The sequence below is a fragment of the Shewanella intestini genome, from assembly GCF_018221465.1.
In the GTDB taxonomy this organism is placed as follows: domain Bacteria; phylum Pseudomonadota; class Gammaproteobacteria; order Enterobacterales; family Shewanellaceae; genus Shewanella; species Shewanella intestini.
In genome coordinates this window covers 1-57,671 of the sequence record NZ_JAAIKR010000014.1, presented here as the reverse complement: position 1 = coordinate 57,671, position 57,671 = coordinate 1, and the positions used below count along the sequence as shown (strand labels likewise).

The following is a 57,671-nucleotide window of genomic DNA, read 5'->3' as shown; positions in this document are numbered from 1 at the left end:
ATCCCAATCCATGCCGTTATTAACATCGATTGAACCTGCAAGCGCTGTCGAGAGACGTAACGTATCGGTGTCTTGTGAATAACCGCGCGGACCAACATCACTCATACGACGACGATAATTAACACGGCCGGTATCATCAGCTTGAATACCACCAGCGACCATTGCTGGTGTTAAATCCATGCAACCTGCTGATGGGGTATTTTTAGGGTCACAGACATTTAGCATGAGATCGACTGGTTCAGGCGCAAGTTGTTGACCGGATTTACGCTTGGTGTAGATCATATCACCCGTTAAGGTCATGTCTTCACCTATATCTTGTGTCATATTGGCAAACGCACTGTAGCGTTTACTCGGCGTTTGATAATAACTGGTTGTCGTGTAATCGTAGCTTGTGTTGCGATCGACCCAATGGCCAGAGGCATCTTGCACTTTACCACCAAAGCTACCTGAAGGAATAAATGAGCTTTGTCCAGGCTCCGTCCAATCACGGTCAGATTGAATCACTTCATCACGACGTGAATATGCTAGACCAAATGTGTAGTTACCTGAATCAGTGTCTACACCATATAAACCACTAATCTCACCATTTTCGCCATCACCTTTATCACTGGCACCGCCTTTCACATCAAGTTGCAGACCATCGAAATCTTTTTTGGTGATGATGTTAACTACACCAGCAATTGCATCAGAACCATAAACAGCAGAAGCCCCATCTTTTAGAATTTCTACGCGCGCAATCATTGCCACAGGGATTGAATTTAAGTCAACTGCGCTATCGGCACCTGCCCCTGAGTTAACCATTCGCCGACCATTAAGTAACACTAATGTACGTTGTGCGCCCATACCACGTAGATCAACTTGAGCGACACCTTGTGCGCCATTATTTGATGCAGAACCAATAGCATTACCTGCCATAGAGGTTTGTGCTTGCAAAAGCTGATCAACAGAAGTAAAGCCTTCTTCGCTAATGGCTGCAGCATCTAAAACGGTAACAGGTGATGCTGTTTCCATATCTTGACGTTGGATACGTGAGCCAGTAACGGCAATCCGTTCTACATTATTTGCAGATTCATCAGCATTGGCATTAATAGATAAAGTGGTGGTTGCCGCAATAGAAGCGATCAATGCGCTTTTAATGCTTGTGGCCAATAATGTCTTACGGTTCATTTCGATTAAGCTCCCTAGCTTCAAAATATTTTCATCGCGTCTTTTAAGTAAATATACATTTGGACGTCTGCATTGATACTGTATAACCGAGGCTAATTCGTCAAACCCAAAATATTTAACATTAAACGTCTTTTTTGTTAATGAGATTTTCGTATAAGTTAAAATAATTGATTTATATTTATTACTCAGCGCAAAATAATCAACTTACAATAAGTTAATTCGCTAATGGAGAATATTTAAATTCAATTACAGCACAATCAATTGTAACATTTGATACATTTTAAATTTCGAAAATTGAGATATAGATCACAATTGATAGCGGGGATTTTATTTATTAAGCCATGCTCAATAAACAAACTATTAAAGCAGGGTTTAATATAATAAAAAAAACACATAAATCTTTAATAAACAGTATGATACAAAAAACTATGACTAAAAATATATTTTTATAAATAGGAATCATTTTTATTCCACAGGGAAATACATTGTACTCTAACAAGAATAATCAGAATAAAACCAACATATCTCGACGAAAATAAAACAAATAAACCAAATAAAATCAAACTGTAACCATTTGTGACCGTTTAACCATTCAATAAGACATGCATGTAAAAACTCAAAATGTCAGGCATGACGAGTTTTTAAAGTGAGTAGATTGAATAAATATTCATTTAATTTGCTGAGTTAAATTCTCTATAGGGGCATTTATTCGCGAATAATGCTTTATTTCAGATTTTAATTATCGCCACTTCCTACACCATGCCGCGATCAATTAACAACCAAAAATGTTACTGATTAGCGGTTAATTTAAACGCTAGCCAGTAATTAAGTTAAAAGTGATTCATTGAAACCTAAAACAATAATTAATCACGCTATATATTTTAAATAGAAAGTGGAAACATGGGGTTGAATGTAATTTAATGGAAAGAGTTTCGACTTATTACTTAAATAATGTGATTGCTTGATTATTAACTCTTTATTTTTAGAAGACCTTTATTGCCAGCAAGCGGCCATATAGCTGGCAACATTGCATTTAAGTTCATTTCGTCAATGAAGAGCCACGATGGACGATTTCAAAATCTAAAACATGCCTGGCCTGACTGTGAGTGCCATCATAGGGCTCATCAGCAGTTAACACCGATATCGCCACATGTGCCATGTCATCAATGGGCTGCTTCACTGTGGTGATATGTGGCCATACAATTGTGGCCAGTTGCGTATCATCAAAGCCCACAACGGCGACATCGTTTGGCACATTTAGCCCCCGGCTTTGCGCTACAGAAATAGCTGCTGCGGCCATCTCGTCATTAGCGGCAAAAATAGCCGTTGGCCGCAGAGGTAAGTCAAGTAATGCAGCGCTTGCTTGCATGCCTGATTGATAAGTAAAACTGCCATTTATAATATATTCAGGCGCAACGGTGATTTGATTAGAACGCAGCGCATCGAGAAACCCTTGGTATCGAAGCCGACTCACACCTTGCTTTAAATCACCAATAATATGGGCAATTCTGCTATGCCCTGCTTGAATAAGCTGCTCAGTAACATCAAAGGCGGCTTGGTAATCATCCATACAAATATAAGGCGATAAGGTTAAATCACTGTCTGGGGCAATTCTGACAAAAGGCATGTTCACTTGCTTTAAGTACGATAAAATCGCTTTATCATCGCAAACTGGTGGTAATAAAATCATCCCATCCATTTGGGTTTCATCAATTAGCTGCTTGATGGATATCAAGGTATTTTCAATGTCATCATCTGCCTTCTCAACAATCAAGTGATACCCTTTGCTGCGACAACTATGTAATGCGCTCAATAAGAACTGGCTGATATAAGCTTGCGAGGGGTTGTCATACAGTAAACCAATAAAAAACGACTTATTACTGGCTAATCTGCGTGCTGACACATTGGGGCGATATCCCATACTGTTGGCAATAGACAACACCTTTTCCCGGGTTTTAGCACTCACCTTGTCGTCTTGATTCAGTACTCTTGAGACGGTCATCATCGATACGCCAGCGCGTTGAGCGACATCTTTTAAACGTGCCCTTTTTGGATCTACCATTATTTTCCTATCATGATCACAAAATTATTCGTCTGCGCGTTCGCAAAATCAAACACATTTTTGTTAACGCTAACCTATGATGAATATTGTAACTAATATGCAACGGGGATCAATATGCTTGTAGTACATTGTTACACTTGAAAATAATGTCAACACTTACATAGTACAGCTTTATTGACCTCTTTTTAGTCGTATTGCCATTGTTATTAAAAACGTAATTTGATCGACTTCTATCCTTGTAACAAAACAATCTAAATGCTAATCTCCACCCAAAATGTTAGCGCTAACAAAATAACAATTCCTACCTTAATCGGTAGTTCAATTTCAATGAATGGTTATATGGCAGGTGGACTTACTTTATGTTTCTTGGAATCGATTTAGGCACATCAGGTGTCAAAGTGATCATTTTAGACAATCAAGATACCTTGCTGGCCCAAGCAAGCTCAGCGTTGAGCGTATCTCGCCCCTTCCCTTTATGGTCTGAGCAAAATCCACAAGATTGGTGGCAAGCCACTTGTGACGCCATTGACGATATAAAATCCCAACATCCTGAGTTATTAGCTCAAGTCCAAGGGATTGGTTTATCTGGTCAAATGCACGGTGCAACCTTGTTAGATAGCCAAAACAAGGTTATTCGTCCGGCCATATTATGGAATGACGGTCGCAGTGCGCCGCAATGCAAAACGCTTGAACAAAACGAACCAAATAGCCGTAATATTACCGGCAACATTGCGATGCCTGGATTTACCGCACCTAAATTACTATGGGTAAAAGAACACGAACCCGATAATTTCAACCGAGTAGCCAAAGTCTTATTACCGAAAGATTATTTACGCTTATTGATGACTGGTGACTGTGCTTCTGACATGTCGGATTCTGCCGGCACATTATGGTTAGATGTAAAAAATCGCTGTTGGTCAAGTGCAATGTTAGCAGCAACGTCATTAACCGAATCACACATGCCTGCATTATATGAGGGCACAGATATTACAGGGCAACTTTTGCCTAATATTGCCCAGCGCTGGGGAATGCAAAGTGTTCCCGTTGTAGCCGGTGGCGGAGATAACGCCGCAGGCGCTGCTGGTATTGGCGTCATTAATCCTCGACAAGCCTTTTTGTCTTTAGGGACATCCGGGGTGTATTTTGTTGCCAATGAAAGTTACTTACCTAACCCTGATAACGCAGTGCACACTTTTTGCCATTGCATTAATGACACTTGGCACCAAATGTCGGTGGTATTAAGTGCGGCAAGCTGTTTGTCTTGGGTGACCAAATTGGTCGGCTTTGACACCGAAGCGAACTTGATTGCCGCTGTTGAGAAGCTCGATTTTAGTCAACCTTGTGAAGTGCTATTTTTGCCGTATCTGACAGGCGAACGCACCCCCCATAATAACCCAGACGCCAAAGGGGTCTTTTTTGGCCTAGACCATAATACCGATGCCGCTACGCTTGGCCGCGCAGTATTAGAAGGTGTGGCTTTTGCCTTTGCTGACGGTCAACAAGCCTTGCTCGATGCCGGCACAGTGATTGACCAAGTGTCGGTGATAGGCGGTGGTGCTAAAAGCCCTCTTTGGGGCAAAATTTTAGCTAGCGTGTTAAATCGCCCACTAGATTACTGTGAAGGCGGTGAAGTTGGCCCAGCTTATGGCGCGGCAAGGCTGGCACGTATTGGCGTGAACAAACTCCACCCTAACGCGGTTTGCATTGCGGGTACTCACAAATTCAGCATTGAAGTTGACACTCAAATGCATCGCTATTACCAACAGCAATATAAAAAATTTACAGCCTTATATCAGGCGCTTAAATCGCAGTTTTAATCACTGCACCATGTTAAATGTTATCAGTTAGCTTCAAATGGAGTCTCCCATGAGCGAACAGTTTTTCCCAAATGTACAAAAAATCAAATTCGAAGGCGCTGAGTCTACCAATCCTTTTGCTTTTCGTTACTATGATGAAAACCGCATTGTTTTAGGTAAAACAATGAAAGAGCATTTACGTTTTGCGGCCTGTTACTGGCACAACTTCTGCTCGACTGGCTTTGATATTTTTGGCGAAGGCACTTTTGATAGACCGTGGATTCAACCTGTTGGTGATCAGCTGGCATTGGCTGAGCAAAAAGCCAAAGCCGCATTTGAGTTTTTTGAAAAATTGGGCGTGCCATATTTTTGTTTTCACGACACCGATATTGCGCCAGAAGGCGCAACATTAAAAGAGAGTCACGCCAATGTTAACCACATGGCTGATATCTTAGAAGCTGAAATGGCGCGTACCGGTGTGCAGCTACTTTGGGGCACTGCGAACCTATTTTCAAATAAACGTTTCTCAGCAGGCGGCGCAACTAACCCTAACCCGGAAGTCTTTGCTTATGGCGCTGCACAAGTTAAACACGCAATGGAAGTGACTCACCGTTTAGGCGGTCAAAACTATGTACTTTGGGGTGGCCGTGAAGGTTATGACTCATTACTTAATACTGACCTTCGTCAAGAAAGTGAGCAATATGCCCGTTTCTTAAAAATGGTTGTTGAGCATAAACATAAAATTGGCTTTAAAGGCACATTATTAATTGAGCCAAAACCACAAGAGCCAACTAAACATCAATACGACTATGATACTGCAACCGTTGCCGGTTTTTTACATAAGCACGGCTTACAAGACGAAGTAAAAGTCAATATTGAAGGCAACCATGCAACATTAGCAGGCCATAGCTTCCATCATGAAATTGCTGTCGCGTGTGCAGAAGGCATTATGGGCAGTATTGATGCTAACCGTGGTGATATGCAAAACGGTTGGGATACCGATCAGTATCCAAACGATGTGGCAGAATGCACTTTAGTGATGTACGAAATTCTAAAATCAGGTGGATTTAAAACTGGTGGTTTGAATTTTGACACCAAAATGCGTCGCCAATCTTGTGAACGTGATGATATTTTCCATGGCCATATTGGCGGTATGGACACCATGGCAAAATCCTTATTGAATGCGGCAAAACTGATTGAAGATGCCCCATTAGCTGATTTTGTTGACGCACGTTATGCTGGTTGGAAACAAGGCTTAGGTAAAGATATCTTTGATGGCAAACACAGTTTAGAAAGCTTGTCACAAATGGTACTTGCTGAAGATACTAACCCTGTTTCTGTATCTGGTCGTCAAGAAATGCTAGAAAATATCGTTAACCGTTACGTTTAAGCTTATCGTTACTCACTTTTTGTATCGATGATAACTACGAAGCCGTTTAGTCTAAAAAGCCAAATCAATTAGATTTGGCTTTTTTATTACCGCAATACCATTCACTGTTTCGAGCTGTCAGCATCTTAACCATCAAAGTATCCAATACTGCTCAATTCTCTTAATTCAGCACTCTAAATACACAACGTCAACTATCAACTTCGACGTGTAGCTCGTTTAGTTTACGTGATGAAAGCATGTAAAATTTTCCTAACTGGAAATTTAACTGCATACTCAAATGCCCTTAATTAGCCGCTTACACCAGTTGCGGTGAAATCCTATATAACTCACTTGCTATAAATATTAAAGCTGTTAACAATAAGTGACAATATAAAAGATCATTGCATTAGCTAAACTAAACACGCAATAAAGCGTGTTTAGTTGTCGGCAGTTGATATTCGATATCACTAGCTTTGATTGGCACTTAATACTTAGGAGCAGCATGAATATCACCATTGAGTATTGGTATCATGGTTATCGCATTAACAACGTTTCTCTTGTAACGGCTTTGGTGCTTAACCTTATGCTTGCCCCTGTCAGTTTTGCTAACAATAAAATCATTGCCGTACCAGTTTGCGATACCAGCCACTCCCCCACGTTTAATAAGCAAAGTTTACACCTTATTAGCGATGAATTTATGTTTCTTGAAGGCCCGACATGGTCATCAACCGAGCAGAGTTTCTTTTTCTCAGAAATGAATATAAACGGACCTCAAGCGCACGGGCCAGAAGCCAATATTTACCGTTATACACCGCACGAAAGTCCGAAATTGTTTGTCGCCAACAGTGGCAGTAATGGTTTATTAGCCCATAAGGGTAACTTGTTTACCATGAACCACTATTCACGTGGGTTAACGAAAATCAGTTTGAATGATGCACAACATTCACCGCAACAGCTAGTGTCACATTATAAAAATGCGAAATTTAATTCTCCCAATGACTTAATTATGCATAGCAACGGCAGTATCTATTTTACCGATCCAGATTGGCAGTTAGGTAACCGCAAGGCACAACTTCCATTTACTGGCGTGTACAGATTAACTGCCGATGGTGATTTGTCCCTTGTCAGCCACACGTTAATTAAACCTAATGGCATTGCATTATCAGTTGATGAAAGCGTGCTGTATGTGGGCGATGCCAGTAATACCATCCACTTATTTTCAGTTAACAAACAAGGTCAAGTTGGTCAGGCCATTTCAACGATGACAATAAACTCCCCTGATGGCATGGCAATAGATTGTGCGGGTAACTTATATGCGACCAGTCACTCAAGCGGTAAAATCCACATTTTTAATCCCCAATCTGAGCGTCTCGATACACTAGATCTGAAAGTGAATGTCACCAATGTTGCTTTTGGTGGCCAAGATGGCAAAACCTTACTGATCACAACCGCGAAAGGGCTATACCAAATACAAACTCAACTGCCAGGTAAAGGGCAATTTAAATAACAGTTACAATCAGTTTTACCTTGCCAGTGAGCAGATATGAATCAAGCACTGCACAAATAACACCGTAGTGAGATTTAATTAAGGGTGTCTGTGGCAATTTATTGTTATTATTGCGTCATAGCATCTGCAAGCTTTTCTGACTCTCTATTGGCTAGTCATAGAAAATGGTTGCGGCCTTTATTTGAATACTTAGTTGGTACTTAGCATGATAGAACAGCAACAAAATAACCCTTTACACGGTTTAGGGCTCGAAAAAATGGTCACTGAACTGGTCGAATTTTATGACTGGAAAGTATTATATGCTGCGCTGCGTCTAGAATGCTTTAACCTCAACCCAAGCATGCCTGCATGTTTGAAGTTTTTGAAAAAAACGGAATGGGCACGTGAACGTGTTGAAAGCTTTTACTTGTATCGCTTTAAACGTATGCCAAAGGGCAGCGCAACGCAATTTGAATTAAAACCGCGTGAACGCGGTTTTGCTGAAGGGATCCTCCCAAGAAAACCTGAGCCATTAACGGTTGAGTTAGTGGCCCAAATGCGTGAAAAAGCCGCTGCAGATTATCAAGATATGAAAAAGAACAATCGATCTAAACCGCAATACGGTAAAGATAAGCCACGCGCGCAAGACAGTTATGCTCAAAACAGAATTGCGAATAAAAACCGCAAAAAAGCATCACAGGATCCAACGAACCCTTGGGGTAAATAACCTTAGCAAATATTACACCGTTACACTGCTGAACATGAGGCCATTGAGTGACTTGACTCGTGGCTGCAATTGTTACCTTAAGCAGGATATTTTTGCCTTGTCAGCATAACTGTTTGCGCTGTTCTTAGCCCTGTACCAGCATGTAGGTGTATGTGACATCACTTTACCTATTTAGCGTATTATATGAACTAACTCACGATGAAGTAAGCCGTTAAGAGTTGAACTATGATGTTCACATATATCATTAGTTAAATTTGAACCATGGGTATGTTGCTAAGCGAATTATCAACATACCGACTCGATATGCCGCCATTGCACGCATCAATATACGTCTTGTTTTTGGTCATATTTGCGCAATAAGCGTTTCCATTTATAGCCAACCTAGACAAATCTTTGAAAAATGCTCGCCGTTTGAATAACAGATGATTTGTAATACTCAGGCAAAGAGCTAATCACACGCATCACGCCAATGGCTGATGTAATCCCTGCGATGATTAACGCATTTAATTGAGCCTGCAGTGCAAGGTGGTGCAATGAAACGTGCATTTGGGATGGGCAATGCCAACCTTAAACGGCCCGTTTTCGGAAAAATTTTATGCCTTTATTACATACTAAAGGATGCGCACAATGATTAAAAAATCACATGGCGACAGATTTTTTCAGTCATTGTTTAGAAGAAATGCATCATTTAGCCCGTTTTTTTACCCGACTTATATAAAGAGCATAATGGCTAACAACCATAGTGGTATCAACGCCTAGTATTATTTAGCACTAAACGCCCATATTTCACTCACCATGCTGTGTTCTGAGATAAGCTGCAATTACAATGCGAGCCAAGAATCTCTATTGGCTCGGATATCCACTTGAAACTCAGTAAACGCCTTCAAAAAATTCTCTCCATGACCCCACGTGGTTACCAACACATCTGGGATTGTTGTTGTGACCACGGACTGTTAGGTTCAGCCTTGATCGATCATCAAGTTGCGCCGCACATCCATTTCGTCGACATTGTGCCAACCCTCATGGCAAGCGTTAATGCTAAACTGCAACAATTTCATCCATCAGCAAATTGGTCTACGCATTGTATTGATACTGCCGCCCTTCCCCTTGCGCGCTTTGAACGAAATACGAGCCAATGTGATACCAAAACTCAGGCACAACAACTTGTCATAATTGCTGGTGTCGGCGCAGATTTAATGCTCAGCTTTATTAAAGCAATAGCACAGTTACATCCTAAAATCTGTATCGATTTTTTACTTTGCCCTGTTAATAACAGCTTTAGTTTACGCCAAACAATAATCGAGCTTGATTGCCGCTTATATCAAGAAGCATTAATTGAAGAAAATGGCCGCTTTTATGAGCTGTTACTCATCAGTCTTCACCGTGGAAACTTACACAATCCATCATCGGTCAATTTAATAGACGTTTCTGCAGTAGGTGAGAATATGTGGCAGCAAACATCAACAGAAGTGGCCACACGTTATTTAGCTAAAACATTATTGCATTATCAACGATTACAACAAGGAAAGCGTAATAATGTGAGTAAAATAATTGATGCTTATCGTGCGATAAAATTGAGTTAGTGTTCGGCTGCCAACTAAGTAGGTAGGTAAACTTAATAAAGAAAAAAGCGAAAACCCAAAACTCGGGTTTTCGCTGGAAGGGAATGGTCGTGCTATGTACAAATAATTGTCGGTAATGATTTAACCGCCATAAAGCAACAAACATACTTTATTGGGTCATTTAATTTGCTTAAGAGCAAAAATAACTAACTCTTGTTTGGCTAAAACATTATTGGTGACAACGGGTAAGATATTAACTTAGACATCTGAACCGAAACTGAAAACAGCAAGAAGACTTATGATGCAAGTCACAGTTTACTGTCACGCCAACTTCTATCGCCATGAATAACATTATTCACTCAAGGTTATCGCCTTATTCTCATTTAGCATCAAGACACATTGCTTAGCGTTAACAATACAATCAATGTATAAATTAACTAAAATGTTAATCGCAGTAAATTAAGCGTAATTTGTTCAATAGGCACTTCACTTTTAAATGACAAATTCACTTTAATCGATACCAATCAAACATCATTACGGGGTTTCGATTGCAGGGATAACCATAAGGCTTATAATTACGAGATTAAAGATAAATTTAGTAAAATAAAGGGATTAACAATGAATGTTCTTGTCACCGGCGGCGCAGGCTATATTGGGTCACACACCGTTTTAAGTTTACTGACAGAAGGTTATCAGGTCATCGTGTATGACAACTTATGCAATGCTAGTGAGCAATCATTAAAACGGGTTGAAGCATTAACCGGCAAGACAGTCACATTCATTCAAGGTGATGTGAACGACAAAACGTTACTTTCAAGTACGTTCAAACAACACAAGATTGATAGCGTTATCCACTTTGCTGCCTTAAAAGCGGTGGGCGAGTCAAGTCAAATTCCTCTTCAATATTTTCAAAATAATGTCTCAGGATCGTTATCATTACTGGAGATAATGGCTGAAAATCAGATCGAAAAGTTTATTTTCAGCTCTTCGGCCACCGTTTACGGTGAAGAGAATCAGGCCCCTTACGTTGAAAGCTATAAGCTTGGTTCGCCATCAAGTCCATATGGCGCAACTAAAGTAATGGTAGAGCGCATAATGAATGATTTTGCGATAGCAATGCCAAGTTTTAAAGGTGTGTCGCTGCGTTACTTTAACCCTATTGGCGCACATGAAAGTGGCCAAATAGGCGAAGATCCCAAAGGCATTCCAAATAATTTACTGCCCTTTGTTGCCCAAGTTGCTGTTGGTAAAAGAGAAAAACTCACTATTTTTGGCGATGACTACCCAACTCATGATGGCAGTTGTTTACGTGATTACTTGCATGTCATGGATTTAGCTGAAGGTCATGTGGCGGCGTTACAGTGGCTTAATAATAATCCAGACTTTTATGGTGTAGAGGCATTTAATCTTGGCACCGGTACTGGCACATCAGTATTTGAAATTGTCAGTGCATTTGAAAAGGCAACTGACATAACGATTCCATTTGAAGTGTCGCCAAGACGAGCTGGGGATTTACCCGCTTTTTGGGCTGATGCTAGCAAAGCTAACAAAGCGTTACACTGGCAAGCAAAACGCGACTTAACCACCATGATGAAAGATACTTGGCGATGGCAATCTGCTAACCCTAATGGTTATGAATAAACCCTAAAACACATAACTAATTTGTCATATTAACTACTGACAATACTATAAAATAACACCTAATCGTTAACGCGATTAGGTGTTTCATGCTGTCAATTAAAGTATAACCCTGAGATTATTTTTAACGAAGTTCAATGTTCCACATGCTTACTTTTCAAGTGCCGCTTTCACCCTTTGCTTTAATACCGGTAATACTTGCGCGTCAAACCATGGGTTTTTCGCTAACCAAATATTATTCCTTGGGCTGGGATGCGGTAACACCAAAATCGATTCATTAAATTGTTGCCAGTTTTTCACCGCATCCGTTAAGCCTAAACGAATTTCGGGTAAATGGTATTTAAGTGCATACTGCCCGATAACAATCGTTAACTGTATTTGCGTTAAATAAGCCAACAATGGCTGATGCCATAATGGTGCACATTCTTTTCTTGGTGGCAAATCGCCTGAAACGCCCTTGCCCGGATAACAAAACCCCATAGGAACAATGGCCACTTTTTTAGGATTATAAAAACTGGCTTTGTCAATCGCTAACCACTGTCTTAAGCGTTCGCCACTGGCATCATTAAAGGGGATGCCAGTTTGATGAACCGCGAGTCCTGGTGCTTGCCCAACAATCAATATCCTTGCTTGAGGATGAGCTTGCACAATCGGCCTTGCACCATGTGACAAAGCACTTCCACATTGTTGACACTGCGAGATTTGCCCGAGTAAATACGAAAACTCTACATCAGCACTATTCATATCAAGCCTTTTGAGTGCATTACAAACTGTCGTTTGCTTGTCATCAGCGATTATCGATTAGGCATAAAAAAACCAGTCACCTTCAATGACTGGCTTTTAGTGTAAAGATTTTAACCGTTAAGCGATATCGATTTAGATAATATTAACGTTAATTGATACAACTTGAGTTACGGTGCCATTTGGCGTTTCAACTTCAACTAAAAATACTCCAGAGTTAGCTTCATCTTCACCTTTTAATGTCACCACAAAGTCACGGCCACCATTGTAGTTACTGCTTGGCCAAGTATATTCTGCATTGCTGACAATTGACCCTGCACTGGTGCTAAATTTCACAACCGTACCAGCTGGCATTTGTTGATTATGTAAATCAGAGATGGTAAACGCAACAGATGCTGAGCCTTTACCAATGATATTAATGCTGCCACCTTCATGGCTACCGTCTTTATCGTCAATGATTATTTTGTCTGCAGAGGTAGCAAATGCTGTACTGCCCGACATCACCATCACTAAACTGCGGCGCACGAAAATTGACTTCGCTTGGTCAACCCCATTAGCACAGCCAGCATGAGCTGGAGATGAACATAAAACCCCGTTGTATAATCCATCTTTTGTATCAAATACAGCGTTGGCATTAAAATCAATTAATCGCTCTAACTCACCACCATCTTGACCAGCAGGTTGATCATCTGGTTGTGGGTTAAATACGGTATCTTCGTTATAGTCGACAAAAGCATCATCTAAATCAAATGGTTGCCCTGTCACGTCCAAACCTGTTGAAAAGGCCGTCATTTCATCAGCATCAAATCGACCATTACCATTTAAATCTGGGAATGATTCTTCACCAATTGCTGTTGCGGTAATTGTTGCTCGACCACCGTACTTTTGACCATAAAAGTTACCATAAACATCTAAGCTAGCATCATAAATTAACCCAGACTGTGGATTACGATTTTGTGAGCCATCACCCGCAAGGATTGTCTCACCCGTTGGTCGTGGTAATTGCGATGTCCATGTGACAGAACATTTGCCAGCAACGGTTTGACATGCATCTTCAATTAGCCCGCCTTCAGTTGTAAATGAAATAGTTGTGCCATCTGGAACGGGGTTATTAAATGCATCACCCATACGAGCAGTAATCACAACAGGTGTTCCATCTATATTCCAACCTTCGGCATTAAGTAACTCTGCCGATAATGAAAAGCTGTCTTGATCTGGAATACCAGTAGACACAATCAATTGCTTAGATTGACTAGTAATAGCGGGAACAGCGCCGTTTTCAACAACCGCAGTGACACGTAAAGACGTTGATACTGTTCCTGATGTCACGACAGTTTGCACAATACCTTCATTGTTTGTTGTGGCTATAAGTGGGGTTAACCCCACGCCGCCAACATCAGTATTGAGTGTAAACGAGACATCTTGATTACTAACTGGATTGCCATTTTCATCTAACACTTTAAATTTAATCGTCGATGACTCATCGCCGCCTGTACCTAAAATACTAATATTTTCAGGCTCAGCTGATACAAATACAATACTACCTACATCAGCAGCTAAAATATTGATAATGCCTACCGCTGACAAACTAATGCCACCAGCATTAGCTGTAACATTAATTTGATCTTCACCGACACAGCCTTGGGCAAGATAGGTCGATGTTGCCACACCATTACTTGATGAAACAGGGCTACTAATAACCGCTTGCGCAGGCGTTTTTGTTGCACAAGTAGAAGAAAAGTTCACATCAACCGGTTGAGTAAATGGGTTGCCTTCAACATCTTGAATCGTCACAGAAACCGTTGCAGTGCCACCAGCAGATAAGTCTGTAGCACTCACCTGTGCATCCCCTTTTACAAAAGAATCTCCGCTACCGCTGCCCATCTCAACATTGGTTGCACCAACGACAACAATCGTTTTACCAACTTCATTAGTTGGCAATGATGCGGTCACTTCTCCTGCACCTAAAGCACTGCCTGCATAGATATCAACGGTTGCTTTGCCTTCGTCATTGGTGACGGCTGTTTTAATCGGCAAATCGCCAATGTCAGCACTAAAGGTCACTATCGTTGGTTTAGTAATACCTGCAACTGTTGCTGTGAGCTTACCTGGAGTTAATGTCGTGATTGAATCAATCGGCATATCATTCGTGTCGGTTAACACTAACGATACTTGTGCCCCGCCCCCTGCTTCACCGCCATCACCAGCCATGGTGACATTAATTGAATTTGATTCACCACTTGTTATGGTTGCAGTAATGGTCGCGCCGGTATTCACTGATGCCGTATTAACCGTAACAGTGGCAATTCCATCACCGTTTGTTGTCACTTCACCGGTGCCAGGCGTGAAGGTACCGTAAAGGTCGTTATTAAGACTAAAAGAAACTAATGTGCTGACAGGACTGCCATTTTCATCTGTTACCTTGGCGGTAATTATTGCGGGTGTTGCGGCTTCGATTTGATCTGTTGTTGTTTCAAGTTCGACACTAATCCCAGCAGGAGTGGGGTTATTTCCATCATCTCCCCCCCCTATATCACCACCACCGCTACAAGCGATGAGAAAAAGTGAACAAAAAAGCGCAAAAAAAACATTATATGCTGACCTCATTGTCAGGCTCCCTGTTACAAAATAAAACCTACGGTCTAAAATGACGACCATGTTGGTTACTTATTGTTAATTAATACATGATTTGCAACCATAATATAACCTTAGTGTTTTTTTGTATACATGTCCCTTCAAACTTTAAAATATTGATCATTTCATAACATAAACATTCCTGCTAGGATTTATCCGCTAAAAACATGTATATAAAAATGTAGATAAAAAGAAGTAAGGAAGATCCTGTGACAGAATCTAAAAAACTCGGCCTCACCAGCAAAATCGTTATTGGTATGTTGTTAGGTATCATCATCGGTTTATTGCTACGCAATGTTTTCCCCGAAAGTGCGTTTGTCAAAGATTACATAACTGAAGGTTTATTTGCTGTAATAGGCACTATTTTCATCTCAAGTTTAAAGATGCTAGTTGTACCATTGGTATTTATTTCACTTGTTTGCGGTACATGCTCATTAAGCGATCCGTCGAAGTTAGGACGTTTAGGTGGCAAAACGATTGCTTTTTATTTATTTACCACTGCCATTGCATTGACGTTGGCTATTTCAGCAGCCGTCGTGATCCACCCAGGCTCTGCCACATTGGCTTCAAGCGCAATGGAGTTTAATGCCAAAGAAGCACCGTCATTAGCCCAAGTGATTATTAACATTGTCCCAACCAATCCAATTCAAGCAATGACTGAAGGTAATATGCTGCAAATTATTTTGTTTGCGGTTATTTTCGGCTTTGCAATCTCGCACATTGGCGAGCGTGGTAAACGCATTGCAGCTTTATTCAATGATTTGAATGAAGTCATCATGCGTGTGGTCACGCTAATCATGCAACTGGCGCCATATGGTGTTTTCGCATTGATGGCAAAACTCAGTTTAACACTTGGCCTAGAAACCTTTGGTTCAGTACTGAAGTACTTTTTCTTGGTTATCTTTATCTTAATTGTGCATGCTCTTGTGGTTTACCCAAGTTTACTCAAAGTATTCTCAGGTTTAAGCCCTATTATGTTTTTAAGAAAGATTCGTGACGTGCAGCTGTTTGCTTTTAGTACTGCAAGCTCAAATGCAACATTGCCTGTCACCATCGAAACGGCTGAACACCGTATGGGAGTAGACAACAAAATCGCTTCTTTCACCTTACCATTAGGCGCAACCATTAATATGGATGGCACCGCAATTATGCAAGGGGTGGCGACGGTATTTATTGCCCAAGTGTTTGGTATTGAATTAAGCTTTACTGATTACCTTACCGTTGTTGTGACAGCAACATTAGCGTCAATTGGTACTGCTGGTGTTCCTGGTGTTGGGTTAATCATGCTTGCAATGGTATTAAACCAAGTCGGATTACCTGTTGAAGGTATTGCATTGATTATTGGTGTGGACCGTCTACTTGACATGGTGAGAACCGCAGTTAACGTTACCGGAGATACTGTTGCAACAGTGGTTATAGCAAAATCAGAAGGTGAGTTTAATCAACAAATATTTGAAGACTCGCAAGCGGGTAAAGTTGCCCCTAGCTTTGAAGATCAAGTATTACACCCTGATGGTGAAAAAAGTTAATTATTAAAAATTAATAGCCAAATAAAGGTGCTTTTAAAGCGCCTTTATTATTTTAAATCGAATAATAAATTTGCTATTGCTTTCATCCATGACATGATTAACTTTTTTAAATTAACCTTTTTAATAAATATTATGGATTTAGCGTTACTTTTCAGCCTTGCGATTGTTCACACCATTGCGTTAATGAGCCCAGGTCCTGACTTTGCAATCATCGTAAAAATTGCCACCCAACAACATCGTAGCGTAGCACTTTATACCGCGTTAGGAATTGCTATCGCCATCTTATGCCATACATTATTAGCCTTACTTGGTGTCAGCATGATGATCCGTCAGTCGGCCATTACTTACATGTTGGTGCAGTTTGTCGGTATTAGTTATTTAGCGTGGATGGGCATACAAGCATTTAAGTCAGGTGTCACACAATTGGCTCAATCTAAAGCAGCCAATATCGATATCACCGTGCAACAAACTTCTATTCAGTTAATGACTAAGTTAAGTGGGTTAAAGTTAGGTTTTTTAACCAATGTATTGAATCCAAAGGCACTAATATTCTTCATCACCTTATTCACGGTCTTTGTCCCTGTTGAGGTCAATGGCGCCACTAAAACCGCGGCAGCCATTTTATTATTTAGCCTGTCTTTTATTTGGTTTACATTTTTAGCGTTTGCATTATCGCAACCCAAAGTGCAACGCTATTTTGCCTCAATTAGTAACTACATCGATATACTCGTTGGCGTGATTTTTGTTAGCGCATCACTCATTATCGCACTCAATAACATGAGACAGTTTTAATTCTGCCTTGTTTGATATCGGTAAATGCATCGTGCCTTTATATCATTAAGTTAGCTTGAATCTTATTTGGCAGCTTGGCATTTGCCTTTGAGGCACTACTATCAATTGATAAGCTGACTCTCAGGCTGATATGATTTAAGTTTAGATTAAAAACACACCTAAAGAGTTAACACAACTTTCAGCATTCAGGTAATATTCAGCTAATTATTGATACTATTTTTATCATATAAAACAGATAAATTGAGGTGAAGTATGCGCATATTAGTCATTGAAGATGATCCGATCCTTTCCCACCACCTCGCCACTCAACTCAGCGAATTAGGAAATCAACTTCAAGTGGCTGACACCGCAAAAGAAGGTTTTTACCAAGCCTGCAATTACCCGATTGATGTTGCTGTCGTTGACTTAGGCTTACCAGATCAAGATGGCATTAGCCTAATAAAATCGATTCGTTCTCAAGGCGTAAAATTCCCTATTTTAATTTTAACCGCAAGATTAAATTGGCAAGATAAAGTTGAAGGACTTAATGCCGGAGCGGATGACTACTTAGTAAAACCTTTTCAAAAAGAAGAATTAATTGCTCGCCTTGATGCCTTAGTTAGAAGAAGTGCAGGCTTTGTAAAGCCCCAAATTAGTAGCGGTCCGTTAACCTTAGATTTGGCTGCTAAGCAAATCACCTTACACAATGAACTGATGCCCGTGACGGCATTTGAATACCAAATTTTAGAGTACCTGATGCGTCATAATCAAGAAGTGGTGACTAAACAAAGAATTTTAGATGTGGTTTATGCCGACAAAGAAGGTGACCCAAATACCATTGAAGTTATGATCAGCCGATTACGTAAAAAACTCACCCAATCAGGACTCGACACCCCCATTTTAACCATCCGTGGGCAAGGATATAAATTTAACCTGCCATGCGATTAATCCCCAAGCTACAAAAGAGGCTACTGACACGTGTCCTTGTGACCTCATTTACTATTATTACATTAGTGGGCTGCGCCTTAGCGTGGATGCTTACATTAGTTTTTGCTCAAAATATGTATAACGACACGACTAATTCGCTAATAGCGGAATTACCGGTGATTGCCGCTGAATTTCGTGACAACAACCTCGTCCCCATTACCCAAGCGATTGATAATGACAACCTCGATACCAAATATAAAATGGCCACTTGCGATGCGCAATTTCAGACGCTGTGGTTATCAAGTGCCGCTAATGCCGCTTCATTAACTGATATTTGTGAAAAATATGCCGATATTCAAGATTACTTTGGCAGTAAATACATTAAATATAGCCAAGCACAGAGTTACTTTGCTTATGCGTTAAGTGTTGAAATTGAAAGTAAAACATTCCATTTAGTGATACTCAAAGATGCCAGTCATTTAAAATTGGAACTCGATAGATTTAATCGTCTCACCCTCTTTCGCTTAGCGATCGTGTTAGGCGTTGCTTATATCTTTTTAACTAGCGCCGCTTATTGGAGTTTATTGCCGCTAAGAAGGTTACGCCTTGATTTACAAAAAATAAAAGATGGCCATAAAACGTCACTTGATGATAACTACCCAATAGAACTTGGCGCTATTACTGATTCGTTAAATCAATTGGTGAGCCAAAGTGCTGACAGACAAATTCGTTATCAAAATGCCATGAACGACTTAGCACACAGCCTTAAAACTCGCCTTGCGGCCACAATAGCCATTATTGATGACAAACAATTAACCCAACAACAGCAACATCTTCATACCATGGCACAGATAAATGACATGGATCAAATGGTCAAATATCAACTTAAACGCGCCATGTTAGGTCGCCAAGGTTTAGCTAGCGAGAAAACCCAACTTGCACCATTAATCGATCAAATCGAAACCATGTTAGGCAAAATTTATCAGCATAAATCCGTTCGCTTTTCTGCATTAATACCTGATGAGCTTTTAATACCGCTGGGTAAAGATGATGTGATGGAACTGATGGGAAACATACTAGAAAATGCTTACCGACTTTGTATTAGCCAAATTATTGTAAGCGTTCAAGAACATAGCCAATATTATGAAATTATTATCGAAGATGATGGCCCAGGAATAGATGATGCAATTAAACAAAAAATAGTCCAACGAGGTGTTCGCGCTGATACTCAGTCACCAGGCCAAGGAATAGGACTTGCTGTTTGCCAAGAAATTATTGATACCTATAATTGTACAATGCAAATTGAAACAAGTGAGCTTTTGGGAGCAAAATTCATTATTAATATCCCAATCAAAAATAACGATTAACCATGAAGCAATGTTATTTGAAACTGACATGTCACGAAATTTACGCTAATGGCGCATATAACTTTTCTGCTCGATTGAACATCAACCAAGACGTGACAATATATTTGTCACCACTAATTGGTGTATTACCACGATGACTATGAGTAAATCCTGCAGGCGCGATCACCATGGTGCCTTTTTTAGGAGCAACCTTTTTATTTTGATAATAAAACTCCGTTTCGCCCCCCTCAGCAACATCATTTAAATAAAACATAAACAATGCAACTCGATGAAGTGCTTCATTGTGTTGTAACTGGGGAAATTGCTCCGAATGCCAATGGGGATAACCGCCGACGCCTTGTTGATAGTGCTGAATGTTAATTGCGCCGCTGCGAAATAAATACTTAACAATGGCATCAATTCTGGGTAAACCGAGTCGTGAAAAGTTATTCGGGGTTAACGTACAGCCATTACCTTGCTCATCATTAACATTCACCGACACGGCGCCCATGAGTGCTAAGGGATACTTTTTGAAATATTTAACAGCAAAAGAAAAAGTTTGTTGTAAAATATGATTTTTAAGGTCAGTTAAATCGACATGATTATCGAGAGTAATATCACGACTATTCTTTTTATTGATATCGACACCATGTCCGGTTTTTCCTTGTGAAACATAAGGGTGTGATTCGACTGTATCGATTAATCGATCACAAAATGAATCACTTAATGCATTGGGGTAAACTTCTATGAAATCCATGTCACTATTTCTCACCATCAACATGTAATTATGCTGCCATAATTGTTAACCTGCTGTAAAGCAAGCATAGAGATATAAGGCGACAAGTTCGTTAGTACAAATGAGTAAAAAAGAAAAAACAGCGGTCGGGTTACTCCAAGTGGGTATGTTTATTCGTCTTCCGGTTTCCTGGAAAGATCACCCATTCCTATTTAACAGTTTTAAAATAAAAGACTTAGCCCAAATTGAACTCATTAAAACCTTAGGGATAAAAGAGGTTTTACACATCAGTGAAAAAAGTGACAACCAACCTGAATTTACCGTCAACTTAGATGAGAAAATTGCCGCAAAAGATTTAGATAAACTTAAAAACCAAATGGAAAAAGAAAAAACGGAACGTATTAATAAACAACAACAACTAAAACGCCGTTTAAAACAATCTGAAAAACAATTTGACCGCTCATTATCTATGATGCGTTCTATGGTATCAAAAATTGCAAATCGCCCTTTAAATGCAGTCAATGAAGCACAAGAGTTGATTAACAATTTAACGGACCTATTAATGAACGCTGATGACCTTGCGTTACATTTAATGGCTGATGCTAAACCAGGTGACGCCATTTATCATCATTCTATTAACGTTTCTATGTTATGTATGCTAATGGGTAAGGAATTAGGTTGGAGTCGTGAAAAAATCCAAAATATTGGTTTGGGTGCGTTATTTCATGATATCGGAAAATTCAAAATTCCATCCCATATTTTAAAAAAATCAACACCATTAACTGCCCCTGAAAAAAATATCATCAAACAACACCCACTCATGAGTATTAACGATCTTAAGCTTGCAGATACATTCCCTACGCAAGCGAAAGCCTTAATCGCTAATCATCATGAATTCCTCGATGGCAGTGGTTACCCGAAAGGATTAAAAGAAGATCAGCTCGATGAATTATCACAGTTAATTGCCATCGTTAATGAGTTCGACGGCTTATGTAATGGCAACGCACAGCAACGCCCAAAACCACCAAGCACCGCCTTAGGACTGCTCTATAAAAATTACCAAACCAAACTAAACAAAGAATATGTCGGTAAGTTCATTAAAAAACTTGGGATTTACCCGCCAGGTTGCGTGGTCGAACTCTCTAACGGCCAATTTGCGTTAGTCATTACCGTCAATTTAGACAAAATCTTATTACCCAATGTGATTGCTTATGATCCGTGCGTACCTAAAGAGCAAGCGCCAATTATTGATTTAGAAACTGAAGGTCTGAATGTTGTTCGCAGCTTACCACCATCAGCGTTACCTGAAAATATCACAAAATACTTAAATCCGCGCGAACAAGTAAGCTACGCCTTTAGTACCTAACGCCGACGACTTATCACCCTACTCTCATTTAGATATGCACAAAAAAGCCAATGCTATTGCATTGGCTTTTTTATGTCACCTTGAGAGAAACTTACTGACCTTGTTTACAACCAGCCTTTTCGTTTAAAGAAAAAGTAAGTCCCTGCAGCACTGGCTATCATCATGCCTATCGCCATTGGATAGCCAAATTGCCAATCAAGCTCTGGCATATTGGCAAAGTTCATCCCGTAGCTACTGGCTATTACCGTTGGTGGTAGAAATACCACTGCCGCAACTGAGAATATTTTAATAATTCGATTTTGCTGCAAACCACTAAAACCAATGGCTGAATCTAACAAGAAATTCAATTTGTCGAAAATAAACTGGCTATGAGGCACTAAGGATTCAATGTCAGACAACATTTCTCGTAAATCTTTCACGTTTTCTTCTGATAATTGTTCACGATAATAGCGCTGCATATAGCGAAGTGAACGTTGGGTATCGAGTAAACTTAACCTAATTTTACCGTTAGCGTCTTCTTGTAATGTGATTAGTTTAAAGACATCATCTAGCTCATCATTTTTAAACACTTCTTCGCCGACACTATCAAGGACAGAATACACATCTTCAATTAAATCCGATAAGTAATCGACTTTTAAATTAAACAGCTCCAATAACAATCCCTGTGGCGTCGTAATATCTAATCGACCTAAACGCAAATAGTTACGTAATAAACGTATTAAACCGACATCGTCCTCGCGAATGGTTAATAAAAAGTCCGTACGCAAGTTAAACGAAACGTTAATACCTCTTACATCAGAACCAAATCGCTGCGGAAATAAAGAATTAATGTGCAAACCATCTTTGCTTTGGAAAAAACGCGCAGATGCTTCAATTTCGTTAATATCCTCTTCATCTGGAACGTCTTCAGCAGAGAAGCGACTCAACCACAAACGCTCATCATCGTCGGACTTCAACATATCGAGCCAGATAGTATTATCGGGTAAACTGTCATTGGTGGTTAATTCATGAACAGCGAGATTTTTATTTTGATAAACATATGCAGTGATCATGTCTCCCCCAAACAGCGTGATGTAGCCAACATTAAATCTTGCTAAATTTTGCCGATAGTGTACTAAAAAAAATTAGAAATAAAATAGATAAATGTAATAACAATCAAACAAACTAATTTTTATTGATGAAATGCTCATAAACAGTAGTTAACTTAGAAAAAAAGCGCCGAATTAGGCGCTTTTATTTAAAATAGATGAATTATTCACCTTTCATTCTTCTGTCTAGCTGATCTTTAAGGTTGGCTGGCACACCTTTAATTAAAATAGTATCTGAAACAGGGTCGTATATAACCCGCTCACCTAAATGTCCACCATCAAAACTTAACGTGACACCACCACCAGTACCCGAGAACTTTTTCAACTGGCGTAAACTGGCTTTATCAGCAGGAAATTCATCATCAAGTTCATAACGGCCATTGGCTGCGAAATCATAAAAAGATTCAGCACCTTGATCGGCAAGTTCATCGGCCAAATCTTTAACTTCAATATCAGTGCCTTCATTCGCACGCTCAGTGCAATAATCAAACACACGATTGCGACATTCTTGGCGTTCATCTTTGGTTAATTCACTGCTACTAACAAAGTCTTCCACCGCATGCATTAAAGACTTATTTTGTGCCTTAGTATTTATCCCTTCAACGCAGCCCATAAAATCAAGAAAGAAATCGGCAACTTTACGTCCAGCACGCCCACGAATAAATGAAATGTATTTTCGAGACTCTTTATCTGCTTGCCACTCAGTTAAATCAATCCGTGCAGCCAGTTGGATATTATTTAAATCAAGGTGATTATTTTGACTTAGCTCCATATCATCCAATACGGTCATTGAAGACTTGGCACTTAATAACGCCACAAATAAATAGTCACTTGCCATATGGGTATAACAAGACAGCAATAAAAAGCCACCTTGACTAAAATCGTATTTTGACAATTCTTCTTGCAATAATTGACTGGCATTACTGCTGAATTCAACAAACCCTAGGTCACCATTGCGATATTGAGTTAATGCTTGAGAAAATGCCTCATTTGCTTCACCGTCTTCAGTATGGGTACCAAAGAATCCAAAACCTTTACCCGCTTTACTGCTATAACTTTGATGCAGCTCATCAAGCATGGTATCTACCGCTTGACGGTTCAGTAACGGTTGCGGTCGTAATCGGCAACGCATTTGTCCCTGACCATCTTGGGCGATTTCATGGATAATGGCGTGTTCAGTAGTAATAGTCATAACGAAGTGGATTCCTAGCATTAAACTGTCATGTTGAATGGCACATAATATCAGACACTGGCTTTAATTGAATACCGGTTTGTTTATACAATAAAAGTAAGGCGATAAATGCTGAAATCCGTTATTATATGCGACTAATTCATTCTTTTTTGAACTTTTCTGATTATGGCAATCCAATCTAAATACACCAATACTCAAGTAGAAGCTTTAATTGCTGAGTTATTAGCCGTATTGGCTAAACATAAAGCTCCAACCGATCTAAGCTTAATGGCATTGGGTAACTGTGTAACTCACTTACTTGAAAATAAAGTCCCTGCAGAATCTCGTGACGTAGTAGCAAGCCAATTTGCTAAAGCACTAGAACAATCTGTACGTAAATAAACATTTTAAATTTAGATTAAACAGGAACTGGTTTAAGCATGGCCGAACGCAAGAAACAAATGAGTCGAGATAAAATTTCTCGCTTAGTTAATTGGGGGCATTGGTTTGCCTTCTTTAATGGTTTTTTGGCCATGTTGATTGGTGTTCGATATATTCGCAGTGTTGGCGGGCCTGATTCTATTATTGAATGGGTTTATATCAGCATCAGTACCATTGGGCACTTTACCTTTTTAGCATTTATCGTATATTTGGTATTTATTTTCCCAATAACCTTGCTACTGCCTTATTCTAAAATATTGCGTGGATACACTGCGGTTGTCGCATCAATTGGTTTATATGCATTATTGTTCGACACCTTAATTTATGATGATTACGGCATTCATTTAAGCCCTTTTGCATTTGATTTAGCCTGGCAAGATTTAGGCACGCTATTGCATAGTACCTCCTATATTTCAGTCCCTATTGCTATTTTAGTGTTAGAACTCACCGCGGCTAACTTTTTATGGAAACGAATAGAAAAACTGCAGAAAAAACAATGGGGTAATAAAGTTGTTGTTTTTGTCGGTATTTGCTTCTTTAGCAGCCACTTATTACACATTTGGGCCGATGCAGCCAATGTAAATGACATTATTCGTTTTGACGATGTCTATCCAGTGTCATATCCCGCTACGGCTAAATCATTTATGGCCAATCATGGCATAAACAGTAATGAAGAAGACACTGTAGGTGTCACACGTTCACATACAAACAGCCAACTAGCCTATCCAATAAAACCGTTGCAGTGTGACGTTGATACTCAACCAAATAATGTATTAATGGTCGTTATCGACAGCCTACGAGCTGATATGGTCACGCCAAAAACTATGCCCTTCTTAAGTCAGTACCAAAATAATAATACCCACTTTACTGACCACTATACCGGCGGAACTCAATATCAAACAAGCTTGTTTTCATTATTATATGGCTTGCAATCAAGCTATATCGACCGAGCGGACTTTAACCATACAGAACCAGTTTTGACCTCATTATTACGAGAAAAAAACTACCAAAACCATATGTTCACTTCCAGTGAAAATCAACAGCTGCTCTTAGGATCTGGCATGTTGAATGGTTTTTCAGTTTCAGCCCTTTCTACCCAAAACGGCAGTGCTGAAACCGATATTCTGATTAATAAAAGCTTTAGCCAATGGCATAAGCAACAAACTCAGCCCTGGTTTGCATTGGTTAATTTTTCAGCGCCACGAGACTTTGATACCCCTGTAGGCTTTTTAGGTATTGAAACAGTTCAACCGCCAGTTCGTCTAAAGCCTGCTCAAAAAGTGCTATTTAATCAATATCGTCAATCTTTGTATTTTATTGATCAACAGCTCAAACAGTTATTGAGCCAAGTATCGACACAAACAACGGTGGTGATCACCGGTACTCATGGCCAAGTATTTTCAAGTGATACCTATGTTGTCCGCCGAGATTTCTCTCCTGCGAATGTAAAAGTGCCGTTGATTATTCATGAAGATGGACTTGCGAAGAAGAAAATAACTTATCGCACCAGCCACTATGGTGTCGTTCCTACGCTATTAAGCCACACGTTTAACTGCAGCAACCCGTTAACGGACTACAGTAGTGGTAGAACCCTATTTCAACCAAATGACGAACAATGGGTCTATATTGGCAATAGCCGGGTATTTGCTATCTATCAAGCATCTGAGGCTACGGTTCTAGACCGCCATGGCAATTATCAAATTTATAATTTAGCCTTTGATACCAAATTGAAAAAGAAAATTAGTGCACCAGAACTGATTCAAGTGATGCGTGAAGGACGCCGCTTATATAACAATTAGCGGTTTCATTCACTAATTAGATTCACTAAATGATTAGTCATAAGAAGCTATTCATCAAGTAAATATAAAAGGGTTAATGACATTGTCTCATTAACCCTTTTTTTCACCTCAAGCTAATTTTAGTTTTTAAACAGTTACTTAATGCCAGCATCCGGAAAATTTCAAATTCACGTTCAAGCTTAATGACACATTGCAATTAAAAAATTGCATATGCTACACGTACAATATTGATAGTATCACTTAGAGATAAATGAGCATGTTATACAAATGCACGACACAAAAGCATGGCTAGAAAGAAAGGCGAATACAGCTAGCATAAACAGTTAAATCGCCACACAGCTTTACAGCTGTCGCAAAATTTTGGGGGAATATAAACTGTTTATAATATTGTATGCAGGCGTTATCCATAAAGGTGGACGACTGCCCCAATAATCGAACTCATCTTTATTGAAGTTTATTAACTATAGGCTGTTCTTTGCGGTGAGTTAACATATCTTATTCATATCAACTCACCGTTTCATAAGATGTTTATCTATTAACGATAACCCCTTATCAATTACCATATTGGTCAAAAAATTCTTCTGCTGGTAGTGGTTTTGAATAGAAGAAACCTTGAATATAGTTAACCTTTTTTGCTGCTAAATAATCTACTTGGGCTTGAGTTTCAACGCCCTCAGCAATCATACGTAAACCACTTTCTTGTGAAAATGCAATAATGGCTTCAATGGTTTTAGCTTTAAAGTTGTTATTAACTCCAATAGTATCGACAAACATTTTATCAATCTTAATGGTACTAACACCTAGTTTCTCAATATAACTAAAGCTGCCATAACCGGTTCCCGCATCATCGAGTTTTAAATCTATACCTAACTCAAAAAAGCGTAATAACATGGCTCTGGCGACGTCTAAATCTGCAATTGGGAATCGCTCAGTGATTTCTAAGGAAAGTCGATGGTGGCCTAAACGATGATTGGTGATTAAGTCTTGGCAAAATAACAACAATTGATCATCTAGCAGATGAGCTGGAACGATATTAATGCTAAAGAAAATAGGCACTTTGAGTTGTTTTTCATGATTAATATCTGCCACCATTTTATCGACCATGTCAAAGGTCATCTCAATAATTTGTCCGGTAGACTCAACTAATGGTATATATTCAGCCGGCGGTACCAATTCACCATGATGACGCTTCCAGCGCATTAATACCTCACAACCAACGAGCTTGTCTGTCGTAGAGTCAATAATCGGCTGATAATAAGGTATGAACTCTTTATGGTTAATTGCTCGCTGAATTTGTTGGCCATATGACATGGAAAAACGATGCCATAATATCGATAAGTAGGTAATTACGGTCGCTAAAATTAAGCCGATAGCTAACGCTAACCCAATAGAAATAGTGCGATACTGATTGAAAAATTCTTGATTGCCTGACAAACTAAAATTGGCACTAAAATACTGATTTTTATATTTAATATTTTTAGTTATTACCGGATCATTTTCAAAGTTATCAAAGCCAAACTTTAACACGGGGTTTGAATTAAAAGTAATAGAATACTCGAGGCAGTCTTTACATCCTTCTGGAAGAAAATACACTGGCAGCATCGGCATAATACTAACGGCATAATCAATATTGTCGAAGTGACGGATCAATAACAATTCATGACTGTCGTCATTGGGGTTGATAAGTGACAAACTAAGTTGATCATTTATCTTATGATTGAGCAGCTTGTGTATCTCTCTTGGAAAGTGATTTGATTCACAATACACTTTCATGTTTTTAGCAACGCCAATCCAACGAATAAAAGTACCGTTAAACACTGACATTTTTAATTGTTCCGTTAAGGCTTCATTGCAATCCTCAACATCATTTAACTCAGGCAAAGTCGTAATATCTTCGCTCGTTTGAGTGATTAAATGAGAAAATTTTTCAGTCAGTAAATTAGCATCTTTTGTGATCATATAACTGGCAAGTTGGCGATCAATAAAGTCGACTAGCCCAGTACACAACAAACATACTGTTATGAAAATGAGACTGTACTTAACCTTATTCATTTACTACCTACCACTTAAACTATTGATTCCATATAACCACCTTTCCAGCAATAAATATAGGTTATTGTAATAAAAGTAATGAACTATTGATAATTATCAGCAAATCACTTAGAAGTACATTCAATTAAAAGAACATTGATGTAAACATTCACCATTTACAACAACAAATAACAATCGACAACATGGTATAAAAAAGTCATTCCCCCGCTTCTACCAAAGCTAAAAAACGTAATTTTTGCGGTCATTATTAAGCATAAAATATCAAGTAATGTATATAATTCGAACACTTACTTGTTAATTTACACGTTAACCCTTTACCTTAAAATAAGCCTTTGTTAAGGTAGCTTGCGCGTAAAAATTGAGTTCACTGACTCATGTTATCAACGGTATGTAGCGCAGCCCGGTAGCGCACTGTCATGGGGTGTCAGGGGTCGGAGGTTCAAATCCTCTCATACCGACCAAATTCTAAAGGCTAGCTCATACGAGCTAGCCTTTATTCTATAAAAAAGAATATTACATATCATATTAACAAAAAAGCCTAAGCAAAAGCTTAGGCTTAAATGTTGTGTTCGTAACAGAAAACAGCATTAATGACTGTTTTAATCCGCTGAACAATTTAGCCTAAAATGGCATTTTCATTCCTGGCGGTAATTGCATACCACCGGTAACTTCAGCCATTTTCGCTTTTTGATTTTCTTCAATTCTGCGTGCCGCATCATTACATGCTGCTGCAATTAAATCTTCTAGCATTTCTTTGTCGTCTTCCATCAAGCTAGGATCAATCTCAACTTTACGAACAGAGTGCGCACCTGTCATTGTAACTTTTACAAGACCTGCACCCGCTTCACCAGTCATTTCGGTACGCGCGATTTCTTCTTGCATCTTAGCCATTTTGTCTTGCATCATTTGGGCTTGCTTCATCAAGTTGCCCATGCCGCCTTTTCCACCAAACATAATATAATCTCTTTAATCTTAAGTTGTCAGCAAGCTGTTTATGGCAGTCATCTTACTGAAAAAAAATCGAATGGCAACGTTAGTATTAGCATTTTGAGATAAAGGTTCAACCCGATGCTTACTCACGTTCACCATTCCCCTTTTGATACTTATTCGTTAGTTATCTAATACCGGTATTAAATTAGCCACTTGAGCCAACTTTTCAGCGGGGTAAACCACACTGTCTTGGTTTAATTCTGCACTCAATCTGTTTGTCAGCCATTGCACATTGGCATCACTCATTAAAGAATGAGTCGCCTGTGACGTTAACTCTTGATGAAAACGCTTTCTCATTTCAAGTGGTGTTTCGTGTTGTCTATTTAGACCGATTTCAATTTCTACCTGCATTTCGGTTTCAAAATAATCAAATAATGCGGCCTGTAACTGCTCAATAGCAACTGGCGCAGCAAGATGTTTCTGATTCGGCTTTAGAGTGAGTTTAAGTGGTGATGTCACACTATCACACACCGAATTGACCCCAAGCTGTCTTACTCGCCCACCCACTTTTACTTGGCTCATCACCCGATACCATTGTAAGTCAGTGCTATCTCCAGTGATTTCATGCCCTAACGCTTGAAGTTGATCGACACTAGATTCAGTCGTGGCCTGAACATCTGACACGGGGTTAGCCTCATCAGTCTGCTTCAATACGGATATATCTGACTCATGCTCAATTGCTTGTTGAGCATCCGCTAACGGCGCGATAGGTTTTACCCAAGGCGGTCTGTCATTTTCATCAACATACTGCTCAGCTTGCGCCTCGTTTGCGCTCATTGTCGCCATGCGGCCATCGTCATCCGCTTGTCCCGTTTGGGTTTGCGGGCTCTCTAGCTCATTACTCATTTCACTTTGGGCTTTTTTAGCACCAAGTTGAGCGTTTATTACCTTATTGGTAGTTAAACTGCTCTGATGTTGATGAGGTTCATCAACAATTGAAGCATCAACATCAGGGTTTATATTCGGTTTGATATCATTGCTGGCATCAGCAGGTTTAATCGCAGGCTTTTTTAACTCAACTGTTTTAGTGTCTGCCTCTTTTGCGGCATTGTCTTCTAGATTTAACGCATCAATGTCAGCCATTAACGAATCTCGACATGCCAAAACGGCGTCTAGGTCATCATCAAAATCTTCAGATAGCTGATTATTTTGCAAGTGTTCGTTTGCTTGTGATAAATCAGACCCATTGTCTTCGATGATCTGCTCCTTGCTACTTTGAGCAAGAGAGCTTTGAGCCAGCGTACTTTCAACAACAGGGCTTTCATTCTCAGCCGCAGGTTGCTCAGCAAAGTTTTCCCCTGGCGCTGACGGGTTATCAAACGGTGCAGTAATCGCTTCATCCCTTTGATAAGGCACATAATTTTCTGCATCAAAAGATGATTGTGATGCCATATCCGCCATTGCCATATAATAGGCATCTTCATTTACAGTTTGGGTGTTTACATCATCAGACTTAGTCGATGTTTCCAGCGTAAAGTCAGATGTTTGTGATTGCGCTTCTATATTATCAGTTACGCCAAATGTTAACGCTTGCACATTAGCGTCAGCCGCAATGTGAGGTTGTTTATTTACCGAAACACTTGATGTGACAGCAAGTTTTGACGCATTTTCAGTATCAGCGATTAGATCATCGACTTGAGGTAACGTTTCTTCTTTCGGCACATCTTTAGAAAATGCTTGATTGACTACTTGCTCTTCAAACCCAAGCGACTGAGCTTGACTGAGCAACATCGCTTGTTCAGCAGCTAAGCTTTCATCTTGTGTTTCTTGCGCTGCATGCTGTTCTGGCTTTTTAGCTTGTTTGTTCGCATCAACAGCTGAAGCTCTAACACTGAGTAAATGCTGAGAAGTTTCATTTAGTGTAGGCTGAGAACGTGTTTCAGCAACCGATTTACTGGGCTTTGGGCCAGTATCAATGACCTCTTGCGGTGGTGGTGCTTGCTCTGGCTGTTGTTGAGAGTACTTTGCATTAATATCAACATTAGCTGCAGTATCAACCACCCAGCGTTGAGTGACTTTTTCAGGGACAAAAGCAACCGCACGTAAAAGCGCCATTTCTAAGCCAGATTTTGGGTCTGGAGCATGAGGTAAGTCTTTGCGTCCATTAAGTAATAGCTGATAATAAAGCTGAATTTGCTCGGCTGAAACTTGCTTAGCAAATGCCAATATTTGCTCTGCAAATAACGATTGCTGCGCCGCTGCTGGGGCAAATTGGGTTAAGGTAATTTGGTGAAGCAGCTCCAGTAAACTGCGAAGCACTTCATCGGCTTCTGCGCCAAAAGCTAAAATTCGATTAACGCATTGCAATAATGGGCCGACCTCGGCGTCACACAACGCATTTAGCAGTGCAATAACATGTTGCTCATCAATGCTACCAAGCATTGATTGCACTTGTTCAAGGCTAACTTGGCCGCTGCTAAAAGCAATGGCTTGATCTGTTAAGCTTAACGCATCACGCATACTGCCATTTGCTGCTTTTGCAAGTAAATTCAATGCCGGTGTCTCAAATGAAATTTGCTCTTGATTGAGCACAAAATCCAATTGTTGGCTAATTTCAGTTTGGGTTAGGCTTTTTAAATTAAACTGCAAACAGCGGGAAAGTACCGTGACGGGGAGTTTTTGCGGATCGGTAGTGGCAAGTAAGAATTTAACATGCTCAGGCGGTTCTTCTAAAGTTTTGAGCAATGCATTAAAACTGCTGCGAGACAGCATATGCACTTCATCGATAAGGTAAACTTTATAACGGCCACGAGTTGGACGATATTGTACGTTATCAAGCAGTTCGCGAGTATCATCTACTTTGGTGCGCGACGCAGCATCAACTTCAATTAAGTCAACAAAACGACCTTGGGCAATCTCGACGCAGCTGGCACATTTGCCGCATGGACTCGCACTAACCCCTTGCTCACAGTTAAGCCCTTTTGCAAATAAACGAGCAAGACTGGTTTTGCCGACCCCACGAGTCCCCGTAAAAAGATAAGCATGATGTAATCGTTGCTGCGTTAAGGCATTAGTCAGCGCCAGCAGTACATGTGACTGACCCACCATTTGTTCAAAGGTGGCCGGACGCCATTTACGCGCTAACACTTGATAAGACATTCAATTCCCCAACTAAAAATCAACTGAGACTAAGCTCAATAATTACGCCAAACAATAACACGCAAACACTCGTCATGCTACGGTTTGGCGCTCAGTAGCTGGCTTTATCAACAATCAAAACATCAATATATATTGACCATGTTTGATGATTATTCGCCTTCATACTCACATAAACTTAAAACATTAATGCCCATCTCTTTTAAGCGTTTCTCACCACCGATTTCAGGCAATGAAATAATAAACGCAGCATCCTCGACATGACCACCTAAACGGCGGATTAGTTTCACAGTTGCTTCAATTGTGCCGCCAGTAGCAAGCAAGTCATCAATCACTAACACTTTGTCGTCAGCATTAATTGCATCAGTGTGTATTTCTAAAGTGTCTTTACCATATTCAAGCTCGTAGTTCTCGCTCAATGTCTCACGAGGTAATTTACCCGGCTTACGAACCGGTACAAAACCAATCCCTAATTCTAACGCAAGCGGCGCACCAAACAAAAAACCACGCGCTTCAGTACCAACGACTTTTGTAAAGCCTTTCGATTGATATTGAGCAACTAATATGGCAATAGTGGCTTTATATGCTTGTGCATCTTCTAATAAACTGGTGACATCACGGAACATAATGCCAGCTTTTGGGTAATCAGGAATGGTTTTAATACTGGCTTTAATTTGCGCTAAGCTTTCTTGATTCATCATAGTTGTCTTACTCTAGAGTGTTAAATTCAATTTTAATGCAATAAAAAGTCCACAAGATGGTGGACTTAATTGAAAGTATGTTGCGATATTATGCGCCTTAGCCATGGGTTGCAACACTCAGACATGACTCATGCCTCATTCTGTTAAATCGGGAATGCGCCTTAAATAGAATAGCAGCCCACAAAGCATACAAAAAAGCATGATTTTCACCCACATTAGCGGAACAATAAGAATACTAATGGTGAAACTCACAGTGGTCATCACGGTGGCTTTACGCTTGACCCCTTTAGGCAACGCTCGTTGCTGCTGCCAACTTGTTAAAGACTTTGCAAACCAAGGATGAGTCATCAACCAGTGGTGTAAGCGCGTACTAGAACGAGCAAAGCAATACGCCGCTAATAAAATAAACGGCACTGTAGGTAATAACGGCAATGCAATGCCTATCACACCTAAGCTTAGGCTAACTAAACCAATAACAAGAAAGAAACCACGCTTGATAACCATACTTCCTCATAAAAAAACCACTCTGGATGCAGAGTGGTTTCAATTATTTAGACACATTAATGACTTAACGCATCATACCGCAATTATACGACCCCGACCAATCGTAACCAAGACAAGCTAGCTGGTAATGTTGGGATTAATAAAACAAGCAAAAATCCAATAAAATACATGAAGTTAAATGGGTCTTTAAACGGCTTGTTCATAAAAGTTCCTATTTGATTAATGAATGTTAGGCAAAAGAACACCGTGTGCAATTGTGTCAATCTGCTGTTTTGTGATAGTTATCACAAAATCATCGCATTCTAACGATTCATTAACATAATAAAAACCATAAAATTTATATGTGAATTAATCACTCGACTCAAAGTTTGTCTTGCCATGTGACCAAAATACCTTGGCTTGCCAGGGTAATTAATAAGCTCTCACACCCTTGCTGTAACAGTTCAGGTGACATTTGGGGATAAGTTGTTGTTAGCCAATCTAATAATTGTTCAACTGTGATGAAATCACCTTGATGTTGTTTTGATTCAATAAACGCTAATACTTGGGCAGTGAGTGGATTTAATTGTAAAAAAGCCACTTCTTCTGATTTATCGAGATAAACACAAAAAAATTGTGGTTGTGAAGTCGGCGCAATTGGTTGGTAATCCACACTGATGTGCTGTACATCAAATGAATATTGCGCAATTTTTGCCGTCGCCGCTAAGGTCAGGCTTTCAGTTAACACTGAATCGGCCGTTAATAACTGTTCACTTTTTAGTGGTTGCGCCGTCGAGACAACTAACTCTAACCATTCATAATGAGCAAGCTCTAATAAAAACACGGGATCAGCTGCTGACACTTGATGTTCATTTTGCAGAAATTGTAAAAATTCAGCGGCTATTTCAATAAATATCGGCGTTTTACATTGATGAGTAACAAAAAACTGTTGGATTAATTGCTGCCAATTTTCTGCTGAATAAAGGCTTTTTAGCACCGGAAAAGCACTTGAAACAAAGCCGTCAATATTATTAAAAAACAACTCTCGATAAATATGCATTCGTCTTGGCTCAATGCCTGAAGGTAATGCAGATTGTGGGTTTTTAATGTATGCCATAAATTGCTGTTGATGCTTAATAAAATCCATTATGCCCTCTTCAGTGTTACTCATTTTTTTGGCCGTTAACTCGACACCGACTGCAAGGTTAGTTGTTCATGTTTCGCGCTACGCTGATACTGATGAATACGGTTGATCTCAGTGAGTAACACCTCGGTTTTTGGAATATTAAAATCACGTTCTAGTAATGTCGGATGCACACCATGTAATTGGTAACAGGCTTGTAAAAGCTGCCAAACAGGCTCAATGACGTCTGCGCCGTGTGTATCTATACGTAAATCCACAGCTTCTTCGTAATGCCCAGCTATATGTAAATACTGAATCCTTGCTGTCGGCATCGCAGCTAAAAACGCGTAAGGATCATATTGATGGTTGATTGAATTGACATAAATATTGTTAATATCAAGCAATAACTGGCAATCAGCTTCACACAAAACCGCATTCACAAATTCTTGTTCGCTCATTTGCGCACCCGGTGCGGCATAAAAGGAAACATTTTCTAATATAAATGGTCGTTCAAGAATATCTTCTACTTGCTTAATTCGCTTAGCAACATACATAACGGCTTCTTGTGTAAACGGGATGGGCATTAAGTCGTACATGTGACCTTGACCAGAGCAGTAGCTTAGGTGTTCTGAATAAATATCAATTTGATGTAAATCTAAAAATGATTTAACTGATTTGACAAAATTAACATCTAGGACTGCTGGACTACCTATTGATAACGATAAACCATGACAAAAAAATGGATGCTGCTCTGTTAATTTAGCAAATTGACGCCCATATTTCCCCCCCAATGTCATCCAGTTTTCTGGTGCCACCTCAAAAAACTCAATCTCATTAGGCGTATTGAGGCAAAACTCCGCTAACATTTCTCGTCTTAAACCTAACCCCACTTGAGGTAGAGTTGGTGTTGAAGTAATCCCTGACTGCATAAGAAACCTTTTTGTTGTTTTAAAGCGTGGCGACAATGGGTTATAGGTTATAGGTTATAGGTTATAGGTTATAGGTTATAGGTTATAGGTTATAGGTTATAGGTTATAGGTTATAAAGAGTTGAGCATAACGTGCTGCTATGAAAAAGGCCTGAATAACAGGCCTTGTTTATGGTTAATATACAACGTGCGATATTAACGTCAGTAACTTAAAATTATTTGTTACCACCGCATTTACCTTCACCACACTTACCTTCTTTGGCTTTTTCGGCTTTTTTCATGTCGCCACCACACTTGCCTTCGCCGCATTTACCTTCTTTGGCCTTTTTCATGTCGCCGCCACACTTACCTTCGCCGCATTTACCTTCTTTGGCCTTTTTCATGTCGCCGCCGCACTTGCCTTCGCCGCATTTACCTTCTTTGGCTTTGTTAGCTTTATTGTCACCACCACACTTGCCTTCGCCACATTTACCTTCACCACCATCAAGTTGGTAGCCAGATGATAATTGTTCAAAACCAAAGGGATTTGCCTGTGCTTGTGTTGATAAACCTGCACTCATTACAACTGCACCTAATGCTACTGCTACTGTCGTTTGTTTAATCGAGCTCATAATTTGTCTTCCTTTCATATTAATTGTAATGGATGCCAACTGACACCGTGCCGACGTATTGTAAAAGACCTGAACAGGTTACATTTTATTGCACATAAATTTTAAAATATAACCTTGATCACTAAATCAATTTGATTATCCTGCTAGCTAGGTTGTGAATATGATAAATAGTAGTCGAATTTATTGAGCTATCAATCTGATTTATTTCCCTAAAAGGCCATTCACCTCCATAGCTGTATCTGCAAATGAATGAAATAACTGGTCAAAGCAATAAAACACGCTAAAATAGCGCCCCTTAAATTCGATACTGATTAAGAAATTGGATAACTTGTGCGAGTAATTTTAGCGCCGATGGAAGGTGTGGTTGATGACCACATGCGGGATCTACTTTCAAGCATCAACCCATATGACCTTGTGGTCACCGAATTCGTGCGTGTGGTTAATCAATTATTGCCAGATAAAGTGTATTACAAACTGTGCCCAGAACTTCACCATGGCGGCAAAACCCCATCAGGAACGCCAGTGAGAGTACAGTTACTTGGACAACACCCGCAGTGGATGGCTGAAAATGCTTATAAAGCCGTTGCACTGGGCTCACACGGTGTTGATGCCAATTTTGGTTGCCCAGCCAAGATGGTCAACAAAAGTAATGGCGGTGCCATACTGTTACGCTCACCTGATACTATTCACGACATTGTTAAAGCGATGCGCCAAGCCGTGCCAGCTGAACAACCTGTTACCGCTAAAATTCGTCTTGGTTTTGAAGATAAAAGCTTATTTTTAGAAAATGCCCGAGCAATATATGAAGCAGGCGCGACAGAAATTGCAGTGCATGCACGCACAAAAGTCGAAGGCTACAAGCCCCCTGCTTATTGGGAATACATTAGCGAAATAAAGCAAGCATTACCTATCCCTGTTATTGCTAATGGTGAAATATGGAATAAAACAGATGCGCAGCGTTGTATTGAAATCACTGGCACTAACGACATTATGGTGGGCCGCGGCGCTATTTCTTTACCTAATCTCGCCGACACCATAAAAAATGACCGCGCAGCGTACACTTGGGCACAAACATTAGTGTTACTCAAGCAATATACTCAACGGGAACTTAATGGCCGTAAAGCGGATTACTTTCCGTCGCGCATTAAACAGTGGTTTACCTATTTAAACCGCCAATATCCCGAAGCGGATAGCTTATTTAGGCAGCTTCGCGTTTTTAAAACAACTGCAGACATTGTTGAGGTGCTTAACAAAGCGCAAGCAGAAGACTAAACGAGAATGAGTCAAAAATTGGCTCATTTTTACTCATAAATTGTCCAAGAAACACTTTTAAGCGCCAAGGTTGATTAACTGCTATGGGTTTGATCTTTATCAAAGCGTAACTAGCATTGGTCTTTAAAATGATCTTTCATATCATTTATAAAGGCCTGTACGGTGTCTGACATAACGATTAAACAAACCCTAGAAAATCTGGAAGCAGATTTAAGGACAACCCTTAACAAGGCGCTTATTAGTCCATTAATGCAACACCAAGCGCAAGATATCGATGCCACATCGCCACTGAGTTCACTCATTGAACAATTAAGTCACTCACACCTTTTAGACAGTGAACTGTTTCTTAATTTCGTGCAACTTGATGCGGCCTATTGTCAGTTAGAACTTGGTCTTTACGGTATTTGTTCAGACTGCGAATCAACTATTTCATCACAACGCCTTATTGCCAATCCAATCGAGCAGCGCTGTGAAAGCTGTAGTAGAAAACATTTAACAGAGCATCGACAAGAACTTCGGCTGAATCATTAAGTACAACCACAACTTTTATATGTTGTTAATCATTGTTTATTCCCGCGCATGTTATCACCAGCTTTGCTGGAAAAATGTTTAAACCTTCTGCAGTACCTCGATATAAAAATACTTCATGCTTTAGCTATATCTTTAACCTAAATATAATTCTTAGGATGTTCATGTCCGCACATTGTTAAGCATTAATTGCTATAAATGAATGTTCGCAAGACGATGCAATCAGATTAACTAACAACTTATTTAGGTATCAACAAACAATGATGCCAGTTTTAGCCGCGACACCACTCACTTATATCGTAATCAAACTGTGCTGTGCTGTGCTGTGCTGTGCTGTGCTGTGCTGTGCTGTGCTGTGCTGTGCTGTGCTGTGCTGTGCAAGTATAAAAACACAACAGCACGAAGAAATAGTTATCTTTTGTTTTTAAACAAGATATTTAACAGTTATTTTCATATCTAAAAAGAAAAAACCTCCGCAAGCGGAGGTTTTGGGTTATTCACCTAGGGAGTGGTGAAAGGTTTAGAACTTTTGTGTGTAAGTTGCAGTAAATGTACGGCCATATAGGTTATACAACGCATCGTCATACGCTAAGTTTGAATCCAATACTGGATCTTGGTCAGTAATGTTACGTACACCTAAACCAAACTTACCATTCCAAGATGCAGTGTAACTGTAGCTAAAGTCGAATGTAGTTTGTGAAGATAGGCTACCAATTTGTGCATACGTATCTGGGTCAACTGTTTCAGCTTGTCCGTCAATATACTGAGTCAGTAATGATGCAGCGTGATCACCGTAAGACCAATCAATTACCCAAGTAAAGCGGTATTCAGGTAAACCGTTACGACCGATTTTGTCATTAACTGGACCATCAAAGTATTCTTCAGAGTTATAAGCAAGCACCCAAGTCAAGTCAAATGTAGTGCCAAAATCACCGAAAGATGTTTCATAGCCACCGTAAGTGACGTTGAAATCAATACCTGAAGTGTCAAAACCATTACCATTCACTAGTGGCGTAGTGGCTTCTAAGATACGTCCATCAGGGCTATCGCCTGCACGGATAATCTCACCACGAGCTAAGTTGCCATAACCTACTTCAGCTTCTTCTCTTAGTAATGAATCTAAAGAAATGAATGAAATAACATTATCTACTTTTAAGTTATAGTATTCAGCTTTTGCACTTAAATCATCAGTGATGTTCCAGATGACACCTAGGTTATAGAAATCTGAGGTTTCAGCTTCTAAGTCTGGGTTTGCGGTACGGGTAACGTCATATTGATCTGCAGTACAGTCAACAGGCGCTATTCCGTCAATATCACAACGGTGGTAATCAGTTGCAAGGTCAGCACTGAAAGAATCTGCCGCGTATAAGTCTGATAATGCTGGAGCACGGAAACCTTGCCCCCAAGATGCACGAACTACAACATCGTCAATGACGTTATAACGTAATGCCACTTTAGGCGTTACTGCGGAGCCGAAATCAGAGTATTTGTCATAACGTAATGCTACGTTAAACTCTAAATCATCCGTTACTGGAATGATTGATTCACCAAATACTGCAAATACATCACGGTCACCGGCAGAACCAGCACCAGAAGAACCAATTACTTCACCATTTGCTGACTCTGAGTCAACGCGTGAGTGATATTTATAATCAGAAAATTCACTACCAAAGTAAAAGCCCACTAAACCTGCTGGTAACTCAAATGCTTCAAAGTTAATACCGGCATTAATACTTTGAAATTCCATGATATCTTGAGCAAGCGTATCATGGGTAATGGCTGCAACGACAGAAGCATCATTTCCATCAGGACCAAAGTTAAAGTCACCAGACTTAACTAATGCTTCTACTGTCGGGCGATGAACATAGCCAGAACCATAGTTACTGTTTTCAGCTAGATTATAGTGATAGGTCACATCCCAACCGAAGTGATCATGAGTACCTTCTAGCCCCACTTGAATATCGGTGCTGTAATCAATTGTGGTTGAATCACGCGTTCCAACATCAGTGAAACGGTAATAAGTACGACCAGCATTGGCATTTTTAGACGTGCCTAAGAAATTACCGTCTTCATCCCAGTTCTGGATATCGATTTGACCAGCTTCAACATTAAACCAGCCTGCTGCCGGAGCATAACGACCAAAGGTTTCATTACGTGTAAACAAGCCTTGTCCAATAAAACGGATTTCATCTGAAATCTCATAATCGGCATTCACATAACCTGCAGTGTAGGCACGTGAAGCATGGTTTGCAGCTTCAGAGGTATAATCATAACCACAAATATAGTCACCTCCGCCGTAGTCATAAATATGACCACCGCCTACCATTTTGTCGTTATCACATGCCGCCATTGGGCTAAACTGGAAAGTCGTCATGTCAAGGAAGTTACGCGCATATGCTGAAACACCCGTAGTGTCGTCATACTTATCAGCAAGAATATTTGAAGAACTAGTGAACCATCTGTCACGTTGGTAAATAATTTCACGGTTTTGATGCTCTAAAGAGAACGTCATACTACCTTTATCACCACTAATACCACCAACAACGTGGGTTTTCCACTCTTCACCACCAGGTTGTTCAGGGTTGGTCATCGTTGCTGAAACTTCGAAACCGTCGTAGTCTTTTTTGGTAATGATGTTTACAACACCAGCAACCGCGTCAGAACCATATACAGCAGAAGCACCATCTGTTAACACTTCAATACGCTCAATTGCTGCAGTTGGAATGGTATTTAAGTTAACTGCAGTGCCACCCATAGTTGGTGAGCCAGGCATACGTTTACCGTTTAAAAGTACTAATGTTCTGTCAGCACCTGCTCCACGTAAACTGATATTTGATTGGCTTTGCCAGTTACTACCAGATGCTTCTGATTGTGAGCCAAATGTATTTAAGTTTGAACGACGTAAAACATCAGCAACTGACATTTCACCTGTTTTTTCTATAGCAGCAGCATCAATTGTGGTAATGGGTGAAGAACCTTCCATGTCGGTACGTTTAATACGTGAACCAGTCACTTCAATTCTTTCTACTTGCGCTTGTTCTTCTTCTGCATTGGCTACAGAAGTGAACATGCCAGTAGCTGCAACACTGGTTGCTGCCATGGTTAAGATGCTACGGCGTATTGCCTTAGCAGTTAATGATTCAGATTTCATTTTATTCTCCCTAGACGTTAAACATTACTAACGCGATTTTTTTTATTGTTCTAGTGGTTAAATCGAAGTTAACCATCCGCGTTTGATATTGTTAAAACCGTGTAATTCGGTCAACGTTAGTGATTATAGAAATACATATTTGATACAACTTGATATAACTGCTAGTTAAACGCACAACAACAAAACCATTAAAAACCTATTAAATCAAACGACTAACAAAAACAAAACATCAAAATCACACCAAATAACATCTAATACATATGGTTACTTTTGCAATTAAATAAAAACAGAACGTTAATTGGAGTTAACAAGTGGATTTAGATCACCTTTTGTATTGATTTTATTCAATTAAACTGCGCAAATATTCAACTACAAAACATGCAAGCAGGTATTAGGTTGTTCAATTATCTAGCGTGTTAACAAATTGACTGCCACTTGTAACAATCGTATATGCCAACTTTAATATTTTTAATTTAAAAAATATTAGCCAAAACTTAATCAACTTCCCCTTAACAATCAGCTTTTTAATTTGTAGCGCTATGTAATATCAAACAAATTAGCTGCCGTGCGTAAATAGAGTTAATCCCCAGTCATAAACCAACGCATTTATAAGACGAAAATGGCCGAATTCTTGGGCTAAGCCATCAACTAATCATAAAATCACTGCAAATATTTGACACATATGTAGCAGGTTATTAATTTCCAAATAAAGTTAAATTATTTACAACATTTATCGCTTCGTTAGCCGAGAAGTAACTGCGTAATATGCTAACGGTAGGATAAAGTAAGTAGCAGGAATAGCAGGAATAGCAGGAATAGCAGGAATAGCAGGAATAGCAGGAATAGCAGGAATAGCAGGAATAGCAGGAATAGCTTTAACAATGTGCTAGCGACAGACAATAAAAAAGGAGCCAAAGCTCCTTTAATATTGTACTTGTTAATTTAAAAATTAACGAGTACGAGCACAAAGCTCTTCTGCGCTGAAGAAATATGCAATTTCACGTTCTGCAGAAGCAACTGCGTCTGAACCGTGTACGGCATTTTCGTCAATGCTTGCAGCGTAATCTGCACGTAAAGTACCACGAGCCGCTTCAGCTGGGTTAGTTGCACCCATGATTTCACGGTTAGCTAGTACCGCATTTTCGCCTTCTAGACACTGAACCATAATAGGACCAGAAGTCATGAAAGAAACTAATGCGCCAAAGAAAGGACGTTCGCTGTGTTCAGCGTAGAAGCCTTCAGCTTGCTCTTTAGTTAGGTGTACCATTTTTGAAGCGATGATCTTAAGACCAGCAGATTCAAAACGATTGTAGATAGCACCGATGTGGTTTTTAGCAACAGCATCTGGTTTGATGATAGAAAAAGTGCGTTCGATCGCCATGACTAGCTTCCTTTTGTAAGCAAGTTGATTAAATTCGCGCGGATTATACGAAATTATGCCTTAGCTGCATAGCGTTAATCACATCACATCCCCAAAATACCTGCCAGTGATCTGCTAACGACTAATTTCTGTGCTTTTGTGAGTGATTTAGTGCGAATGAATGGCCAAATAAGCGCAAATCATCTCAATTAATTGGTTGAGGTAATCCTCTAAAGGCACCTGACAGGCGATAGCTGGAGTGATATGTGGATATAAAATTTGATCTAATATGCCGTTTACTAACATAAACACAGCCATATTAGCTGCATTGAGCTGTTTTTCATTTGGCGTATCAGTCGTCATCTTTGCTAACAATAACGCGGCAATTCTTTGGTAAACGTGTTTTCTGTCATTGGAGGGATCTGCAAACAAGGTTTCAGTATGCAATCTTGAATTAAGGTGTATTGTGCGAAACACACTTTTTCGTGCGAGAAGAAAAGTGGCAGTTTGCTGACTAACCATGGCGACTTGCTCAACTAAAGACTCACAAGGCATCACTTCAACTTGATTTACCCATTGCTCAAGTTGAAGACCAAAATCATCATACAGCAATGGTAATAAAGCTTCTTTGTTTTCAAAGCGGCGATAAAATGTCCCAACAGATACCCCTGCCCCTTTAGCTAACTCTTTGATACTAATATGTTCAAAATATTTATCAGCCAATGCATTTTGCAAAGCCAATAGAAACTTGTCGTGAGTAAGTTGGCTGCGTTGTTGTTTGGGACGTAAATCTGAAGACATCTGGTTTCCATACTCAAACTAATTGTTCTGTTAGCTTTATCATAATAAAAATCCCCCCTGCGAATCCACAATAGATATCCAATTACCTTGGTCAGTTTTCACATAATTGATAAATAACGTGCTTAGCAAAACCGCAATAGGTAAACAAAACCAACGAGGTCAATGACAGTACAAAGCCGTAGGAAAGTGTAAACTTACCGTAAGGTTAGCCGTGTTTACAGTCGATATTTACGGGTAAGCAGACGATTAAAGCCTGTGTATCACAAAGTAAACGACGATAGCAAAGTTAAGCCACTCAATAGCAATACAGCCTTTATTAGGCAATGAACATCTACTACTGGCGTAAGTAACCTTTTCCTTATCCCCAATAAAGGTTCATGATGAGGTGTGAGGTGACACTGTTTAATGATAGCTTTAAAACGTTAACATTAATCAACACCACGTAATGTGTTGATTAATTCACTGACAATATTTCCCAGTTCATTAAGTTCATTAAGTTCATTAAGTTCATTAAGTTCATTATCAAACAAACTTCCACTACTACTAAAAAACACTACATATAGTCCATTCTACCAAGCCGCATAAGGTGTAAATGCTCTTCCACCCTTGGGGGAATGTTCAGTTTCAATGTCTGCTCCTGTGATGACGTTATCATTGAGCCAAACATATTCGATTGTCGTTTTAGGTTTTGCTGAGTTTTGTTGAGTTTTGCTGAGTTTTGCTGAGTTTTGCTGAGTTTTGCTGAGTTTTGCTGAGTTTTGCTGAGTTTTGCTGAGTTTTGCTGAGTTTTGCTGAGTTTTGCTGAGTTTTGCTGAGTTTTGCAATAAAGATAAGGGAATAAACATGATAAAAACAAAAAAGGGTAATGAATATCATTACCCTTTCGCATTTAAGCTTTAAAGCTTTAAAGCTTAAACAGTTATCCTTCACTCACCATGTTAATGGTGTATTTAGGGATATCAATGACCATGTCACAGTCAACAACTTTAGCTTGGCAAGACAAACGGCTTTCAGGTTCTAAACCCCAAGCTTTATCTAGCATATCATCTTCAAGTTCGTCACTTTCTTCAAGTTCATCAAAACCTTCACGTACAACACAATGACATGTCGTACATGCACATGACTTTTCACAAGCATGTTCAATTAAAATTCCATTTTTTAAAGCAACATCAAGAATCGTTTCGCCAACTTCAGCCTCTAACACTGCTCCGTCTGGACATAACTCTTCATGGGGTAAAAAAACTAGTTGTGGCATTGTCTCACCTATATATTGTCAACTGATTGCCCGGTTAAAGCGGCTTTAATTGAATTATCCATGCGTTTTGACGCAAAGTCTTGTGTTTGTTCATCCAAATCGGCAATTGCCGCTTCAATAGCATCACTGTCATCAGCCTGCGCTAAGGTATCTAACGCCTTAATCGACTCGTCTAATTGACTACGCTCCGCTGCAGATAATAAATCACCGTCTTTGGCTAACGCTGCGGTTAAAGATTCAATAACCCGCGCGGCTTCCACTTTTTGCTCAGTAAGCATACGACGAGTAATGTCATCTTTTGCATGCTTCATAGAGTCTTTGAGCATGGTAGCGATTTCGGTATCTGATAGACCAAATGAAGGTTTAACTTGAATAGTCGTTTGAACTTCGGTGGATTTCTCCATCGCAGTAACACTTAATAAACCATCAGCATCCACTTGAAATGTAACCCGAATATGAGCTGCACCTGCTGCTAATGGTGGAATACCTTTTAGGGTAAAACGAGCTAATGAGCGACAATCATCAACTAATTCACGCTCGCCTTGCACCACATGAAAAGCCATTGCAGTTTGGCCATCTTTAAAGGTAGTAAACTCTTGTGCTCTGGCGACAGGAATAGTGGTATTTCGAGTGACGACTTTTTCAACCAGCCCACCCATGGTTTCAATACCTAAAGAAAGCGGAAGCACGTCAAGTAATAGTAAATCTGAATCTGGCTTATTACCTGCCAAAATATCAGCTTGAATTGCTGCACCTAATGCGACAACACGATCAGGATCAATTGAAGTCAAAGGCATTTTTTTGAAAAAATCAGCAACTTTTTCACGCACGAGTGGCACACGAGTTGAGCCACCGACCATTACAGTTTCTAACACTTCATCAGCACTGACACCAGCATCACGTAGAGTACGACGACAACTGCTAATAGTTTTCTTAACAAGTGCAGCAATCAATTGCTCAAATTGAGCTTTAGTAATTTCACAGCTTAATGTTTGCCCGTCAGACTCAATACTCGCCGTTACTATATCAGCAAAAGTTAATGCTTCTTTAACGCGTCTTGCTTCAATTTGTATTTGACGATTAAGCTGGATAGTTGGCTCAACAATCCCAAGAGCGGATTGAATATGAGCTTGTAAGAGGTGGTCAAAATCATCACCACCTAATGCTGAATCACCACCTGTTGCTAATACCTCAAATACGCCACGATTTAAACGTAAAACGGAAATATCAAAAGTGCCACCACCTAAGTCGTAAATGGCAATGACACCTTCTTGTTTAGTATCTAACCCATAAGCAATAGCTGCTGCAGTTGGCTCATTTAATAAACGTAATACTTTGACACCCAATAGTTCAGCCGCATCTTTAGTGCCTTGGCGTTGAGCATCATCAAAATAAGCTGGCACGGTAATCACTGCACCTTGCAAATCGCCACCTAAGGTTTTTTCTGCTCGTTCGATGAGTGGGCGTAAGATTTCTGCAGATACTTGAATAGGGTTATATTGACCATGCGCAGTATTAAATACAGGTAAGCCATTTTCACTTGCAGTTAATGAATAGCCTTGAGAACCACTCGCTTTCACATCGTCTAAGCTGCGTCCCATAAAACGTTTGACAGAAACAATGGTGTTAGCAGGATCCGTGGCTGATTGGCTTTGTGCATCGTAACCTACTGATATTTCATCATTACCATAATGAACAACTGAAGGTAATGAATGACGTTGCAGCTCATCACTGAGCGTTGTCGCTTCACCACTTCTAACTGAAGCCACTAACGAATTGGTGGTGCCTAAATCGATACCAACGGCTAAACGATGTTGATGTGGCGCGGCGCTTTGGCCAGGTTCTGCAATTTGCAACAGTGCCATAATACTCCAACTTAAATCTGGGTTATTAAAATCAAAATTAATCGAGCAATTTATCTTCTATGCGCGATAGCTCATCTTGTAATTTTGCCATAAATTTTAGCTTGCGTATTTGATCCGCCGCTAACAAATTATCGGCTTGGTTATCTTTAGCTAATAATTGAGTGAGATGAGTAAATAGGTTTTTTTCAAAGTCAGCAAAAGAGTCATAGAGGGAATCGATCAAATCTTGTGGTTCACTACTATGATTAATGTCTTCGAGGGCTTCACGCCACTCCATTTGCTGCATTAAAAAACGGGTGTCTTTTAAGGTGGTGGTTTCATGGCTGAGCTCAAGCCCGCGTAAGCTTAATATATGTTCAGCACGAAGAAGTGGTGTTTTTAAAGTTTGATATCCATCATTTATTTGCGCAGTACGCTGTACAGAGAGAAGTTTCTGCTGTTCAGATTCATGGGCAAATTTGTCAGGATGTACCGCCCGTTGCAGATCGCGGTAGCGGTCTGCAAGTTGAGCGGTATTGATATCAAAGGCAGGCGTAAATTGAAACAGATCAAAATAATTCATGGGAACAATCGCACAGCTTTAATGATAAATAGAATGCAAATGATTATACCGTGAAACTTTCGCCACAGCCGCATTCACCTTTCGCATTTGGGTTATTAAATTGAAAACCTTCGTTCAAACCTTCTTTTACGAAGTCCAATTCAATGCCCTGCAAATAGATAAAACTTTTTGCGTCGATGATGATATTAACGCCATTTATGGTGTAAAGCTCATCATCGTCATTTAAATCATCAACAAACTCAAGCACATAAGCCATTCCAGAACATCCGGATGTTCTAAGCCCAAGGCGCAATCCAAGTCCCTTACCACGATTAGCGAGAAACGAACTAATTCGATCTGCCGCTGCTGGGGTCATTGTAATAGCCATGTCTACTCCAGATATTACTTATTTTTGGTTTTGTACTCATCAATTGCTGCTTTAATGGCGTCTTCAGCCAAAATAGAGCAATGAATTTTTACAGGCGGTAATGCTAATTCTTCAGCAATATCAGCATTTTTAATTGCTGCAGCTTCATCAACAGTTTTACCTTTAACCCACTCGGTTACTAATGAACTTGAGGCAATCGCACTACCACAACCGTAGGTTTTAAATTTTGCATCTTCAATGATACCTGCATCATCAATTTTTAATTGCAGTTTCATTACGTCACCACAAGCAGGTGCGCCAACCATTCCAGTGACAACTGACGGGTCATCTTTTTCAAATGAACCTACGTTACGTGGATTTTCATAATGGTCGATTACTTTTTCGCTATAAGCCATGTTATTACTCCAAAATCTGTTCGTTTAACATTTATCAATGTGTTTAAAGGCAAGAGTAAAAGCTTAGTGTTCTGCCCACTGCACTTTTTCTAAATCGATACCGTCTTTAAACATTTCCCATAAAGGAGACATTGCACGTAGTTTATCGATAGACTCGGTAATTGTTTTAATTGAATGGTCAATTTCTTCTTCTGTGGTGAAACGGCCTAATGAAAAACGAATTGAGCTATGTGCCATTTCATCATTTAGTCCTAAAGCGCGAAGCACATAGCTTGGCTCTAGACTTGCGGAAGTACAGGCTGAACCTGACGATACGGCTAAATCTTTTAATGCCATCATCAATGACTCACCTTCAACGAAGTTAAAGCTAACGTTGAAAATACCGCTGTAACGTTGTTCCATGTCACCGTTGATATAGGTTTCTTCGATATGTTTGATACCATTCCATAATCTGTCACGTAATTGACGAATGCGAGTACCATCAGATTCCATATCTTGTTTTGCAATAGCTGCGGCTTCACCTAACCCAACAATTTGGTGTGTCGCTAACGTACCACTTCTCATACCACGCTCATGACCACCGCCATGCATTTGTGATTCAAGACGAATACGCGGCTTGCGGCGAACATACAGAGCACCAATACCTTTAGGACCATACATTTTATGACCGGAAATAGAAATCAAATCGACTTTCAGTTCTTTCACATCAATGGGTAATTTGCCGGCACTTTGTGCTGCATCCATATGGAAGAAAACACCTTTTGAACGGCATAACTCACCAATTTCAGTGATATCTTGTACTACACCAATTTCATTATTCACATGCATAATACTGACTAAGATGGTTTCATCTTTTAAGTTTTCTTCAATGCGAGAAAGCGGAATAATTCCATTTGCGTCAGGTTCAAGGTAAGTAACCTCATAACCTTCACGTTCTAACTGACGACACGTGTCTAATGTGGCTTTGTGTTCAGTTTTACTGGTAATAATATGTTTGCCTTTCTTACTGTAGAAATGGGCAATACCTTTAATGGCTAAGTTGCTAGATTCAGTTGCTCCTGACGTGAAAATAATTTCACGATGGTCTGCATTGATAAGATCAGCAACTTGATTTCGGGCAATATCGACAGCTTCTTCAGCTTGCCAGCCATAACGATGCGAACGAGAGGCAGGGTTGCCAAACACACCGTCCATTGTCATGTGTTGAACCATCTTTTGTGCAACGCGCGGGTCAACCGGTGTCGTTGCGGCATAATCTAAATAGATAGGAAGCTTCATACTCACACTCCGTACTTAGTGCCCTCAAACAATGAGGTCACATACAACGTACAAATAATAATTATTTTTAATTTAACATCGAGCGTTATAATGTCACTCGGTGTTCCTGTTGCAACTCATCTTGCTTTACCGAGATGTACTGAACATCTCGTTTTTCCATCAAACCCGCAAGGGTAATACCACCTAAAAAATCTGAAATTTGCTTACTTAAGTCGCCCCACAAAGAGTGAGTTAAGCAGCGAGTGCCACTTTGGCAATTTCCTTTCCCTTGGCAACGAGTAGCATCTACTGACTCATCAACGGCACGAACGACCATTCCAACAGAGATATTTGCTGCTTCTAAACCTAACCGATATCCACCACCAGGACCACGAACACTGGCAACTAAACCTTGTTTACGTAATTTAGCAAAAAGTTGTTCAAGATAAGACAATGAAATACCTTGTCTATCTGAAATATCGGCTAAGGGAACAGGCCCTAAAGATGAATGGATAGCAACATCTAACATAGCAGTTACCGCGTAGCGACCTTTCGATGTAAGTTTCATAACTTTACTACTGCTCCCAAAAAGTATAGAGCAATTTCAACATACCCGAGTAAACTAGTCAAGTATTGTTAATGGTAAAAGTGCTACATAATTCACATTTACTCACTTGCCTAGAACAAGCAGAAACTCACGCACATTTAACCTGTTTCGACGCCATTATTCAATGATATGAAATTAATAATTGCGACTCAGTTATAATTAAACTTTCTTCACTAAAGATTATTGTTAATTGTTAAGTTAAATACTCGGGTCAAATTCATCTATTTCTTTAATTCTTCTGGTGGCTGCGGCTTTTTCATCTTCTGTAAATTCACCTACATTCAATTCAGGTAATTTTTCAGTACACACTTCACCGCCCATTCCCTGCACAGCTTTACACACATCCTGCACCTTGGTGTCCATTAGGTGCATATGGTCAAGCATTTGCCCAATGGCATTTGCAACGGGATCGGGGTTATCGGGTGACACAGCATAAGCATCGAAACCATATTTTTTAGCCATTTGAGTACGTCGTTCATTAGTTTCTTTGGACTCAGAAGAGGCTGTCGTTACCACTCTTCCAGGTATACCGACCACGGTTTTATCTGGTTGAACATCTTTAACCACAACTGAATTTGAACCAACGCGCGCACCATCATGCATCGTAATTGGGCCAAGAACTTTTGCTCCAGCACCAATAACAACATTGTTTCCTAACGTAGGGTGACGTTTACCGGCTTGCCAAGTTGTTCCCCCTAATGTCACGCTATGGTAAAGCGTACAATCATCGCCAATTTCAGCTGTTTCCCCAATGACAACAGCCATACCATGGTCAATAAAAAAGCGGCGGCCAATAGTCGCACCGGGATGTATTTCTACACCGGTCAACCACCGAGAAAACGTCGATAAACAACGCGCGGTAACACACCACTTTCTTTTCCACAGTTTATGGCTAATTCGATGTAGCCAAATCGCATGCATACCAGGATAATTTAATAAAATTTCCAAGGTGCTGTTTGCAGCAGGATCACGATGATAAATCGATTCAATATCTTCTTTTAATCTTGAGATAACACTCATAACTCATTTCCTTGGGCGATATACAAGGATACCCACCCCTTACTTATCTAATTTCTTATCAATTGAAGTTAAAATACCACGTAATATATTCATTTCAGAGGCTTCAACTCTCGCCTTACTAAATAGACGACGTAATTTGATCATCACTTGACCAGGGTGATTTTTGATTACAAATCCCGTTTTAGTCAGTGTTGATTCCAAGTGCACATAAAAGCGCTCTAAATCCTCAGATAAAGGGTAAGCTTCTTGCTCTACAGCTATACCAGCTTGTTCTTGAGCCAAGTGCGCAACCCGGGTTTCATAACAAATAATCTGCACAGCTTGAGCTAAATTTAATGAGCTATATTCAGGGTTAGCAGGAATCGCAACGTGATAATTACACTTTTGTAGCTCTTCATTACTTAAACCATGGTTCTCACGACCAAACACGATTGCCACCGGACCATCAACACTTTGCGCGGATAATTTGATCCCAGCCTCTCTTGGGTCTAACATTGGCCAATCTAAAGTGCGGCTTCTCGCACTCGTTGCAATCACTAAACTGCAATCAGCAATAGCCTCTTGTAATGAGTCAACTTGGGTGAGATTTTTTAAAATGTCTGATGCCCCTGCTGCCAACGCAATTGACTGTCCATCGGGTTCAACCCGAGGTTCAGCAAGGTAAAGATTTGATAACCCCATGGTTTTCATCGCTCGAGCTGTAGAGCCAATATTTCCTGGGTGAGATGTTCCAACTAAAACAACACGAATATTACTTAACATGTAACCAATTCTATCGATAAGAAAACATTATTTTCGAATACTACCACATGCATGATTGTTAAGTGATATGAAAATCTGCATTTGATATAACATTTAAAACGAGTATAATACGCCAGTTATTTTTATACTCGTTCTTTAACATCCAGGGGATTGCAATGCATCCAATGCTCACTATTGCCACACGCGCAGCTCGCGCGGCGGGCCAAACTATCATGCGCGCTTTTACTGAACTCGATCGTGTCGAAGTCAGTGCTAAAGGAATTAACGACTACGTTACTAGTGTAGACAAGGAAGCTGAATCAGCAATTACATATCAAATTCGTAAATCTTATCCAGATCATACAATTATTGGTGAAGAAGAAGGTGAGAACCGAGGCGAAAACAAAGATTATGTATGGATTGTAGACCCACTGGATGGCACTAATAACTTTGTTCGTGGTATCCCTCATTTTTCAGTATCGATAGCTTTACAATATAAAGGTAAAGTTGAAGTTGCTGTTGTTTACGATCCCGTTCGCGATGAACTTTTCTCAGCTATTCGTGGCAAAGGCGCAAAAGTGAATGACTTCCGTCTTCGAGTAAACAATGTTAATGACCTAGAAAACACCATTATCGCAACAGGCTTCCCTTTCAAAACACGCCAACACACTGAAAGCTACTTTAATATTCTTGGGGCGGTATTTGCCCAATGTGCTGATGTTCGCCGTGCAGGTTCTGCTGCCCTTGACTTAGCTTACGTTGCTGCAGGTCGTATGGATGGTTATTTTGAGCTTGGTTTAAAACCTTGGGACATTGCAGCTGGCGACCTAATTTGTCGTGAAGCTGGCGGCACTGTTACCGACTTTAATGGTAATCACAACTATTTAGCTTCTGGTAATATTGTGGCAGGTAGCCCTAAAGTTACTAGCCAACTAGTAAAAACCATGCGTCCATTATTAAATGATGGATTAAAACGCTAAACCTTTATTTTGCTTAACGCACCGTTAAGCAAAATAATTAAAAGGCCAGCTACGTTAGGTAGCTGGCCTTTTTTATTTATTTGATATAGATCACTCTCAAAAACATTATCAAGCCACTTATACTGATTCACAGTATGTTACCAACAATGGAAAGTTATTATGCCAACCCCTTTATTTAGTAAAGCAGGTGTCAAAAGTTTGAAAACCATAGAGCATATCGTATTGTTCATTATATCAATAGCAACAGTGTTCGCCATTGGGGAAGAAATTCTGCATATGTTTCGAATACGCACGGTTGAATTAGCTGACCTGTTACTATTATTTATTTACCTTGAAGTTCTCGCAATGGTGGTTAATTATTTAGAATCTGGAAAATTACCCATCCGTATGCCACTTTATATTGCCATTGTTGCATTGGCTCGGTACTTAATATTAGACATGAAAAGTATGGATGACTGGCGTATTTTAGCGATTTCGGTTTCAACGATCGTGTTAGCCAGTACAGTCATTGTCATCCGTTGGGGACAATTAAAGCTGCCTTACCCTAAAAAAAATGACACAGATTAAACCTCATGGCGTATTTAGCAAAAAAAAGCGAAAAATGACTATCATTAATACGATTGTATCGCTAGCGGCAAAACAACTACGTGCTGATTAAAAAATGACTAGGAGCAATAAAATGGACAACGAGCCAAATAGCTTTACTGAAAAAAGAGCATCGTTACGAGTTGACATGGAAGCGGAAAGCGTTCGATTAGACTGGATTAACTCAGAAGGTAAAACATGCCATGCTCAAGCAGTATGCCTTGATTTAGCGCGTAGAGGAGTATTGTTTGGTTATGAGTCCGCTTTTAGTGTTGGAGAATTAGTTGCGTTAACCTTTCACGAAGGTAGCGATCAACAAAACACAATAAAAGGCCAAGTGTGTCGTTGCCAAGAAGGAAATGAATACCCATTTCATGTGGCATTGCAATTAGTCTAACTTACATGATTTCAGTTCGTATAAATTGAAGCCGTTACCTATACTTCAATAATGAGTGATTAATTGTCCTTACTTATGCCTAAAGCACCTTATAACATTAGGTAAGAACAGCACTAACAAATGCTAATTGTAAAGGGAGAAGTGAATGATATTGCTTGTAGGAGGAGAAAAAGGAGGCAGTGGTAAAAGCTGCCTAGCACAAAATATCGCCGTTAATATAACCCAACAGTTTAATGCTAATGTATTAATGGTCGACTGTGACCCACAACGCACTACCTCCGATTGGATTCAAGCTAGAAACAATGACCCAAGTCTCCCCCCCATTAATTGCATTCAACTCTATGGTAAAATTCGTAACGACTTATTAAGCCTTAATGAGCGTTATGATTACGTGATAGTCGATTGCGGTGGCCAAGATAACCTAGCCATGCGTGCAGCCATGTCTGTAGCAACTTATGTCGTGATCCCATTAAGACCAAAACGCAGAGATCTAAAAACGCTCCCACATATGGAAGACATGCTTAGCACCTGTAAAATGGTTAACCCCAAAATGGTTGCCACCATTGTCATGACCCAATGCCCTTCTTTACCGTCTCAGTTTAAACGGATTTTAGAAGCCAAAGAGGTGGTGCAATCTTACGGTTTACGAGCTCTAAATTCAGTCACTTTTAGTCGTAACATTTATGATGATAGTGAAGAGTCAGGTTCCTCTGTAATCGAGATTGACCCACAAGGAAAAGCCGCTGTGGAGATCCGTGCTATCACTGATGAATTATTTGCCATTCCACCAGAAAATAGTTATGAGTTTAACTGATCTTAAGCGCAAATCCCCTAAGCGAAAACCTAAGTCGGTTTCCATTGACGACTTTATTGAAGATGCTAATAATTATGCTCAGGGCAAAAAGTCGGTTATTCGCCAACCTGCTGAGCCTGTAAATCACTCAAGCAAGGACACTGTTGGGTTAAATAAAAACACTAGCAAATTATACCGACATGCCACTTTTAGTTTAACCGAGCACGCAATTTTACAACTTGAACAATTACACCGAGCACACAAATTACCAAAGTCTAAATTAATCAGGATATTAATTGATGATTTTCATCGCAGCTCTCTATCTTCGCAAAGTAAGCTGCTGAATAAGAAAATATAATCAGACTCAGTGGCGTCTGCTCCAACAGCCTTAAACAACTTCAATAATGTTACTTGGGTGCCTTTTATGCTTACTGACACCACCGATATAAAGCAGGCTTTATTCAAATCACTTTTACATACCAGTAGGTAATAATATCCCGTATAATGACCCAATAGTTAACTCAATTAATATCATTATGACTCAGCAAGCCAATAACCCTCTTCATGGGATAAAATTAGAACAAATTGTGACGGACTTAGTCGATAAATACGGCTGGAACGACCTTGCAGTGCGCATAAACATTAATTGCTTTAAGGAAAATCCAAGTATTAAATCGAGTTTAAAGTTTTTACGCCGCACGCCTTGGGCAAGGGATAAAGTAGAGTATTTGTGGCTTAAAATGAACAAACAACCTTTACCGTCTCCACGAACAAGGCCACAGTTCAATGACAATGCCGTTAGTTCACAAGATTCTGGAGCAGTTAACGCGCATATTTGGGGAAAATAATTTAATTACATCTTATTGATGAACCCATATTTTCGTAATTGTTTAACCATTTTTAGGTTAGCAACCAAAGCAATATTTAATACCGCTTAACAATATAATGTAGATTGTTTTGAAGCAGAGTCTTTTGCGACCTTAATAAAGATTGATCACTTCCAAATTCACTTTTGGACAAAAACGTTTTAAAGCTAAATTTTAAAAGTGACTTTTAGTATTAGGGTAAATATGGCAATTGAATATACGGTAACGCTTTGCTTAGCGGCTTAAAATGCTTGGCTATAATAGCGAGGCACGAGCACAGCCAACTGTTTGACGCCATAGTCTCTTGTTATGTTTCTTTTTCTACCAATGGTACAGCGAACATAAATAAAAGAATTAATAATAGAAAAGAAATACCTATAAGAATTGGAGTTAATGTACCTAACTCTACTTTAAAGTGAAGAATACTTTTTAAAGCTATAAACTCAAAAAAAATGACAAACAGTGAAATAGGTGTGTTTAAAGCTAACTTGCAACCACACCTATCGCACTCTCTATTACTAAAATTATTAATTAAAAGTACATTAAATGGATTTTGGCGAGAATAACATTTTGGACATTTACTCAAACTCTATCCTTAGAAACATAACGCCCTGCCAATAAGTGAACCATGTACTGGCGGCGATTTGCACAGCAAATGGCATGACAGCCTTGGAGAATCTGGATTTAGCAACTTGTTAGGTATCCTTACGCTATATACTTACCCATGACTAAAATCGGCAACCATATTGAACTTGACACCAATAGTGAGCTTGTTAATAGGAGTGTTAAAGAAAAGGCAAAATAATGACCTGCAAACACTCGTGCATCACATACAGGGTGCTGCCTTATCGCAAGTTTAATCACACGGCTGAACTCTTTAATTTTAGCTACCTGGCACTCAACCCAAAGCTTCATGGGCTTAATCATGATGAGGAGGCATGTAAAGGCTACTTCTACACCAGCAACATCCATAAACAAGAGTAATTCAGGTGCAAATGGAGTAAGGACTAATATAACTAGCAGCATCAAAACTTTTTTGCTTTTTGGACTAAATTTTAAACCTTCCATAAGACTCCCTTCCTTGGTTACCTAACGCCCTGATAATAAGTGAACCAAGTACTGGCGGTCGATTTGCTCAGCAAATGGCATGACAGCGTTGGTGAATCTGAATTTAGCAGCTTGTTAGCTATCCCTTTTCAGATTCGACGTCTTTATTAGACCAGATTAAGCCTAGCTCAGGGCTTTCGATTGTAAAACTAGAGAAGACACAACTGTAGGACTGCGCGACGTCACACATAAACTCTACCCAGCCAATAAAATCAACTTGGCTTAGTTCATTGCCATAGGGTCGAGTTGTGCCACTTAAAAACTGATATCCTTTATCATCTACATCACTGAATTCCAGTTCATAGTTTTCACTTAACTGTTTACCCAGTTCTTTTAGTTTTTCGGGAAGGTCGCAAAAATGAGTAAAATCCATGGTAAACACAGTTTCACTTGAGACTTCTGCTTTCAACATGTTTTCCCAAAGTTTTGTTGCTTCGTCTACCTTTCGAGTTTTGATTCTTGAGTAGTAGTCATCCCAAGTTTGTTGAGGATCGTCCATGATATTCCTTGTATAGCTAACGCCCCGATAACGGGCGAATACTTGCTGCGAAAATGGCGAAGCCGCAGCAAGTAGGCGTCCCTGCGAGCGAAGCGAGTGTGTTGATCGGTTTGTTAGAAGTCATTAGCTTCGTACCTGGCGAACCATTTTTGATATTCCACTACTTCCTAAAACGATTAGGAACCCAATTGTGACTTGAAACACTGTCGCATATAGTCCAGCTAAGTCCTCTGGTCTGGGAGGCTGCTCAAAGAGCTTATTCATTTCGTAGTTTAGTGATACATAGTAAACAATGTCGGAAAGACCAAACCCAATTAAATAGATACCGACAGCTGATATAATCGCGATGTTTAAGTTCTTAAGATATTCAGGAGATTCTTCCGACTTTTGAGCGTCAGGGATAGTTGTCCTAATCAGAGTGTTAGGAAAAAACCAAAATAAAATAGCGACTAAAATTTTTATTACTGACGGAAAAACAATTGATAACCAAATAGTTCCTTGTTCCATCATTTGGGATAGCGCTTGAGCTTTAACAATTTCCTCGGGGACATTGCTAATAACGCTCACTACTAGATACAAAGCTGCAACTCTTAATGCGATTGTTAATACATTTACGTGGTTCATTTAATCCTCCATGACTTCTAACGAATGATATGGACTCCCCTTACCAAATGGCCACTATGTGCCATATTGAAAGTGCAAACATTCAATCAAGGAGAGTCCATATGTCCTTAATTAAAGCCATTGGCATCGATTTAGCCAAATTAGTTTTTAGCATTCATGGTGTTGATGAATGCGGTAAAACTAAACTAAAGCAAACAGTTAAAAGAAACAAGCTGTTAGAGACAATCACTAACATTCCACCTTGTATTATCGGGATGGAAGCATGCTCTGGGGCGCACTACTGGGCAAGGGAATTTACA

At 39.7% G+C, this 57,671-nt stretch carries 53 protein-coding genes, 1 tRNA gene and 1 pseudogene (1 of these 55 running past the window's edge); 23 read left to right on the top strand and 32 right to left on the bottom strand.

Annotated features, from left to right (window positions below):
• Both G3R48_RS13495 and G3R48_RS13490 read right to left on the bottom strand, forming a co-directional pair.
• Window positions 1-1,167: the start of a TonB-dependent receptor gene (locus G3R48_RS13495; RefSeq protein WP_153665234.1), read on the bottom strand. The gene continues 1,377 nt to the left of window position 1, outside the view; 1,167 of the gene's 2,544 nt are visible here — the first part of the coding sequence; it begins with the start codon at window positions 1,165-1,167; the stop codon falls past the left edge of the window.
• A gap of 1,039 nt (window positions 1,168-2,206) precedes the next feature.
• Entirely contained in the window at window positions 2,207-3,229 is a 1,023-nt protein-coding gene (locus G3R48_RS13490) for a LacI family DNA-binding transcriptional regulator (protein ID WP_153665236.1), read from the bottom strand.
• A gap of 359 nt (window positions 3,230-3,588) precedes the next feature.
• Here G3R48_RS13490 and xylB point away from each other — a divergent pair, with 359 nt between their 5' ends.
• The 6 genes from xylB to galE all read left to right on the top strand — a co-directional run bounded on the left by xylB (window position 3,589) and on the right by galE (window position 11,810).
• Entirely contained in the window at window positions 3,589-5,046 is a 1,458-nt protein-coding gene (xylB, locus tag G3R48_RS13485) for a xylulokinase (protein ID WP_153665238.1), read from the top strand.
• A gap of 49 nt (window positions 5,047-5,095) precedes the next feature.
• Complete coding sequence (gene xylA / locus G3R48_RS13480; RefSeq protein WP_153665240.1) at window positions 5,096-6,415, top strand: xylose isomerase; 1,320 nt, start codon at window positions 5,096-5,098, stop codon at window positions 6,413-6,415.
• Between the two features lie 481 nt (window positions 6,416-6,896).
• A complete protein-coding gene (locus G3R48_RS13475; RefSeq protein ID WP_153665242.1) occupies window positions 6,897-7,901 on the top strand; it encodes an SMP-30/gluconolactonase/LRE family protein in 1,005 nt (334 codons plus the stop codon).
• Window positions 7,902-8,106: 205 nt separating this feature from the next.
• Window positions 8,107-8,607: a VF530 family protein gene (locus tag G3R48_RS13470; protein ID WP_153665244.1), complete on the top strand. Its 501-nt coding sequence runs from the start codon at window positions 8,107-8,109 to the stop codon at window positions 8,605-8,607.
• 863 nt (window positions 8,608-9,470) lie between these two features.
• Entirely contained in the window at window positions 9,471-10,190 is a 720-nt protein-coding gene (locus G3R48_RS13465) for a tRNA (adenine(22)-N(1))-methyltransferase (RefSeq protein WP_153665246.1), read from the top strand.
• Between the two features lie 597 nt (window positions 10,191-10,787).
• Window positions 10,788-11,810 carry a UDP-glucose 4-epimerase GalE gene (gene galE, locus G3R48_RS13460; RefSeq protein ID WP_153665248.1) on the top strand — a complete coding sequence of 341 codons (1,023 nt, stop codon included), beginning with the start codon at window positions 10,788-10,790 and terminating at the stop codon, window positions 11,808-11,810.
• Between the two features lie 147 nt (window positions 11,811-11,957).
• Here galE and G3R48_RS13455 read toward each other — a convergent pair whose 3' ends face one another.
• Both G3R48_RS13455 and G3R48_RS13450 read right to left on the bottom strand, forming a co-directional pair.
• Window positions 11,958-12,551 carry a uracil-DNA glycosylase family protein gene (locus tag G3R48_RS13455; protein ID WP_153665250.1) on the bottom strand — a complete coding sequence of 198 codons (594 nt, stop codon included), beginning with the start codon at window positions 12,549-12,551 and terminating at the stop codon, window positions 11,958-11,960.
• A 132-nt stretch (window positions 12,552-12,683) separates the two neighbouring features.
• Window positions 12,684-15,155 (bottom strand): Ig-like domain-containing protein, encoded by a 2,472-nt coding sequence (locus G3R48_RS13450; protein WP_153665252.1) that lies wholly within the window; start codon window positions 15,153-15,155, stop codon window positions 12,684-12,686.
• Between the two features lie 236 nt (window positions 15,156-15,391).
• On the opposite strand from G3R48_RS13450, the gene G3R48_RS13445 reads away from it, so the two are divergent.
• The 4 genes from G3R48_RS13445 to G3R48_RS13430 all read left to right on the top strand — a co-directional run bounded on the left by G3R48_RS13445 (window position 15,392) and on the right by G3R48_RS13430 (window position 19,776).
• A complete protein-coding gene (locus tag G3R48_RS13445) occupies window positions 15,392-16,711 on the top strand; it encodes a dicarboxylate/amino acid:cation symporter (RefSeq protein ID WP_212593360.1) in 1,320 nt (439 codons plus the stop codon).
• Between the two features lie 132 nt (window positions 16,712-16,843).
• Window positions 16,844-17,503: a LysE family translocator gene (locus G3R48_RS13440; protein ID WP_153665254.1), complete on the top strand. Its 660-nt coding sequence runs from the start codon at window positions 16,844-16,846 to the stop codon at window positions 17,501-17,503.
• 252 nt (window positions 17,504-17,755) lie between these two features.
• Window positions 17,756-18,430 (top strand): response regulator, encoded by a 675-nt coding sequence (locus G3R48_RS13435; protein WP_153665256.1) that lies wholly within the window; start codon window positions 17,756-17,758, stop codon window positions 18,428-18,430.
• A complete protein-coding gene (locus G3R48_RS13430) occupies window positions 18,421-19,776 on the top strand; it encodes an ATP-binding protein (RefSeq protein ID WP_153665258.1) in 1,356 nt (451 codons plus the stop codon). The genes G3R48_RS13435 and G3R48_RS13430 overlap by 10 nt, the downstream gene beginning before the upstream one ends.
• 40 nt (window positions 19,777-19,816) lie before the next feature.
• On the opposite strand, the gene G3R48_RS13425 is transcribed toward G3R48_RS13430, so the two are convergent.
• Window positions 19,817-20,512 carry a 2OG-Fe(II) oxygenase gene (locus tag G3R48_RS13425; protein WP_153665260.1) on the bottom strand — a complete coding sequence of 232 codons (696 nt, stop codon included), beginning with the start codon at window positions 20,510-20,512 and terminating at the stop codon, window positions 19,817-19,819.
• Between the two features lie 100 nt (window positions 20,513-20,612).
• Here G3R48_RS13425 and G3R48_RS13420 point away from each other — a divergent pair, with 100 nt between their 5' ends.
• Window positions 20,613-21,857: a cyclic di-GMP phosphodiesterase gene (locus tag G3R48_RS13420; RefSeq protein ID WP_153665261.1), complete on the top strand. Its 1,245-nt coding sequence runs from the start codon at window positions 20,613-20,615 to the stop codon at window positions 21,855-21,857.
• A 104-nt stretch (window positions 21,858-21,961) separates the two neighbouring features.
• On the opposite strand, the gene corA is transcribed toward G3R48_RS13420, so the two are convergent.
• Together corA and yejK are read right to left on the bottom strand one after the other, a co-directional pair.
• Window positions 21,962-22,909: a magnesium/cobalt transporter CorA gene (corA, locus tag G3R48_RS13415; RefSeq protein ID WP_153665263.1), complete on the bottom strand. Its 948-nt coding sequence runs from the start codon at window positions 22,907-22,909 to the stop codon at window positions 21,962-21,964.
• 199 nt (window positions 22,910-23,108) lie between these two features.
• On the bottom strand, window positions 23,109-24,137 hold the full coding sequence (yejK, locus tag G3R48_RS13410; protein WP_153665265.1) for a nucleoid-associated protein YejK: 1,029 nt from the start codon (window positions 24,135-24,137) through the stop codon (window positions 23,109-23,111).
• A 165-nt stretch (window positions 24,138-24,302) separates the two neighbouring features.
• On the opposite strand from yejK, the gene G3R48_RS13405 reads away from it, so the two are divergent.
• Window positions 24,303-24,518 carry a YejL family protein gene (locus tag G3R48_RS13405; protein ID WP_153665267.1) on the top strand — a complete coding sequence of 72 codons (216 nt, stop codon included), beginning with the start codon at window positions 24,303-24,305 and terminating at the stop codon, window positions 24,516-24,518.
• 38 nt (window positions 24,519-24,556) lie between these two features.
• The gene (locus G3R48_RS13400; protein ID WP_153665269.1) at window positions 24,557-26,356 is read left to right on the top strand and encodes a DUF3413 domain-containing protein; all 1,800 of its coding nucleotides are present in this window, start codon (window positions 24,557-24,559) and stop codon (window positions 26,354-26,356) included.
• Window positions 26,357-26,908: 552 nt separating this feature from the next.
• On the opposite strand, the gene G3R48_RS13395 is transcribed toward G3R48_RS13400, so the two are convergent.
• Window positions 26,909-28,408 carry an EAL domain-containing protein gene (locus G3R48_RS13395; RefSeq protein WP_153665271.1) on the bottom strand — a complete coding sequence of 500 codons (1,500 nt, stop codon included), beginning with the start codon at window positions 28,406-28,408 and terminating at the stop codon, window positions 26,909-26,911.
• 384 nt (window positions 28,409-28,792) lie between these two features.
• Between G3R48_RS13395 and G3R48_RS13390 the strand changes: the two genes are divergently transcribed.
• Window positions 28,793-28,869: transfer RNA gene (locus tag G3R48_RS13390), tRNA-Pro, on the top strand.
• Window positions 28,870-29,029: 160 nt separating this feature from the next.
• Here the strand turns inward: G3R48_RS13390 and G3R48_RS13385 are convergent.
• From G3R48_RS13385 to G3R48_RS13355, 7 genes are all read right to left on the bottom strand, one after another.
• Complete coding sequence (locus G3R48_RS13385; RefSeq protein ID WP_153665273.1) at window positions 29,030-29,362, bottom strand: YbaB/EbfC family nucleoid-associated protein; 333 nt, start codon at window positions 29,360-29,362, stop codon at window positions 29,030-29,032.
• A 156-nt stretch (window positions 29,363-29,518) separates the two neighbouring features.
• Window positions 29,519-32,497: a DNA polymerase III subunit gamma/tau gene (gene dnaX / locus G3R48_RS13380; protein WP_153665275.1), complete on the bottom strand. Its 2,979-nt coding sequence runs from the start codon at window positions 32,495-32,497 to the stop codon at window positions 29,519-29,521.
• Window positions 32,498-32,646: 149 nt separating this feature from the next.
• The gene (gene apt / locus G3R48_RS13375) at window positions 32,647-33,195 is read right to left on the bottom strand and encodes an adenine phosphoribosyltransferase (RefSeq protein ID WP_153665277.1); all 549 of its coding nucleotides are present in this window, start codon (window positions 33,193-33,195) and stop codon (window positions 32,647-32,649) included.
• A gap of 135 nt (window positions 33,196-33,330) precedes the next feature.
• On the bottom strand, window positions 33,331-33,699 hold the full coding sequence (locus tag G3R48_RS13370; RefSeq protein ID WP_153665278.1) for a YbaN family protein: 369 nt from the start codon (window positions 33,697-33,699) through the stop codon (window positions 33,331-33,333).
• A gap of 361 nt (window positions 33,700-34,060) precedes the next feature.
• The gene (locus tag G3R48_RS13365) at window positions 34,061-34,825 is read right to left on the bottom strand and encodes an HvfC family RiPP maturation protein (protein ID WP_153665280.1); all 765 of its coding nucleotides are present in this window, start codon (window positions 34,823-34,825) and stop codon (window positions 34,061-34,063) included.
• A 35-nt stretch (window positions 34,826-34,860) separates the two neighbouring features.
• A complete protein-coding gene (locus G3R48_RS13360) occupies window positions 34,861-35,730 on the bottom strand; it encodes an HvfB family MNIO-type RiPP peptide maturase (RefSeq protein WP_153665282.1) in 870 nt (289 codons plus the stop codon).
• Window positions 35,731-35,944: 214 nt separating this feature from the next.
• Window positions 35,945-36,340: an HvfA family oxazolone/thioamide-modified RiPP metallophore gene (locus tag G3R48_RS13355; RefSeq protein ID WP_153665284.1), complete on the bottom strand. Its 396-nt coding sequence runs from the start codon at window positions 36,338-36,340 to the stop codon at window positions 35,945-35,947.
• Window positions 36,341-36,670: 330 nt separating this feature from the next.
• Between G3R48_RS13355 and dusC the strand changes: the two genes are divergently transcribed.
• A complete protein-coding gene (gene dusC, locus G3R48_RS13350; RefSeq protein ID WP_212593359.1) occupies window positions 36,671-37,612 on the top strand; it encodes a tRNA dihydrouridine(16) synthase DusC in 942 nt (313 codons plus the stop codon).
• Window positions 37,613-37,774: 162 nt separating this feature from the next.
• The gene (locus tag G3R48_RS13345; protein ID WP_212593358.1) at window positions 37,775-38,143 is read left to right on the top strand and encodes a TraR/DksA C4-type zinc finger protein; all 369 of its coding nucleotides are present in this window, start codon (window positions 37,775-37,777) and stop codon (window positions 38,141-38,143) included.
• A gap of 517 nt (window positions 38,144-38,660) precedes the next feature.
• Here the strand turns inward: G3R48_RS13345 and G3R48_RS13340 are convergent.
• The 14 genes from G3R48_RS13340 to trmJ all read right to left on the bottom strand — a co-directional run bounded on the left by G3R48_RS13340 (window position 38,661) and on the right by trmJ (window position 51,542).
• A complete protein-coding gene (locus tag G3R48_RS13340) occupies window positions 38,661-41,291 on the bottom strand; it encodes a TonB-dependent receptor plug domain-containing protein (RefSeq protein WP_153665286.1) in 2,631 nt (876 codons plus the stop codon).
• A gap of 949 nt (window positions 41,292-42,240) precedes the next feature.
• The gene (gene ndk, locus G3R48_RS13335) at window positions 42,241-42,672 is read right to left on the bottom strand and encodes a nucleoside-diphosphate kinase (RefSeq protein WP_153665288.1); all 432 of its coding nucleotides are present in this window, start codon (window positions 42,670-42,672) and stop codon (window positions 42,241-42,243) included.
• Window positions 42,673-42,819: 147 nt separating this feature from the next.
• Window positions 42,820-43,452, bottom strand: a complete 633-nt coding sequence (locus G3R48_RS13330; RefSeq protein ID WP_153665290.1) for a TetR/AcrR family transcriptional regulator — start codon at window positions 43,450-43,452, stop codon at window positions 42,820-42,822.
• Between the two features lie 428 nt (window positions 43,453-43,880).
• The gene (locus tag G3R48_RS17365) at window positions 43,881-44,006 is read right to left on the bottom strand and encodes a hypothetical protein (RefSeq protein WP_267253704.1); all 126 of its coding nucleotides are present in this window, start codon (window positions 44,004-44,006) and stop codon (window positions 43,881-43,883) included.
• Between the two features lie 15 nt (window positions 44,007-44,021).
• A complete protein-coding gene (locus tag G3R48_RS13325; protein ID WP_212593357.1) occupies window positions 44,022-44,297 on the bottom strand; it encodes a hypothetical protein in 276 nt (91 codons plus the stop codon).
• Window positions 44,298-44,371: 74 nt separating this feature from the next.
• Window positions 44,372-44,707 carry an ISC system 2Fe-2S type ferredoxin gene (gene fdx / locus G3R48_RS13320; RefSeq protein WP_153665294.1) on the bottom strand — a complete coding sequence of 112 codons (336 nt, stop codon included), beginning with the start codon at window positions 44,705-44,707 and terminating at the stop codon, window positions 44,372-44,374.
• Window positions 44,708-44,715: 8 nt separating this feature from the next.
• Window positions 44,716-46,572, bottom strand: coding sequence for a Fe-S protein assembly chaperone HscA (gene hscA, locus G3R48_RS13315; RefSeq protein WP_153665296.1), 1,857 nt, complete (start codon window positions 46,570-46,572; stop codon window positions 44,716-44,718).
• A 37-nt stretch (window positions 46,573-46,609) separates the two neighbouring features.
• Window positions 46,610-47,134: a co-chaperone HscB gene (gene hscB, locus G3R48_RS13310; RefSeq protein WP_153665298.1), complete on the bottom strand. Its 525-nt coding sequence runs from the start codon at window positions 47,132-47,134 to the stop codon at window positions 46,610-46,612.
• 43 nt (window positions 47,135-47,177) lie between these two features.
• Window positions 47,178-47,501, bottom strand: coding sequence for an iron-sulfur cluster assembly protein IscA (gene iscA, locus G3R48_RS13305; RefSeq protein WP_153665300.1), 324 nt, complete (start codon window positions 47,499-47,501; stop codon window positions 47,178-47,180).
• Between the two features lie 14 nt (window positions 47,502-47,515).
• Window positions 47,516-47,896 carry a Fe-S cluster assembly scaffold IscU gene (iscU, locus tag G3R48_RS13300; RefSeq protein ID WP_153665301.1) on the bottom strand — a complete coding sequence of 127 codons (381 nt, stop codon included), beginning with the start codon at window positions 47,894-47,896 and terminating at the stop codon, window positions 47,516-47,518.
• A 63-nt stretch (window positions 47,897-47,959) separates the two neighbouring features.
• Window positions 47,960-49,174: an IscS subfamily cysteine desulfurase gene (locus tag G3R48_RS13295; protein WP_153665303.1), complete on the bottom strand. Its 1,215-nt coding sequence runs from the start codon at window positions 49,172-49,174 to the stop codon at window positions 47,960-47,962.
• 85 nt (window positions 49,175-49,259) lie between these two features.
• Entirely contained in the window at window positions 49,260-49,721 is a 462-nt protein-coding gene (gene iscR, locus G3R48_RS13290) for a Fe-S cluster assembly transcriptional regulator IscR (RefSeq protein ID WP_153665305.1), read from the bottom strand.
• A gap of 237 nt (window positions 49,722-49,958) precedes the next feature.
• Entirely contained in the window at window positions 49,959-50,780 is an 822-nt protein-coding gene (cysE, locus tag G3R48_RS13285; protein ID WP_153665307.1) for a serine O-acetyltransferase, read from the bottom strand.
• A 39-nt stretch (window positions 50,781-50,819) separates the two neighbouring features.
• Window positions 50,820-51,542 carry a tRNA (cytosine(32)/uridine(32)-2'-O)-methyltransferase TrmJ gene (gene trmJ, locus G3R48_RS13280; RefSeq protein WP_153665308.1) on the bottom strand — a complete coding sequence of 241 codons (723 nt, stop codon included), beginning with the start codon at window positions 51,540-51,542 and terminating at the stop codon, window positions 50,820-50,822.
• A 155-nt stretch (window positions 51,543-51,697) separates the two neighbouring features.
• Between trmJ and suhB the strand changes: the two genes are divergently transcribed.
• The 6 genes from suhB (at window position 51,698) to G3R48_RS13250 (ending at window position 55,124) form a co-directional block, all read left to right on the top strand.
• Window positions 51,698-52,501 (top strand): inositol-1-monophosphatase, encoded by an 804-nt coding sequence (gene suhB, locus G3R48_RS13275; RefSeq protein WP_153665310.1) that lies wholly within the window; start codon window positions 51,698-51,700, stop codon window positions 52,499-52,501.
• Window positions 52,502-52,660: 159 nt separating this feature from the next.
• Window positions 52,661-53,068, top strand: a complete 408-nt coding sequence (locus G3R48_RS13270; protein ID WP_153665312.1) for a phosphate-starvation-inducible protein PsiE — start codon at window positions 52,661-52,663, stop codon at window positions 53,066-53,068.
• Window positions 53,069-53,180: 112 nt separating this feature from the next.
• Window positions 53,181-53,483, top strand: a complete 303-nt coding sequence (locus tag G3R48_RS13265) for a PilZ domain-containing protein (protein WP_153665314.1) — start codon at window positions 53,181-53,183, stop codon at window positions 53,481-53,483.
• 145 nt (window positions 53,484-53,628) lie between these two features.
• Window positions 53,629-54,297, top strand: a complete 669-nt coding sequence (locus tag G3R48_RS13260; RefSeq protein WP_153665316.1) for an AAA family ATPase — start codon at window positions 53,629-53,631, stop codon at window positions 54,295-54,297.
• Entirely contained in the window at window positions 54,284-54,634 is a 351-nt protein-coding gene (locus tag G3R48_RS13255; protein WP_153665318.1) for a replication protein RepA, read from the top strand. The genes G3R48_RS13260 and G3R48_RS13255 overlap by 14 nt, the downstream gene beginning before the upstream one ends.
• Before the next feature lie 178 nt (window positions 54,635-54,812).
• Window positions 54,813-55,124 carry a VF530 family protein gene (locus G3R48_RS13250; RefSeq protein WP_153665320.1) on the top strand — a complete coding sequence of 104 codons (312 nt, stop codon included), beginning with the start codon at window positions 54,813-54,815 and terminating at the stop codon, window positions 55,122-55,124.
• 723 nt (window positions 55,125-55,847) lie between these two features.
• Here the strand turns inward: G3R48_RS13250 and G3R48_RS13245 are convergent.
• From G3R48_RS13245 to G3R48_RS13235, 3 genes are all read right to left on the bottom strand, one after another.
• On the bottom strand, window positions 55,848-56,210 hold the full coding sequence (locus G3R48_RS13245; RefSeq protein ID WP_153665322.1) for a hypothetical protein: 363 nt from the start codon (window positions 56,208-56,210) through the stop codon (window positions 55,848-55,850).
• A 118-nt stretch (window positions 56,211-56,328) separates the two neighbouring features.
• On the bottom strand, window positions 56,329-56,748 hold the full coding sequence (locus tag G3R48_RS13240; protein ID WP_153665324.1) for a hypothetical protein: 420 nt from the start codon (window positions 56,746-56,748) through the stop codon (window positions 56,329-56,331).
• A 123-nt stretch (window positions 56,749-56,871) separates the two neighbouring features.
• Window positions 56,872-57,372 (bottom strand): hypothetical protein, encoded by a 501-nt coding sequence (locus G3R48_RS13235; RefSeq protein WP_153665326.1) that lies wholly within the window; start codon window positions 57,370-57,372, stop codon window positions 56,872-56,874.
• 101 nt (window positions 57,373-57,473) lie between these two features.
• Between G3R48_RS13235 and G3R48_RS13230 the strand changes: the two are divergent.
• Window positions 57,474-57,671, top strand: a pseudogene (locus tag G3R48_RS13230) (IS110 family transposase); the annotation flags it as partial.

Bases quoted from the DNA above. Each gene is read 5' to 3' on its own strand.
- xylA (WP_153665240.1), top strand. From the start codon at position 5,096: ATGAGCGAACAGTTTTTCCCAAATGTACAAAAAATCAAATTCGAAGGC.
- iscR (WP_153665305.1), bottom strand. From the start codon at position 49,721: ATGAAACTTACATCGAAAGGTCGCTACGCGGTAACTGCTATGTTAGAT.
- G3R48_RS13330 (WP_153665290.1), bottom strand. From the start codon at position 43,452: ATGTCTTCAGATTTACGTCCCAAACAACAACGCAGCCAACTTACTCAC.
- G3R48_RS13420 (WP_153665261.1), top strand. From the start codon at position 20,613: ATGAGTAAAAAAGAAAAAACAGCGGTCGGGTTACTCCAAGTGGGTATG.
- yejK (WP_153665265.1), bottom strand. From the start codon at position 24,137: ATGACTATTACTACTGAACACGCCATTATCCATGAAATCGCCCAAGAT.
- G3R48_RS13455 (WP_153665250.1), bottom strand. From the start codon at position 12,551: ATGAATAGTGCTGATGTAGAGTTTTCGTATTTACTCGGGCAAATCTCG.
- G3R48_RS13365 (WP_153665280.1), bottom strand. From the start codon at position 34,825: ATGGATTTTATTAAGCATCAACAGCAATTTATGGCATACATTAAAAAC.
- corA (WP_153665263.1), bottom strand. From the start codon at position 22,909: ATGATCACTGCATATGTTTATCAAAATAAAAATCTCGCTGTTCATGAA.
- G3R48_RS13255 (WP_153665318.1), top strand. From the start codon at position 54,284: ATGAGTTTAACTGATCTTAAGCGCAAATCCCCTAAGCGAAAACCTAAG.
- G3R48_RS13395 (WP_153665271.1), bottom strand. From the start codon at position 28,408: ATGAATAAGGTTAAGTACAGTCTCATTTTCATAACAGTATGTTTGTTG.
- fdx (WP_153665294.1), bottom strand. From the start codon at position 44,707: ATGCCACAACTAGTTTTTTTACCCCATGAAGAGTTATGTCCAGACGGA.
- G3R48_RS13265 (WP_153665314.1), top strand. From the start codon at position 53,181: ATGGACAACGAGCCAAATAGCTTTACTGAAAAAAGAGCATCGTTACGA.
- G3R48_RS13405 (WP_153665267.1), top strand. From the start codon at position 24,303: ATGGCAATCCAATCTAAATACACCAATACTCAAGTAGAAGCTTTAATT.
- G3R48_RS13385 (WP_153665273.1), bottom strand. From the start codon at position 29,362: ATGTTTGGTGGAAAAGGCGGCATGGGCAACTTGATGAAGCAAGCCCAA.
- G3R48_RS13400 (WP_153665269.1), top strand. From the start codon at position 24,557: ATGGCCGAACGCAAGAAACAAATGAGTCGAGATAAAATTTCTCGCTTA.
- G3R48_RS13295 (WP_153665303.1), bottom strand. From the start codon at position 49,174: ATGAAGCTTCCTATCTATTTAGATTATGCCGCAACGACACCGGTTGAC.
- galE (WP_153665248.1), top strand. From the start codon at position 10,788: ATGAATGTTCTTGTCACCGGCGGCGCAGGCTATATTGGGTCACACACC.
- trmJ (WP_153665308.1), bottom strand. From the start codon at position 51,542: ATGTTAAGTAATATTCGTGTTGTTTTAGTTGGAACATCTCACCCAGGA.
- G3R48_RS13340 (WP_153665286.1), bottom strand. From the start codon at position 41,291: ATGAAATCTGAATCATTAACTGCTAAGGCAATACGCCGTAGCATCTTA.
- G3R48_RS13245 (WP_153665322.1), bottom strand. From the start codon at position 56,210: ATGGAAGGTTTAAAATTTAGTCCAAAAAGCAAAAAAGTTTTGATGCTG.
- xylB (WP_153665238.1), top strand. From the start codon at position 3,589: ATGTTTCTTGGAATCGATTTAGGCACATCAGGTGTCAAAGTGATCATT.
- hscB (WP_153665298.1), bottom strand. From the start codon at position 47,134: ATGAATTATTTTGATCTGTTTCAATTTACGCCTGCCTTTGATATCAAT.
- G3R48_RS13260 (WP_153665316.1), top strand. From the start codon at position 53,629: ATGATATTGCTTGTAGGAGGAGAAAAAGGAGGCAGTGGTAAAAGCTGC.
- G3R48_RS13235 (WP_153665326.1), bottom strand. From the start codon at position 57,372: ATGAACCACGTAAATGTATTAACAATCGCATTAAGAGTTGCAGCTTTG.
- iscA (WP_153665300.1), bottom strand. From the start codon at position 47,501: ATGGCTATTACAATGACCCCAGCAGCGGCAGATCGAATTAGTTCGTTT.
- G3R48_RS13370 (WP_153665278.1), bottom strand. From the start codon at position 33,699: ATGGTTATCAAGCGTGGTTTCTTTCTTGTTATTGGTTTAGTTAGCCTA.
- apt (WP_153665277.1), bottom strand. From the start codon at position 33,195: ATGATGAATCAAGAAAGCTTAGCGCAAATTAAAGCCAGTATTAAAACC.
- cysE (WP_153665307.1), bottom strand. From the start codon at position 50,780: ATGAGTGTTATCTCAAGATTAAAAGAAGATATTGAATCGATTTATCAT.
- G3R48_RS13450 (WP_153665252.1), bottom strand. From the start codon at position 15,155: ATGAGGTCAGCATATAATGTTTTTTTTGCGCTTTTTTGTTCACTTTTT.
- G3R48_RS13435 (WP_153665256.1), top strand. From the start codon at position 17,756: ATGCGCATATTAGTCATTGAAGATGATCCGATCCTTTCCCACCACCTC.
- G3R48_RS13490 (WP_153665236.1), bottom strand. From the start codon at position 3,229: ATGGTAGATCCAAAAAGGGCACGTTTAAAAGATGTCGCTCAACGCGCT.
- G3R48_RS13250 (WP_153665320.1), top strand. From the start codon at position 54,813: ATGACTCAGCAAGCCAATAACCCTCTTCATGGGATAAAATTAGAACAA.
- G3R48_RS13270 (WP_153665312.1), top strand. From the start codon at position 52,661: ATGCCAACCCCTTTATTTAGTAAAGCAGGTGTCAAAAGTTTGAAAACC.
- suhB (WP_153665310.1), top strand. From the start codon at position 51,698: ATGCATCCAATGCTCACTATTGCCACACGCGCAGCTCGCGCGGCGGGC.
- G3R48_RS13240 (WP_153665324.1), bottom strand. From the start codon at position 56,748: ATGGACGATCCTCAACAAACTTGGGATGACTACTACTCAAGAATCAAA.
- G3R48_RS13425 (WP_153665260.1), bottom strand. From the start codon at position 20,512: ATGGATTTCATAGAAGTTTACCCCAATGCATTAAGTGATTCATTTTGT.
- G3R48_RS13325 (WP_212593357.1), bottom strand. From the start codon at position 44,297: ATGTTTATTCCCTTATCTTTATTGCAAAACTCAGCAAAACTCAGCAAA.
- G3R48_RS13360 (WP_153665282.1), bottom strand. From the start codon at position 35,730: ATGCAGTCAGGGATTACTTCAACACCAACTCTACCTCAAGTGGGGTTA.
- dnaX (WP_153665275.1), bottom strand. From the start codon at position 32,497: ATGTCTTATCAAGTGTTAGCGCGTAAATGGCGTCCGGCCACCTTTGAA.
- G3R48_RS13355 (WP_153665284.1), bottom strand. From the start codon at position 36,340: ATGAGCTCGATTAAACAAACGACAGTAGCAGTAGCATTAGGTGCAGTT.
- G3R48_RS13440 (WP_153665254.1), top strand. From the start codon at position 16,844: ATGGATTTAGCGTTACTTTTCAGCCTTGCGATTGTTCACACCATTGCG.
- hscA (WP_153665296.1), bottom strand. From the start codon at position 46,572: ATGGCACTGTTGCAAATTGCAGAACCTGGCCAAAGCGCCGCGCCACAT.
- ndk (WP_153665288.1), bottom strand. From the start codon at position 42,672: ATGGCGATCGAACGCACTTTTTCTATCATCAAACCAGATGCTGTTGCT.
- G3R48_RS13475 (WP_153665242.1), top strand. From the start codon at position 6,897: ATGAATATCACCATTGAGTATTGGTATCATGGTTATCGCATTAACAAC.
- iscU (WP_153665301.1), bottom strand. From the start codon at position 47,896: ATGGCTTATAGCGAAAAAGTAATCGACCATTATGAAAATCCACGTAAC.
- G3R48_RS13430 (WP_153665258.1), top strand. From the start codon at position 18,421: ATGCGATTAATCCCCAAGCTACAAAAGAGGCTACTGACACGTGTCCTT.
- G3R48_RS13470 (WP_153665244.1), top strand. From the start codon at position 8,107: ATGATAGAACAGCAACAAAATAACCCTTTACACGGTTTAGGGCTCGAA.